We start from the raw sequence: 57,671 nt of genomic DNA, 5'->3' as shown, positions 1-57,671 counted from the left end.
GCCTTTTGTAGCATTATTACGGGCAGAAATTTTCCAATTTTGAATCGTACAAATTTCCTTTACATAGTATAAACCGAGTCCAAAACCATTGACTTCGTTACTTTTTTCATTTTTGACTTGATAAAATTTATCAAATATATAAGAAATATATTGGGGTGAAATACCGATTCCGTTATCAATGAATTCTATTTTTAAAAATTTATTGACAGCGGCAATACGAATTATAATTTCAGGTTTGTCGACACAATATTTAACCGCATTATCGAGTAAATTATAGACTAAATTGGTAAAGTGAAACGCATCAGTTTCTATCTCATACCTTGATGAATCACTCTCGATAGTGAGGGTAGTTTCTGGATATTTTAAACGAATATTTGCAATTGTTTCTTCTATAACTGCAACTACAAAAATGTGTTCTAATTGCAACGCTAAAGGCGTATGATCGTTTTTGGCAATGCTTAAAAATTTTTCGACATGACTGTTCAATTTAGTGCTTTGCTGAATTATGATGTCTGTGTATGTATGTAATTTTTTGTTGTCTTTAATTAGTTTTTGATCGATTAAATATTTGGACGCAATTAAAATAGAAGACAATGGCGTTTTAAATTCATGGGTCATATTATTGACGAAATCCCGCTGTAATTCAGAGTATTTTTTTTGCTGTAAAAGTGTAAAAATAGAGTAGACATAAATAAGTAAAATTAGAATTAAGGCTAGAGAAAGCACGAGCCAGAAACGCATGGAACTCACTAAATAACTTGTCTCATTAGGAAAACGAACGGCAAAATAATATACCAAATTTTTCTGTTTAGGAAAGTACGCTGCTTGTTTTGAATTTTCTTTATCAGATAACGCAATTTGTTTTCCATAAACCATTTCATCACTTTGGCAATTGTACATGGCAAATTCAAAATCTGTTGTAATGTTTATTTTCTTAAACTCCGTTTTCAAATAGTATTCTAAAACATCAGGTTCAAAATCATTTTCTACATTCACCACATAATAATCGTTGGCAATTTTTTGCACTGGATTTTGCACTGGAAGTTCATTACTGGAGCCTTGGTATAATTTTTTGGCAACTTCAAGCAAAGCAATATGCGTTTTTTGACTCAGTTTTTTTTGTTCCAATGTAAAAGCCTCTTTTGTCCACAGCAATTGTGCGGCCAATATGCCAATAATAGCTATAAGGCCTAATAAAATGATGCTATTGAGTTTATTTACTTTCAAGAGAATTTCGATTTATGGATTGAAATATAGGTAAAATTTAAATTAGAAATAGCCGTTAACAAGTCGTTAACAAACATTTGAAACCGCTTAACATAGAACCAAAAGGTATTGAATTATTTTTGGAGTATTATGAACGAACAATCAACCTTAATATAACTTACTATGAAAATAATTAAAATTTCAATGTTGGCTTTGGCCTTAGGATTAATGTCTTTTTCGGCAATCGAGCCAGTACAGTCCTTAGTTTCTGAAACAAAAAAAGAAGCTGTAAACAATACTATTGTATGGAAAGCTGAAACAGTAGACGTAGGTCAAATTCCGCAAGGAACGCCAAAAGCAATTGTTTATGAGTTTAAAAATACAGGCACTAAAGCAGTGGTAATTACAAATGTAAAAGGATCTTGTGGTTGTACCGCTACAGATTATACAAAAGAGCCTATTTTACCAGGTAAATCAGCCAAAATTACGGCAATTTATAATGCTGCAAGTAAAGGTGGTTTCACAAAAACAGTTACGGTAACTACAAGTGCAGAAGCTACACCTAAAGTGCTAACTTTAAAAGGAATAGTAATCTAACATGAATTTTACGCTATAAAAAAAACTCTAAACATGTAATGTGTTTAGAGTTTTTTTATGCGCCGTATTTAATTTAGATTCAATGCAACTACAATTTCTTGCAGTAAAAGACCAATTGTCAAGAAAACGCGCTATTTTTATTAAAAATCATTTCATGAAACTACATTACAAATTTATACTTTTGTCTTTTATTGCTTGTACACTTTCATGTGGCAACTCAAAAAAAGATAAAATAATTTTAACAAAGCCCGCTAAGGCCGAAGTTGCGGAGTTGCAAATTATTGTTGACAGCAGCACGGTTTCTAGATTTTATCAAGCCTACCCCAAATTAAGTACTTTTCAAAAAGAGGTACAGCATTTATACAAAACGCAAGGTTCGAAACAATTGTGGTTGGATAATAAAGGAATTGTCGAATTCGGGAATACTTTATTTAATAAATACCGAGATATTGAGAGTGAAGGCTTGCCCAAAGATTTTCCGTATAACGATTCGTTGACGGCTATTTTTGAACGGGCAAGCAAAGACAGACTAACCAAAGCAAGTACCGATTTGTTAATAAGCAATTTATATTTTTACTATGGACAAAAAGTGTACAGCGGTGTTGATAGTAAAACCACCACTTCGTTGGAATGGCTATTGCCTCGAAAAAAATTAAATTATACGAGTTTTTCAGATTCCATTTTTAAACAAAAAACGGTACAATTTGACGATAAGAACAAAATGTTTAGCCAATATTATAAATTGCGAGATGTATTGCATAAATACAAGAAAATTGAAGCAAGCGGCGGTTGGAAAAGTATCGAAGTAAACGAGGGTTTTAAAAGTTTTAAAGTAGGCGATTCCTCCGAAGCAATTGCACAAATTAGAGAACGATTGTTTACTACGGGAGAATTAAAAGAAAATACGCAAAGCGCTGTTTGCGATTCAGTATTAATTGCCGCAGTAAAAGACTATCAAATTCACCACGGTAATGCAGCTAAAAACACTATTTTACCGCAACATATTGCCGAAATGAATGTTCCTGTTGCGGACAGAATTAAGACAATTATTGTAAATATGGAACGCTGTCGATGGATCGACCCGAATTTAGAAAAAGACAAAGAATACCTAGAAGTTAACATTCCTGAATTTAAACTCTACTTGATACGTGACGGAAAAATTGCTTTTTCATCGTCTGTGGTGGTCGGAAAGGCAATGACCCAAACCGTTATTTTTAGCGGAATGATGCAGTATATTGTTTTTAGTCCATATTGGAATATTCCTCAAAGCATTGTGAAAAGTGAGATCAAACCAGGAATGGAGCGCGATAAAAATTATTTAGCTAAGAAAAATTTAGAGTGGAATAATGGACAAGTTCGCCAATTGCCAGGTCGCAATAATTCGTTGGGTCTAGTGAAGTTTTTATTTCCAAATTCAAACAATATTTATTTACACGACACACCTTCAAAAAGTTTGTTCGATAGAGAAAAAAGAGCGTTCAGTCACGGTTGTGTTCGTGTTCAAAAACCGAGAGAACTCGCAATTGAATTAATGAGAAACGATTCAAAATGGACACCAGAAAAAATTGATAGCGCCATGCATGCTGGCAAAGAAAAATGGTACACACTCCAAAAGAAAATTCCAGTTTATATTGGTTATTTTACGGCGTGGGTTGACAAAGAGGGACAAATGAATTTCTACAAAGATGTCTACGATAGAGACGATCGCTTGGCTAAATTGTTGTACAATGAAGAAAAGTAAATAATACTCTTAATTAGTTAAACTAAAAAGCCTTGGAGTGACCCAAGGCTTTTTTAATATGAGTTGTTAGTTTTTAGTAAAACAGATGCTGAATCAGCTTGACATTACTTTTAATTTAATTACAATTCTAACACATCAATACATTTATAAAATCGTTTCGTGTAATGGTCAGATCCTAACGAGCTTATCGTAACGGATTGTGCTTTTCCTGACGACGCGTGTATAAACTCCGATTGCATGCCATCTGCTTTACAAATAATACCCAAATGCCCGACAATGTTTCGGTCTTGATATCCGTAAAAAACCAAGACATCTCCAACTTTAAAATCCTTTTCGTTCAATGGTTTTCCTAAATTCTTGTAGCCGCTAGAACTTCGGGGTAAATTAACTTCGAAATGATTGAAAACAAAACTCACAAAACCAGAACAATCAAAGCCAGTTTTGGGCGAATTACCGGCATACAAATAGGGCGCGTTCAAGTAATTTTTGGCGTAATTAATAATGGAGTCTCGCTTACTTAACGATTCAATATTTTCAAAAGCAACACTGCTTTTAGCGATTTCCTTTTTTTTGAAGGAACAAGCGGTAATAATAAAGACTAGTAATAAAGACGAATAAAGAGTTGTTTTCATATATGGTAAGCTAAAGTAAAGGTGCTTGGTTGAATTAATTTTTTAAAGATAACATTTTTTATTTTTACGGTTTAAACTCTAATAAGAGCGACGAAGTTTTTAATATATTTTACGAAAACGATTTCTTTTTCCTTATTTTTACCCGTCTAAAACCGTAAAAATGAGTACAAATTACCACGCTACTGTTAATGGTTCTTTCGATTTTCGTATTGATTCAAAGGCCATTAAAGATTTTGATGTTGTCGCTGTTAATAGCATTACATCCCATGTTCTACATCAAAATGCTTCTTATCATACCGAAATTTTAAGTTCAAATTTCAATCAAAAAAAATATTCGGTTCAAGTAAACGGGACCGTGTACGATGTAGTATTGACCGATGCGTTAGATGCCTTGATAAAAGCCATGGGTTTTGAAGTAGGAGCGACCAAACAAGTAAACGCTATCAAAGCGCCTATGCCAGGATTAATTTTAGAAATTAGTGTGTCTGTTGGTCAGACGGTTAAGGAAAATGACAGTTTATTGATTTTGGAAGCCATGAAAATGGAGAATAATTTTTTATCTCCACGAGATGGAATCATCAAAAGTATTTCGGTAAACAAGGGAGATACGGTCGATAAAGGTCAGTTGTTGGTGGAGTTTGAATAAAAATAAGTTTTTGAAGCATTTATAAAATATGAAAAAAATATTAGTTGCTAATCGAGGAGAAATTGCGATTCGAGTAATGAAGACTGCAAAAAAAATGGGAATCAAAACGGTTGCTATTTTTTCTAAAGCAGATAGAAATGCACCGCACGTAAAAATGGCAGATGAAGCTGTTTGCGTGGGTGAAGCGCCTTCTAATCAATCGTATTTATTGGGAGACAAAATTATTGAGGTTGCCAAAAATTTACAAGTTGATGCGATTCATCCCGGATATGGATTTTTAAGTGAAAACGCTGATTTTGCCGAAAAATGCGAAGCAAATAATATTATTTTTATCGGACCAAAATCCAAAGCCATCAGAATGATGGGGAATAAATTAGCAGCCAAAGATGCTGTAAAAGAATACGATATTCCAATGGTTCCCGGAGTAGATGAAGCGATTACAGATATCGAGAAAGCAAAGAAAATAGCAGCAGAAATAGGATTTCCAATTTTGATAAAAGCAGCTGCAGGTGGTGGTGGAAAAGGAATGCGAGTAGTCGAGAGCGAAGCTGATTTTGAGTTTCAGATGAATCGCGCGATAGGCGAAGCAACTTCTGCATTTGGTGACGGATCGGTTTTTATAGAAAAATATGTGAGCTCGCCTCGCCATATCGAAATTCAAGTTATGGCCGATGCTCATGGAAATATTATTCATCTTTTTGAACGAGAATGCAGCATTCAAAGACGCCATCAAAAAGTAGTGGAAGAAGCTCCTTCGTCTGTTTTAACTCCAGAACTTCGAGAAAAAATGGGAGAAGCTGCGGTATTAGTGGCCAAATCTTGTGCTTATTTAGGAGCTGGAACAGTCGAATTTTTATTGGATGAAAATTTAAATTTTTATTTCTTAGAAATGAATACCCGTTTGCAAGTCGAGCATCCAGTAACCGAATTAATTACGAGCTTAGACTTGGTCGAGATGCAAATACGAATTGCTCGAGGAGAAGTTTTAGCAGTAAAACAAGAAGATTTACACATAAAAGGACATGCCGTGGAGCTGCGAATTTATGCCGAAGATCCTTTGAATGATTTTTTACCAAGTGTGGGAAATTTAGAAAAATATCAATTGCCTGTTGGCGAAGGAATTCGGGTAGATAATGGCTATGAAGAAGGAATGGATATTCCGATTTATTACGATCCGATGTTAGCAAAATTAATAACGTACGGAAAAAATAGGGAAGAAGCGATTCAGTTAATGATCGAAGCAATCGCTAAGTACGAGGTCAAAGGAATTCAGACCACTTTACCTTTTGGTGCTTTTGTAATGCAACACCAAGCTTTTCAGTCGGGAAATTTTGACACGCATTTTGTAAAGAAATATTTTAGTGCCAAAATTATTCATGCGCAACAAAAGCAAGAAGCTGAAGTTGCCGCACTAATTGCATTGCGAGAGTATTTAAAAGATCAAAAAACACTTCGCTTGCCTAAAATTTAAAATTGCTGGCAATTCGTACGGACCAGAGAATAATTTTTGCTACATCTAAATGAAATCTAATGAAATCGAAAATAAAAATATTAAACGATAAAATTGAACTAGCGCAACTTGGCGGCAGTTTAAAAAGAATCGAAAAACAGCACGAAAAGAAAAAATTAACGGCTCGCGAAAGAGTGCATTATTTATTGGATGAAGGTTCTTTTGAAGAAATCGGAATGCTGGTTACGCACCGAACCACTGATTTCGGAATGGAAAAGGAGCTCTATTATGGAGATGGTGTAATTACAGGTTACGGAACCATTAATGGAAGATTGGTATATCTTTTTGCCCAAGATTTCACGGTTTTTGGAGGAGCATTGTCGGAAACTCATGCAGAGAAAATTTGCAAAGTAATGGATATGGCGGTCAAAATGGGAGCACCAATGATTGGTTTAAACGATTCTGGAGGTGCTCGAATTCAAGAAGGAGTTCGCTCTCTTGGTGGTTACGCTGACATCTTTTTCCGAAATGTACAGTCGAGCGGAGTAATTCCTCAAATTTCGGCCATTATGGGGCCTTGTGCCGGTGGTGCGGTGTATTCGCCAGCCATGACCGATTTTACCATGATGGTCGAAGGAACAAGTTATATGTTTGTTACCGGACCGAATGTGGTTAAAACAGTGACTAACGAAACCGTAACTTCTGAGGAGTTAGGAGGAGCAAGCACACATTCAACCAAATCGGGAGTGGCGCATTGCACCTCGGCCAACGATGTTGAATGTTTGGAAGATTTAAAGAAACTCTTGAGCTATTTGCCACAAAACAATCGCGAAACGGCACAAAAGCTTTCGTACACTTTACACGATGAAATTCGAGAAGCGTTAGATACCATTATTCCAGATAGTCCCAATAAACCGTATGATATGCATGCGGTAATTACAGGAATTATCGACGAGGATTCCTTTTTTGAAATTCATAAAAATTATGCCGAAAACATTATTGTTGGTTTTGCTCGTTTAGGTGGAAGAAGTATCGGAATTATTGCAAACCAACCGTTGTATTTAGCGGGAGTTTTGGATGTAAACAGCTCTAAAAAAGCAGCACGCTTTACACGCTTTTGCGATTGCTTTAATATTCCGCTTTTGGTTTTGGTCGATGTACCCGGATTTTTACCTGGAACAGATCAAGAATGGAACGGAATTATCGTGCATGGAGCCAAATTATTGTACGCTTTAAGCGAGGCGACAGTACCTAGAATTACAGTTATTACAAGAAAGGCCTATGGTGGTGCGTACGATGTGATGAATTCTAAGCACATTGGAGCCGACATGAATTTTGCATGGCCAAGTGCCGAAATTGCCGTTATGGGAGCCAAAGGCGCAAGCGAAATTATCTTTAAAAAAGAAATTCAAGAAGCAGAAAATCCAGCTGAAAAATTAGCAGAAAAAGAAACAGAATACGCCAATTTGTTTGCCAATCCGTATACTGCAGCGCAACGTGGTTTTGTCGATGAGGTTATTTTACCGCAAGATACTAGACGAAAATTACTTAAAGGCTTTGCGATGCTCGAAAATAAAGAAAGCGTTTTACCAAAACGAAAACACGGCAATATTCCCTTATAAAAATTAAACCACCTTTTTGGTGGTTTTTTTATGTTGTAAAGTTTTCAAGACACTTTATTTTTTGCTGCTATTTTTTGCTGTTAAATTGTGAGAAATCTGGTAAATATAAAAGTAAGAACCCGTGTCTATTGCAGTAGTTTAAATTGTGTCAACGGAATTAGAGTCCAAATAGTATGCTTTTCTGTAGCAGATTACACTACAGTTAACCTACTGACATTTTTGCTGATTCTTTCCAGAGATAATTTGGTATAGGTTCATTTAATTCCCATTTAATGTTCATCGGTTTCGAACCTTCAGATTCTATGAAGTAAGCTTCACCGATGAAAACATAACCAAAAGTATTTCCATTTTCATCACTTGCTTTTTCTCTAATGAAAAGTAATATATTTTTATTGTTTTTCAAATGATTCACATAAGATAACCCTTTAGCCGTGTCTGGCCCGTATGCATTATGAGATTGCCAATGGAAAAGAGTTTCGCTTATTGCGTAATCATCATACATTGTTGTTGGAGAAAAGTCTTCTTCCGATTTTATTAAATTAATAAAAAGAATTTCTGTATTTAGCTTTTTATTTTCCGCAGCACCTTCTCTATTTGAAGACTTTTTCGCAAATGTACTTAACTGAAATGCTGCCAAAATTTGATCTCTTGTGTAGCGAGCATGCACTTTTAATGGTTGATTAAACGGTAGATTTATCTCAACTTCTTTAAAATCAATTCTGTCTATCAAAATTTCTAGAACTTCAATAATTTCGTTTACCAAAATTTTATTTCCACCAATTTGCATAATGCTTTCTTGCAAAGAATTGAATCCACCAGCATTTTGCCAAACATCATAATGCAGCATTAAAAGCATTGACAATTCATTTTCTGAAAAATCTTTTACGTTGATTTTGAAGTCATTCTTTGCAATCTTTAGAATAAATTCAAAATAGCTTAGAGAAGTAGTGGAGAACCATTTATTCTTTATTGCGGAATAAATTTGCTTTTCATTTAAAATATCAAAATCATCAATAACTCCTGCTCGCTGACATAGACGTGACCAATTGTCTTTCTTGTAAATAGATTCTAACGAAATTAGATTTAATTTCATGAAATTATTTAGAGTTAACGGTAATGTTGTTTGATGTTTATAATTAGTAATTTTTGCAATCAATTGATTAACATTTAGAGACACTGCTCTCTTAATGTTTTCGAGAATAGTTTCCTTAGTTTTTTTCTCTAAAATAATAGAACAACCTAGTGGTAAATGAGGAAAATCATTTTCAGTCTCTTTGTAAACGGAAGTAGTTGTTTTTCCAATTAAAGATCGAAACTTATTTTCAAAATCATATTCTGGTCGTGCATTCCCAACAAAATCTAAAACAGTTAAACAATCTTTTCCTTCGGATAATCTTAGTCCACGACCTAATTGTTGTAGAAATACAGTCAAGCTCTCTGTGGGTCTAAGAAATAAAACAGTGTCAATTTCTGGAATATCAACACCTTCATTAAAAATGTCCACAACAAATAAGTAGTTGATTTCTTGGTTTTTTAACTGCTTTCTAATAGTTTCTCTTTCCTTGCTATTTTCATTTGTTAAATATGATGCTCTAAAACCTGCTAAAGAAAATTTATCAGCCATAAATTTTGCATGCTCAATGGACACACAAAAACCGATGGCCCGAACTTCATTAATATCGGTTAAATATTTTTGAAGATTTGAAATTATCTCTCTAACACGTCTATCACTTTGTGTATACAAATTGGTTAACTCACTTGGAGCATATTTACCATTTTGCCATTTTACATTCGTTAAATCGATACTATCTGTAATTCCAAAATATTGAAATGGGCTTAATATTTTTTTATTCAAAGCTTCTGGTAATCTAATTTCAGCAGCAATTCTATTACTAAAGTCCTTCAAAATATCTGCGCCGTCCATGCGTTCGGGGGTAGCTGTCAAGCCAACTAATACTTTTGGAGTAAAGAATTCTAAAATTGGTCGATATGTTTTAGCTTCGATGTGATGTACTTCGTCGATTATTATAAAATCGAAATAATCAGGCGATAATTGAATGCTTTTTAATCTGTTATTTAATGTTTGAACGGATGCAAATAAATACTCATTACTTTTTGGTTCAATTCCATCAACCCACAATTCACCAAAATTATTATCTTTTAAAACGCCTTGAAATGTAGCTAATGCCTGTTGAAGTATCTCTTTCCTATGCGCTACAAAAAGCAGTCGCGATGATTTGTTTTTTGTTCTAAAATTTTTATAATCAAATGCCGAAATAACCGTCTTTCCTGTTCCAGTAGCAGCTACAATCAGATTTTTGTAGCTATTGTGAATTGTTCGTTCTACTTCAAGCTTTTCTAAAATTTCTTGTTGGTAATGAAAAGGCTTTAAATCGAAATAATTTGTATTTGGTATGTACTCTTTTGAAAATCTCCCCTCTTTTAACGATGTTATCAACTTGTCGCGGTGCTTCTCTATATCGTATAATTCGAAATCTGAATTCTGCCAGTAAGCTTCAAAGGTTTTTTTGAATTTATCAATCACATGCCCAACCTCCTTGGTCGTAACTTTCATATTCCATTCTAAACCATCAGTTAATGCAGAACGAGAAAAATTGGATGAACCAATATATCCAGTATGAAAACCTGTATTTCTTTCAAATAAGTACGCTTTTGCATGAAGTCTTTCATTTCCGGTATTATAAGAAATTTTAACTTCGGTATTTTCTAAAGTAGCTAAAATTTCAACTGCTTTTGCATCAGTCGCTCCAATATAAGTTGTTGTTATAACTCTTAATTTTCCACCTCTACTGGTAAACTCTCTAAGTTCTTTTTCTAATATTCTGATGCCTTTCCATTTTATAAAAGACACTAATAAATCAATTCTATCTGAAGATAAAATTTCTTTTCTTAATTCACTTTCAAGAGTGGTTCCAGAATTTCCTCCAGTAAAAAGCTCGCTATGAATTAGTCTTGTGTAAGGTGTTATTTCTTTAAGATGTAGATCTAAATCTATAAAATGAGCGTCTACTTTAGTAAAAACTGCTTTAAGAATTTTACCTTCAGTATCAATTAAATCATTCTCAAAATTCTCATTGCTTAGTTCAACTTTTAAAAATAAAATGATTTTGTTAGCAATTTCAATCTGATTTTCTAAAATATTATCTCCCTTCACTAAATTAAAGGCATGACGGATTATTTTACTTAAATGATCCGACAGTATTTTTGCTGCTTCCGCTTTATCAATCGAAGTTGTTTTAATCTGAAAAGTATCTTTATCTAATTCGCTTAACTTTAAATTTACGAGTTTAGTTATCAACTCTTCATATAAACCTTGATTCATAGTTGTATTTTTATAAGTTCTTCAACAATTGGCAAATCAGCTGCAGCCCAATCTAACGGTCTTAACTCAGATAGTTCTAGTAATTTAAAATCTGTGTGCTCTTCTAATTTAATAGTGCCAGAAATATAATTAGCGATAAATGGGATCAAATTAATTTTAAATGTTCCGTGATCGTAGACACTAGAAGTAAGCTTTTTTATAACTTCAATTTCGATATTAATTTCCTCTTTAATTTCTCTTCTGATACATTCTTCTTCACTCTCATTATCTTCCAATTTTCCGCCTGGAAATTCCCATTTGAGAGGTAATTTCATTTTTTCACTTCTTTGAGTTACTAGGACTTTGGAATTAAAAAAAATTATGGCACAAGTAACATTAATCATTTTTTATTTTTTATAAACTTAGAGTTTTATTTGTTGAAATAATATTATTTCTGAAATGTAAATTATTGTATTAAGAATAACATATGCTAGTGTGGTTAGATATATAGTAAAGTAAAAAATATCAAAAAACTGAATAATTAGATATTAAAAAGAAATTAATTTTTTATGATCGGTACCAATTAATCCGCATAAATTCGTGAAATTCGTGTTTCCTATTTTTTATACTTTAAATTTATACAATGAAATACAATAGATGTGGAAAAAGCGGTTTGCTATTGCCTGAAATTTCGTTAGGATTGTGGCATAATTTCGGTTCTGTAGATGTTTTTGAAAATGGCGAACGAATTGTAAACGAAGCTTTCGACAAAGGAATTACACATTTCGACTTAGCCAATAATTATGGACCGGTTCCAGGTTCTGCAGAGACTAATTTTGGAAAAATACTGAAGAATAATTTTCAAGGAGACCGTCGCGATCAAATTGTTATTTCGACCAAAGCGGGCTATACCATGTGGGACGGACCTTATGGAGATTGGGGTTCGCGTAAATATTTATTGTCTAGTTTAGATCAGAGTTTAAAGCGTATGCAGCTTGATTATGTGGATGTTTTTTACTCGCATCGTTTTGATCCCGAAACACCGCTAGAAGAAACAATGGGCGCTTTAGATTCTGCTGTTCGAAGCGGAAAAGCATTGTATGCAGGAATTTCTAATTACGATCCAGAACAAACGCAAAAAGCAGTGGCGATTTTAAAAGAACTAGGAACGCCTTGCTTGATTCATCAAGTCAAGTATTCGATGTTTGTTCGAGAACCCGAAGAAGGTTTGTTGGATGTTTTAGGAGAAAATGGAGTTGGCTGTATTGCCTTTTCACCTTTGGCACAGGGACTGTTAACGAATAAATACTTAAACGGAATTCCAGAAGATTCGCGAGCACACAATCCAAACGGACATTTACAAGAAAATGAGCTGACTCCCGAGCGAATTCAGAAAATTGTTCAACTTAATGAAATTGCAAAAAGCAGAAATCAATCGTTAGCACAAATGGCGTTGGCGTGGTTGCTTAAAGACAAGCGAGTGACTTCGGTTTTAATTGGAGCAAGTTCTGTGGGCCAATTAAACGATAATATTGATAGTTTAAAAAATACTGCTTTTTCTACAGAAGAATTGCAGTTGATAGCGAGCATATTAAAGTAATAATTACCAGTATTGATATATAAAAAAAGTCCTATTTAATTGTTTTAAATAGGACTTTTTACATCAATACATGTTTTTATTTTTTAGATTTTTCTTCTAAACCGAAGTTTGGTAAGGCCGTTAATTCTGCAATTTTAACAATAACTTCCATTGCTTTTACCATACTCTCTGCAGGAACGTACTCGTATTTCCCATGAAAATTATGTCCGCCAGCAAAGATATTCGGGCAAGGTAAACCCATATAAGACAATTGCGAACCATCAGTACCGCCACGAATTGGTTTAATTAGTGGTTTGATATTTAAAGCTTTCATTGCATTTTCGGCAATATCTACAATATGTTTTACAGGCGTTACCTTTTCCTTCATATTGTAATATTGGTCTTTGATTTCTGCAATTACGATATCTTCTCCAAATTTCTTTGCAAACTTTTTATTAATTTTTTTGACAATTTTCTCAACTAATTTTTTGCGCTTTTCGAATTTTTTCTTGTGGTGATCTCTAATAATTAGTTCCACAACGGTTTCCTCTAAAGTTCCGGTAATGTGATGCACGTGAAAAAACCCTTCGTACCCTTTGGTTCCTTCGGGTGTTTCTCCTTTAGGCAATTCATTAATAAATTCTGTAGCAATCAACATTGAATTGATCATTTTTCCTTTGGCATAACCAGGATGAACGCTTTTTCCTTTAAATGTGATTTTTGCTCCAGCAGCATTAAAGTTTTCATATTCTAACTCCCCAATCTGACTTCCATCCATAGTGTAAGCCCATTCTGCTCCAAATTTAGCCACATCAAAATGATGCGCGCCACGACCAATTTCTTCATCAGGAGTAAACCCAATTCTAATTTTTCCGTGCTTGATCTCTGGGTTTTGTATTAAATATTCCATTGCAGAAACAATCTCTGTAATTCCTGCTTTGTCATCAGCTCCCAATAGCGTCGTTCCATCGGTTGTAATTAAAGTTTGTCCTTTGTATTGCAAAAGATCTTTAAAATAACTTGGTGATAAGATGATGTTTTTCTCTTTATTCAGTACAATATCTTTTCCGTCGTAATTGCTAATAATTTGCGGATTTACATTTGCACCCGAAAAATCAGGGGAAGTATCAAAGTGAGAGACAAAGCCAATTGTAGGTACATCATGCGTCACATTACTAGGTAAAGTTGCCATGATGTATGCTTTATCATCGATAGTAACCTCGTCTAAACCTATTGCTTTTAGCTCTTCGACTAATTTGTTAGCTAGATTCCATTGTTTCTCTGTACTTGGTGTAGTTTGTGAATTTGGATCAGATTCGGTATCAATTTTTACGTAACTGATAAATCGATCTATTATATGTTGCATAATTTTATGTTTTATACAAATATAGGTATTTTTTGCAGGGCTAGAAAAGCAAAAACTTCAGATGAGCAGGAAGACTTAGCTGCAAAAAAAAGCCTCAGTTGTTACTGAGACTTTCGGTATTATTTTACGCATCTAAAGCCAACATGATTCGTAGGCGAATTTGCTTCTCCCTTTCCTCTTGTTCCTACCATATAGCGGGTACAATATTGATCGGTACACAAAAATGAACCACCACGATGCACTCTCTTTGGCACCAGTGGGTCAGTAGGATCACTATATTGTATCGGTCCTTGCGGATTGCGTGTTACTTTATTTTCCGCAGCTAATTTGTGATAATAGTCGCGATCGTACCAATCGGCAACCCATTCCCAAACATTCCCACTCATGTCGTATAAGCCGTAGCCATTCGGTTTATACTGTGCTGTTGGTGCGATACCTGCAAAGCCATCTTCGCCAGTATCACCGCCCTCAACAGGAAAAGTTCCTTCGTAAATATTGGCCTGAAATTTTCCATTTACTTTCAGCGTATTTCCCCATGCATACAAATTACCCGTTTTCCCGCCACGTGCTGCAAATTCCCATTCTGCTTCTGTAGGTAAGCGTTTGCCTGCCCATTTTGCATAAGCAGCAGCATCATCGTAGGCAATTTGAACTACAGGATAATCGTCTTTTCCCGTAATAGAACTTTCTGGACCCGTCGGATGTCTCCAATCGGCCTTCGCAACAAAACTCCACCACTGCAAGAAGTTATTAAGTTCTACTGGTGTTTTAGTGGGTGCAAATACAACAGATCCTGTTAATAAATTTTCCAGAGGAACTCCAGGGAATTCCTCGACTGTTGGTTTTTTTTCAGCATAGGTTACGTATCCAGTAGCTTTTACGAAAGCAGCAAATTCCTTGTTAGTCACCTCTTTGTCATCCATCCAATAGCCATCGACATTAACGCGATGAATCGGTGTGGCATCACTAGTTACTCCTTTTATGCTGCATAAACTTTCGTCGGCAACATCGCTACCCATCGAAAATTCGCCACCCGGAATCCAAACCATTCCTTTTGTAGGTTTTAATGGCTTATTGTCTTTGTTTTCAAGCGTTGCTTCAAACGGAGAAACGGCATTCGCATTTGGAACTTCAAGACAAGCTTCGGTAGCATTAATTCTGTTTTTTTCGTTGATTTTAGTGTAACCAAAGGCTGCGCCAATAATTACCACGGTCGTAATTGCAGCGATCCAAAATGTTTTTGGTTTATTTTTATTCATGAAAGTGATTTGTTGTCATTAAGTAGTTCCCAAATATAATAAAAATACAAGAGAGGCTCATTTGTAAAATCTTTAAAAAAGCTACTTCTGTTTACATTGTAAAATCATTTAATTGATATTTTACGTAGAATTAATTTATTTGAAGACTTATTGTGTTGTAAAAAAGGAATGACATTTTGTTTGATAGCACTCGATTTCGGTAATTTACCTTTAAATTAATTATTTTTTTATCTCAAATTAAACCTAATTTGTGTGCTTTTTTTAATTCTATTTTTATGTGAGTAAATTATGGGGAGAATTCTTAAATTTGCGGTCATAAAAAAATTACTTCATGTACAAATTACTTATTCGCCCTATTCTTTTTCGTTTTGACCCTGAGGAAGTGCATTATTTTACTTTTTCGATGGTGAAATTCTTTTCTAAAATTCCTGGATTTTCAGCTATTATGAGATCTAATTTTAAGGTAAAAGACCAGCGTTTAGAAAGAGAAGTGTTCGGAATTAAATTTGAAAATCCAGTTGGATTGGCGGCAGGTTTTGACAAAGATGCGAAGTTGTACAAAGAATTAGCAGATTTTGGTTTTGGCTTCATCGAAATCGGAACCGTTACTCCAGTTGGACAAGAAGGAAATCCGAAGAAAAGATTGTTTCGTTTAAAAGAAGATGAAGCGATTATTAACCGAATGGGATTTAATAATGGCGGAGTGATTGAAGCAATCGAGCGTTTAAAGAAAAACAAAGGAACTTTAATTGGCGGAAACATTGGTAAAAATAAAATAACGCCAAATGAGAATGCGGCAGACGATTATATTATTTGCTTTGATGCCTTGTTTGATCACGTTGATTATTTTGTAGTAAATGTAAGTTCTCCCAATACACCAAACTTAAGAGCTTTACAAGATAAAGAACCGTTGACAGAGTTGTTGCAAACTTTGCAAAATAGAAATTTAACACACATTAAACCGAAACCTATTTTATTAAAAATAGCGCCAGATTTAACAGACGATCAATTGTTAGATATTATCGATATTATAAAAACAACGCAAATTGCCGGCGTTATTGCCACCAACACTACGATTTCTCGCGAAGGACTGCAATCCGACAATAAAATAGAAGTAGGAGGAATGTCGGGGTTGCCTTTGGGCAAACGTTCGACTGAAGTAATTCGTTTTCTTTCTGAAAAAAGTAACAAAGCATTTCCTATTATTGGAGTAGGAGGGATTCATTCTGCCGAAGATGCACTTGAAAAACTGGATGCTGGTGCATCTTTAATACAATTGTATACCGGATTTATTTACGAAGGTCCTTCTTTAATTAAAAAAATAAACAAGAAAATTTTAGAGCGTTTAAATTAAATGCTGTGCGGCCAAACCTACTACTAAAGCAATACCGAAACTTAACAAGGTACCAATCAAAACGTATTCAGTTAATTTTCGGTCTTTTGCTTCTTTCAAATCTCCAAATCTAAATATTGATTTCGCGGCTAGTAAAAATCCGATGGCTTCAAAATGTCCGGTGAGAATAAAACAAAGTACAAACAAACGTTCTAAAATTCCGATTGAGTTTCCGGCATTGGCCAAAGAATGATCTTTGTTGTTTTTGTTTTCGGGTGTCCAAATCGAAATTATATTTTTAATGCAAATCGAAGTGGGTTTCGTCAATAGCAGGATAGCAGTAATTATAATCCAAAATTCATCGGTAAAACCGTTGAATGCGAAAGGTTTCTTTTCGTAAAGTAATGCAATACCCATTATAGAAAGAACATGAGCCAATTGATCCGTGATAAACCAAATGCGTCGAGTTTTTGTTTGCTGAAAATACAACTTTACGTAATCTATAAAACCGTGAACAATCATTAGTAAAAGTGCAAATCCTGCAAAATTGGCATTTCCTATAAGGATCCAAGCCAAAACACCATGAATAGCCACATGAAAGTAGAGATAAATACTTTTCTCTTTTTTAAGTTCTTTATGGGCTACCCAAGAATTAGGCTGTAGCATAAAATCGCCTAATAAATGCGCTAGTAGTAATTTTATAAGGATGATCATCTTGAAAGTTGTTTGAGTTGGTTTCGAAAATAAGAATCTAACTCTAGAATTAAATCGTAATTCGCTCGTTTTCGTCTTCTACTTACAGCCGCTTGATTGATGCCTAATTTTTGACCAATTTCTTCTTGTGAAAGGGTTGGATTTTGAATGGCAAGAACTATAAATTCAGCAGCTTGCACCAACCAACTGTCCACGAAAGTTAGCGCCAATCGTATTTTTAAATTTAGATTTACATCAAAATCAAGCGCGTCACTTTTAAGTGCTAGTGTTGTTTTTTCTTTTTTTAAGGTTTCAAAAATAGCTCCCGAATGGATGAAAGCACTGCCGTTACTTTCGGTTATTTTTTTGGCAGGATAGGTTTTTGCGCCCAACCCAATTCCGATTCTTGCGTCGAGTTTTATTGTTTTAAGATGTGCTTTTATTAAAATGGCGGTGATAAAAGCATCTTCGGGATTTTGAATTTCAAGTTGAAATTCATCACCACGATACAACTCCCAGTTTTCTGGACTTTGACCAAATTGATTCAGTAATTGTTTCAAATCTTTTGTCCAAATCGCTGACTCAGAATTTCTTGAATTAATAATATCTCCTGTTAATACACTTGTCATATTCAAATATAATTAAAAATAAAATAGTATTGGCCTTACTTTGTATCAAATATATTACAATAATAGGTAATAGTATGAACTATTACCTTTTTATGTAATTTTTGAGACTATTACGGTAATACGTAATTTTAAACGTGTTCTATTATTTTTTTTTATTCCGAAAAAAACAGACTAACTTAGCCCGTACAAACCCATTGCTTTGAGTAAACAAGTCAAAATTATAGAATGTCCACGAGATGCTATGCAAGGCATCAAAACCTTAATTCCGACTAAGAATAAGGTTTCTTATATTCAATCATTGTTACGAGTTGGTTTTGATACAATTGATTTTGGTAGTTTTGTTTCGCCTAAAGCGATACCACAAATGCAAGATACCGCTGCCGTTTTAGAACAATTAGATTTGTCTCAAACGACCAGTAAATTACTCGCTATCATCGCCAATACCAAAGGTGCAGAACTAGCTTCAGCACATCAAGCAATACAATATTTAGGCTTTCCATTTTCTATTTCTGAAAATTTTCAGATGCGAAATACACACAAAACAATTGCAGAATCATTAGTGACGCTGCAAGAAATTCTAGAAATAGCGAATACTACCAATAAAGAAGTAGTGACTTATTTATCAATGGGCTTCGGTAATCCGTACGGAGATCCTTGGAACGTGGAAATTGTAGGAGAGTGGACCGAGAAACTTTCAAAAATGGGTGTAAAAATTCTCTCTTTGTCCGATACCGTTGGTAGTTCGACTCCAGAAGTTATTGATTATTTATTTTCGAATTTAATTCCGCATTACTCCCAAATTGAGTTTGGCGCACACTTGCATACCACTCCAACGTCATGGTTTGAAAAAGTCAATGCCGCGTACAATGCAGGTTGTTATCGATTTGATGGTGCGATACAAGGTTTTGGTGGTTGCCCAATGGCCACCGATAAATTGACAGGAAATATGCCTACAGAAAAATTAATTTCGTACTTTACAGCAAACAAAGCAGTTACCAATTGCAATGTATTAAGTTTCGAGAGTGCGTACAACCAAGCATCAAAACTATTCGGCGCATTTCATTAGTATACAATTAAAAGAATTTTTAATTTTTAAAAGGTATCGGTATGCAAAAAAATCTTTGTGTAAGACGTTTTCTGGGCTTTTTACTTGTAATGTTATCCTGCCTTTCTTGTTCAAGCGAACTCGATTTTGATCAGACCGACCAACTAAAATTAGAACCTGTTTTAGTCGGTAATCTTACTTATTTTGAAGTAAAAGTAACCGATTTTGTGGATACTGGTTCGGGGCAACTGCTGGTCGATGTGCAAAATTTCACCCCATTTAAAGATGCTTTTCTTCGAGACAACCTTCGTAGAATCGATTTACATTTTGAAATCGAGAATACAATTCCACGTGCTTTTTCGATAAATATGGTGCTTTTAGACAACAATAAAATGCCTGTCTACGAAATTCCAATACTTGTTCCTGCCTCCAACGGAACCACAGTAAAAGTTACAGTGAACGATTTTTTTGAAGGACAAAAATTAGAGTCCGTTCAACAAATGATGCAAGTTGCCTTTGTAGTGCAAATGCAACCAGGCACACCATTAAACGCCACTAGTTTTGGTGCTTTAAAATTACGTTCTAGTGCAACTTTATACATGGAAATCAAATGAAAAAGATATTCCTATTATTAATTTTTAGCGTGTTTTGCAGTCAAGCGCAAAACAAACAGTTGTTGTATAACTTTGCAGGAATTCCGCAAAATTTACTTGCAAACCCAGGTTCCGACGTGCAGTACGAGTGGTATGTTGGCGTTCCGCTGCTTTCTGGCCTGTCGGTACAATTTGGGTCTAATGGTATTTCGGCCTACGATTTGTTTGCTAAAAACAATGTCGATTTTAACGATAAACTTCGACTAGTAATTGCCTCGGCGTCGGCCAAAGATAAAATCATGATTCAAGAACAAATTGAAATATTTAGTGGTGGAATCAAACTGGGCGATTGGGAAAGTAACAGCTACTTGTCCTTTGGATTGTATCAAGAGTTTAATGCTCTAAGTTACGTGCCTAAAGATCCCGCGGTATTGGCCTTAGAAGGCAATCAAAATTACATTGGTAAATCATTCAATTTAGACGATATCAATTTCAAATCAGAGATGCTTTCTGTTTGGCATATAGGCTATCGTAAAAATTTTAACGATAAGGTAGTTCTCGGGGCTCGAGCCAAATTGTACTCCAGTGGTTTTACCGTAAATTCTACCGACAATTCAGGTTATATTAGTACAACAGATCAAAATAAAAATGCTATTTACAATCAAATTATTTCTTCTAATTTGCAAGTGCAAACTTCAGGTGTTTCTAAATATCTAGAAGACGAATACGAAGGAAATATTGGGAATGATATTGCGAGAAATACCTTCTTTAACGGAAATTTAGGTTTAGGTTTTGATTTAGGATTGACCTATTATCCTAAAAAAGAGTGGCAACTTACCGCAAGCGTACTCGATCTAGGTTTTGTAAGACACAGCAAAGACATCGCTACTTATACATACAAAGGTTATTATAAATACGACGGAGTAAACCCTGATTTTAGTAATCCAGAGGAACCCGAAGACGTTTTTGATTCTTTCGAAACTGCTATTCCAAGAGATACAGTTTATAATAAATTTACCACGTGGAGACCCGTAAAATTCAATGCATCGGCGCAATATTCTTTCGGTAAACCAAGGTCTGAAAGTTGTAATTGCGATGTAGCAACCGCCGCATATCAAAATGCATTTGGTTTGCAATTCTTTGCTATGAGTATGCCTAAAACGCCATTTGTCGCCCTAACAGCTTTTTACCAACGGGTGTTTTTTAATCAATTATACTTTAAAACAGCCTACACCGTCGATAGTTTTTCGTATACAAATATTGGTTTGGGTGTTTCTGCAAATTTGGGAAGAATGAATATCTATACCTTAGTCGATAATATTCTGGAATACCGAGATGTATCCAAGGCCAACAGTCTTTCTTTTCAATTCGGCCTCAATTATGTTATTCCTCAGAAGAATAATTTTCACGATTAGAAGCTTTTCCGGCTCTCCGCTGTATCTGTTGTGCCGAACCACGGCACAACAGGATGCCGCTACTATCCGGCCTAAGGATTATGTGTTTTTTAAATCTTTTTTAAATGTAATTCTGGGCCAGCTGCTATTTCGAAATCTGAAATTATAAGGTCAAAAAGACATAAGTTTTTAATTTATTCTGTATATTTGCTCGCAATTCAACTAGAAATTGCACCATGATAGCACACACCACAAAAATTATCGGAGAAGGACTTACTTACGACGATGTATTATTAGTACCAAACTATTCCAATGTGCTTCCTCGCGAAGTAAGTATACAATCAAGATTTTCTAAAAACATCACTTTAAACGTTCCTATAGTATCTGCTGCTATGGATACCGTTACCGAAAGTTCTATGGCAATTGCTATGGCGCAAGAAGGAGGAATTGGTGTTTTACATAAAAATATGTCGATCGAGCAGCAAGCTGCTAAAGTTCGCAGAGTAAAACGTGCCGAATCAGGGATGATCATCGATCCAGTAACATTACCGTTAACTTCTACAGTTGCCGATGCAAAAAATGCCATGAAAGAATATGGTATTGGTGGAATTCCGATTGTAGATGAAAATAGAATTTTGAAAGGAATTGTGACTAATCGTGATTTGCGTTTCGAGAAAAACGGATCAAGAGCAATTACGGAAGTAATGACAACCGAAAATTTAGTTACTGTGGCCGAAGGAACTTCTCTAGCAGAAGCTGAGATTGTATTGCAAGGACACAAGATAGAAAAACTTCCTGTAATTAATGCTGCTAACGAATTGGTAGGTTTAATTACATTTAGAGATATTACCAAATTGACTCAAAAACCAATTGCAAATAAAGATGTGTACGGACGTTTGCGCGTAGCTGCGGCAATTGGAGTAACGGGCGATGCGGTACAAAGAGCAGAAGCTTTGGTAAATGCCGGAGTAGATGCAGTTATTATTGATACGGCTCACGGTCATACAGAAGGTGTTGTAAAAGTATTGAAAGAAGTAAAAGCAAGATTTCCATCTATTGATGTTATTGTAGGTAATATTGCAACTCCCGAAGCGGCTAAGTTTTTAGTAGCAAATGGCGCTGATGGTGTAAAAGTAGGTATCGGTCCTGGTTCTATTTGTACTACTCGTATAGTTGCAGGGGTAGGTTTTCCACAGTTTTCGGCTGTTTTAGAGGTAGCTGCGGCATTAAAAGGTTCTGGTATTCCCGTTATTGCTGATGGTGGAATTCGGTATACAGGAGACATTCCTAAGGCAATTGCTGCAGGAGCGGATTGTGTAATGTTAGGTTCTTTATTAGCAGGAACGATGGAATCACCTGGAGAAACTATTATTTTTGAAGGAAGAAAATTCAAATCGTACAGAGGAATGGGTTCTGTTGAAGCGATGGAAGGTGGCTCAAAAGACCGTTATTTTCAAGATGTTGAAGACGATGTAAAAAAATTAGTTCCAGAAGGAATTGTTGGGCGTGTTCCTTACAAAGGCGAATTGTACGAAAGTATGCTTCAGTTTATTGGAGGTCTTCGTGCTGGAATGGGATATTGTGGTTCAAAAGACATTGCAACTTTGCAAGAAACTGGTCGTTTTGTACGCATCACCGCAAGCGGAATCAACGAAAGTCATCCGCACAATGTGACAATTACCAAAGAAGCTCCGAATTATTCAAGATAATCCGAATTTTATATAAAGACAAAAGGCATCAGAATTACATCTGATGCCTTTTTTTATACCTGTCGTTTTAGTTAAATCTTAAACCAATCCTTTTATTTTAGCATGTTGCAACAATAAGATCGATTTTGCATCCACAATTTCACCAGATTCAATCATCGCAAAGGCTTCATCAAAAGACAATTCTAATACCTCTATGTGTTCTTGCTCTTCTTCTAAACCGCCGCCTTCGCTTATTTTCATTTGCTCATTGTATTCTCCAACAAATAGATGTAGAATTTCAGTAACGGCTCCTGGAGACATGTACGTTTGCATTACCTTATCGACTTTTGTTACCCGATACCCCGTCTCTTCTTCGGCTTCTCTAATTACACAACCCTCTGGATTATCTTGGTCTAAAAGTCCCGCGCATACTTCAATCATCATTCCGCTTGTATTGCCGTTTAAATACGTTGGTAAACGAAATTGACGCGTTAAAATCACCGTCTTTTTAGCCAAATTGTATAGCAAGATAGCAGCACCATTCCCTCTGTCGTACACTTCACGGTTGTGCGTTTCATTAACAGTTTCTGTTTTGTATCCGAAAGTGACTTTGTTTAAAATGTAATAATTATCCGAAAGTAATTGAATATTTTTTATCTCTATATCAGGATTTTTCATGGTCTAATTTTGAATTTTAACATAAAAAAACGCTCTTTTAAAGAGCGTTTTCTATTATTATTATTATTATTATTTAAGAATTGTTTGCTTTCGGTCTGGACCAACAGAAACAATTTTGATCGGAATTTCTAATTCTTTTTCGATAAAATCGATATACTCTTTTAATTCAACAGGCAACTGCTCGTAAGTAGTCATTCCTGTTAGATCTTGTTTCCAACCTTTAAATTCTTTGTAAATTGGAGTTACATTTTCTGGTTCGATGTTGTAAGGGAAGTGTGAAATATTTTGTCCTTTATAGTTGTACTCTGTACAAATTTTCAGAGTTTCAAAGCCAGACAATACATCGCCTTTCATCATCATTAATTGCGTTACACCATTCACTTGAACAGCGTACTTTAATGCAACTAAATCCAACCATCCGCAACGTCTTTGTCTTCCGGTTACCGAACCAAATTCGTTTCCTACTTTTGCCATCGTACTTCCAACTTCGTCAAAAAGTTCAGTTGGAAAAGGACCGCTACCTACACGAGTAACGTATGCTTTAAAAATTCCGTATACTTCTTTAATTTTGTTCGGCGCAATTCCTAATCCAGTGCAAGCTCCAGCAGCAGTAGTGTTTGATGAGGTTACAAACGGATAGGTTCCGAAATCAACATCTAATAAAGAACCTTGAGCACCTTCACATAAAATAGTTTTACCTGCTTTTTGCGCTTGGTGAATGTATTCTTCACTATCAATAAAATCTAATTTCTTTAATTCTTCAATCGCTTCAAAGAATTCTTTTTCAAGTTCTTCTAAGTTGTATTGGATAGCCACATCATAAAAAGCGATCATTGCTTGGTGTTTGTCTGCCAATGCTCTGTATCTTTCTTTAAAATCTACTAATTCGATGTCACCAACACGTAAACCGTTTCTACCAGTTTTGTCCATATAAGTTGGACCAATACCTTTTAAAGTAGAACCAATTTTAGCCTTTCCTTTAGATGCTTCAGATGCAGCATCTAACAAGCGGTGCGTTGGTAAAATTAAATGTGCTTTTCTAGAAATAATTAATTTGCTTTTAATGTCTAAATTAAATTTTTCTAAACCTTCAATTTCTTTTTGAAAAACAACCGGGTCAATTACAACTCCGTTCCCGATGATATTAATAGAATTTTTATGAAAAATTCCAGAAGGAATTGTTCGTAAAACGTGTTTTATTCCATCAAATTCTAAAGTATGCCCAGCATTGGGACCACCTTGAAAACGAGCAATAATGTCGTAATTGGATGTTAAAACATCAACAATTTTCCCTTTTCCTTCATCTCCCCACTGTAAGCCTAATAATAAATCTACGGTCATTCTCTTTATAATTTATTTTCGAGACAGGTTTAAATGTCTGTACTTTTAGTTAAGTTGTGTTTTATTGTTCTTCTACTTTCTTTGTACCATAAAAATACAACGAGTGACTGTTGATTTGAATGTTGAATATCTCTTCGATTGTTTGCTTGATGATCTGAATTCGTGGATCACAAAATTCAATTACTTCACCAGAGTCAGTCATAATTATGTGATCGTGCTGCTTGTCGAAATATGATTTTTCATAATAAGCCTGATTTTGGCCAAATTGATGTTTTCGAACTAATGCGCAATCCAATAAAAGTTCAATCGTATTGTAAAGCGTAGCTCTACTGACACGATAGTTTTTGTTTTTCATTTTGATGTATAAATTTTCGATATCAAAATGCTCTTCACTATCGTATATTTCCTGAAGTATTGCATAACGCTCAGGCGTTTTACGATGTCCTTTGTTCTCAAGATACAATGTAAAAACATTTTTTACAATTTCTTGATTTTTCGAATTGTCAGTTGAGATGAGTGTCATATCTGGCAAAGATAATTTATTATTTCAATGAATAAAAGTTTCCCGTTTAAACTTTTACGCTCCAATTTGGAAATGAATATCTAAATATTAATTGCTGTATTCGCGGGTAACTTTTTCTACTCCATCAATTTTTATAATATTCTGAATCATTTTCTTCAAAATACTGTTATTTCGAACAATAACAGCTATTTGTCCATGAAAAATTCCCGCATCTGTAGTCAATGAGATACTCTGTATGTTTACACTCATGTTATTAGAAATCACTTTTGTGAGCTGATTTGTTAAACCTAAAACATCCATACCAGTAATGTTAATAATGGCTTTAAATTCTTCTTGCGATGAATCGATCCACTTAGCAGACATTATGCGGTACGCGTAATTTGATTGCATCGTAATAGCATTAGGACAATCTTTTTTATGAACTTTAATTCCTTCATTGATGGTTACAAAACCAAAAACTTCATCACCCGGAATTGGGTTGCAACACGGCGATAATTTATAATCTAATTTATCATGGTCGCTACCAAAAACCAACATGTCGTAATTACTGTTAATAACAGGTTTATGTATATCAACATCTGCAGTACTTGGTGATCTTTTAATTTTATTTTTAAAGAAATTAATAAAACTATTGCTTTTTTGAGCAGCATAATCTTTTAATTTCTGATTGTCAATCGAGCCCATTCCAACACGGTAAAATAAATCCAAACTCGTTTTAAGTTTAAAAAAATTAACCAGCTCGTTGATTACTTGCTCGTTAACGGTTATTTTAAGATGTTTTAATTTACGTCTTAACAATTCTTTACCCTCTTCAGCAATGCGCTTGGTATTTTCGTTTAAGACATTTTTAATTTTAGTTTTGGCACGAGAAGTAGTTACATAGTCCAACCAGTTTGCCGTTGGTTTTTGGTGTTGCGAGGTAATTACTTCGACTTGATCACCACTTTTTAAAATATAATTCAACGGCACTAATTTACCGTTGACACGAGTTCCTAATGTTTTTATTCCAATTTCAGAGTGAATGCTAAATGCAAAATCCAGTGATGTAGCCCCTTTTGGCAATGATTTTATTTCTCCTTTTGGCGTGAAGACAAAGATTTCTTGTGAATAGAGATTCATTTTAAAATCTTCTACAAAATCAACCGCATTTGCTTCTGCATTTTCCAATGCTTCACGCAGTAAATTTAACCATAAATCCAAGCCGCTTTCTTCGGTTGCACCGTTTTTGTATTTGTAATGTGCAGCATATCCTTTTTCGGCAATTTCGTCCATTCGTTCACTTCGGACTTGTATTTCTACCCAGCGTCCTTTTGGTCCCATAACGGTAATGTGCAACGCTTCATATCCTGTAGATTTTGGCGAAGAAATCCAGTCACGCAAACGACTCGGACTCGGTCTGTAGTGATCCGTTACAATGGAGTAGATCTTCCAAGCCAAGAATTTCTCATCATGTGGATTGGATTTATAAACAATTCGGAGAGCGAATTTATCGTACACTTCGTCAAAAGTTACATTTTGAGCGCGCATTTTTCGACGGATAGAATAAATTGATTTTGGACGTCCCTTTATAGAGTAATCAACACTTTCTGCGTCTAAAGATTTTTTTAAGACATCAGTAATATTTTTAATGTAGGCATCTTGCTCTTCTTCCGTTTCTCTTATTTTGCTAACAATATCTTTGTAAACGTCAGGCTCCGTATATTTTAACCCTAAGTCTTCCAGTTTAGTTTTAATGTTGTACAATCCTAAACGGTGGGCGAGAGGTGCGTAAATATAAAGGGTTTCGGATGCAATTTTGGTCTGTTTGTATTCTACCATCGAGTCCATTGTTTGCATGTTGTGCAAACGATCGGCTAATTTGATTAAAATTACACGCACATCATCGTTTAAAGTCAGAATCATTTTTCTGAAATTTTCTGCTTGCAACGACGCGTTTAAATCCTTTTGAACTTGTGCTATCTTCGTCAATCCATCAACTAGCTGCGCTACTTTCGGATTAAACAATCGTTCGATATCTTCTACTGTAATTGGAGTATCTTCAACTACATCGTGCAGTAAAGCTGCTGCAATAGATGTTGCTCCTAATCCAATTTCTGAAGCTACAATTTTGGCCACAGCAATAGGATGGAAGATGTATGCTTCGCCCGATTTTCTGCGCTGATCTTTGTGTGCCTCAACAGAAACATCAAAAGCTTTTCGAATTAATTTTTTATCATCATCCGTTAAGGTTTGATAACTTATTCGAAGTAACTCCTTGTACTCTTGTGCAATTGCTTTATTTTCTTTCTCAATATCTATCTCAGTCATAACAGCGGGGTTGAATCACTAAAAATAAGTATTTGAAAGCAAGTATGCAATATTTTTGAACTGTTTTAAAGTATGAAAATTAGGTTGATTTGTGTTAAAAGAGAGCTGTATTTTTATGAAAATTTAGTAATTAAGTAGATTGTTCGCGCCATAACTTGCGAAATTATTTTACTGCGAGATCTATTTAGATAGGGAGTACATTGTGCAGAATTGTCTACTTATATATTTTTCTTAATTTTAGCTGTTCAATAAAAATCGATTATGATTACTGCCGAAAATATTCAGAATTTTATTGAGCAAATTGGCTAATAAAAATGAATTAAGGCGTTAATTTAAATCGTATTCTTTAACATTTCCTCGATGTAAAGCCTTTTAAAACACTCATTGAAAATTACGGTCGTGGGAATTATTAATTTTTTGCTGTTGAACAAAATGATAAATCCGAAGAAAAAAGAGAAATTCTATATCTTAAACGGATCTCAGTTCAGATGATCTTTAACGGGATTTACATTCTATAAAAAAATAACCGGCCGCTTGATTGAAATTAATTTCAATCAAGCGGCCGGTACAAGTTGGTGTATGTAAGCCGCAATGGCTAACTTCATTCACAAAATCATTTTATAATACAATGGCTTTTTCAATAAAAACGCATTGCTATGATTTAGAAATCTATTTGGTAAAGGTATAGTGTAAGGCTAGTTTAGAATTTACAAAATATTGCAAAATATTTACAGTATTACATTATAGGTAGGTATACACAAATTAAGAGATCGATAAAATAACAATATTATTGTTTTGCCATTATTTGTAATTAAGCATACTAATCAAAACCGACTTGAAAATCGACCTATCTTTTCCAAAGACCATTGCAGCCTTTTTTATATACTGTCACAGCCGTAGCTCCACAATTCATATAGTCACAAGGTTTGATGTGGAAGATAAAAACAGTTTTTTTATCTTTACTACAAATAGGTAAAGCAATAACTACTCTAAATTGGCTCGGTGATTGTTCTTTGTGATTGTATTTTTTGAACGAATAATTTAACCTATTAAAATCCCAAACTAAAACATCTCTTTTTTGACCAACCAAATATTTAAAATCTATTTTTTTAGCTAATCTATTTATCTTTTTTGTCCGAATTACTTATAGGGCTCTAATTATAAAGAATCAAAAGCTTTCTCAGAAAAAAAAGTTGTTGATTAATAAAAAGTAAACTTTCTACATACAAAGCGAGAGAATCTTCTTTTATATTGTTTTTATCACGAAGTATGTCAGGCATTACTTGATTGAGTACAATATATTCTTTAGCTATAATATGTTGGGCACAAACTACATTAGTTGTAGCCATTAGCAACAATATAAAAATATATTATTTTCATAAGTATAGAATTTTAAATGGAGTTCGTCTAAAAAACACGTTGGCGTTTGGCTTCAAAAATTAAAATGGCTGCAGCTACGGAGACATTCATACTGTCTATTTCTCCTTGCATCGGAATAATAATATTTTGAGTTGCGGCATCGCGCCACTCTTGCGTCAATCCTGTAGCTTCTGTTCCTACCACTAAGGCAGTTGGTTTGGTAAAGTTTTGAGTATCGTATGAAGTTGAATTTTGTAATGTCGCACAATAAAAATTAATGTTCTTTTCTTTTAAAAAGGCAATAATTTCGGTAGTAGTTCCTGTAGCAATTTGGCGCGTAAATAAGCATCCCACACTAGAACGTACAATATTCGGACTGTATAAGTCACTTTTTGGGTTAGCAATAATCACAGCATCCAAATTGGCAGCATCGGCCGTACGCAACAAAGCACCAATGTTTCCGGGCTTTTCAGGTGCTTCAGCAACCAATATAAGTGGATTGTCAGATAATTGTAAATTTTTTAATTGCAGTGATTTAGTCTTTGCAATCGCCAAAATTCCTTCAGTAGTATCGCGGTACGCTAATTTGTGATAGACTTCTTTCGAAATTTCAATTAATTCAGCATACACAACGACTTGCTTTACTTCTTGTTCGCTGCATATTTCGGGTACAAAAAGTACGGTTTCTATGGCGTAACCACCTTTTATGGCAATCGATATTTCGCGTAATCCTTCAATCAAAAAAGTGCCTGACTCTTTGCGGGCTTTTGCTTTTTCTTGAAGTAATACTAATGATTTTATAAAAGGATTTTGTACAGAAGTAATTTGTTTCATTTTTTTAGAGGTTCTGAGGTGCTAAGTTTCAAAGGTACTGAGGATTTTAAGAAATGATTAAATATCAATTGTTAATTCTAACAGCATTTTTAAAAAAGTAATGATTTGAAATAAACCATTATAAAATTCCTCGGGCCTTAATCTCTAAATATTTATTGATGGTGTCTAGTGTAAGATTTTCGGGTTGGGTGAGAACGGAATGAATTCCGTATTTTTTAAGTTCCACAACAATTAAACGCTTTTCGAAAACAAATTTTTCCGCAATCACTTTATCATAGACTTCCTGAATGGTTTCGCTTTTTTTATTGATAATCACATTTAATTCGGTGTTGCTAAAAAAGACTACTACTAACAAATGACTTTTAGCAATGGCTTTTAAATACGGTAATTGTCTGTGCAAACCATCCAAAGTTTCAAAATTGGTATATAAAATTAGCAAACTGCGTTGGTTGATATTTTTCTTAATATCAACATACAATCTACTGTAATCACTTTCAAAAAAGTCAGTTTTAATATTGTATAAAGTTTCGAGAATCTTCTGCATTTGTGAACCTCTTTTTTCGGCAAAAACACGATTCTCTACTTTTTTAGAAAAAGCAAATAAACCCGCTTTATCTTGTTTTTTTAAAATTACATTCGATAAAACTAAGGTTGCATTAATGGCATAATCAAGTAAACTCAAACCGTTAAAAGGCATTTTCATGACACGTCCTTTGTCAATAATCATATAAACCGATTGTGATCTTTCGTCTTGAAACTGGTTAATCATCAGTCCGTTTTTCTTGGCCGTTGCTTTCCAGTTTATGGTTCGAACGTCATTGCCAGCAACATATTCTTTAATTTGTTCAAATTCCATTGTATGTCCAAGTCGACGAATCTTCTTTATTCCGTATTGAAATAGTGTATTAGAAAAAGCAATTAAATCGTATTTACGCAACTGAATGTACGAAGGATAAGTTGGAACCATTGCGTTTTTATCAAAAGTAAAACGTCTGGAAACGAGTTTCAATGGCGATGAAACATATACATTCAAGTTTCCGAAAAAATACTCGCCTCTTTCCGTTGGACGCAATTCGTATTGCAGTTCGTCTTTCGCGGAAGCTTTTATGTTGCGGTTAATTTTGAAGTTTCGAATTTGAAACTGAAACGGAATTTCATCAATAATGCTGATATCAATAGGAAAAGTGTAGTGATTTTTGATCGTCACCCGAATTGGGTTATTATCTCCATTGGATAGTTTTTCGGGTGTAATTCGGTGTGCTTCAATACCATTTTTACTCAAAAACAGCAGTACCAAATCCAACAGTAAAAAACTAACTAATACGAGCACCAAATACCAAACGGCATTGTATAAATTCGGAAATATAAAAGCACAAATAAACAAACCAATCATGCCTAAAAGCACATAGAAAAATAGGTTGTTGATGTATAAGTTTTTAAGTAGTTTCAAATTTTTTATCGAGTTTTATCTTCTAATCTTGTACTTAATAATATTTATGATAAATATATAATCAAAGAAGAGATTATAGTAAATGTATAAGTTTTTATTTGTGAATAGATATTTCTATAATTGAATTGATATAATTAACTTTATTAATAGTTATTTTTAATTGACCTTTTTCAGATTTAATTAATAAAGTTTCTCCAACTTTTTTGTTCTCATAATTATTGTTAATATTGTTCCCGTAACTAATATTAAGAACGGAACCATAATTTACAGAAACATCTGTAAGACCGATAATTAAATCTAATTCTTTATTAATATAACTTTCATTCTTATTTATTAATATATTTTTCAAGCTTGAAATTTTCTTTAAGTTATATGTAGAATCTTTTCTACTTAAAATTGTTTTTTCATATTGTGATTTATAAAATAGTGTTGGGTTCTCGGACTTAGAATTCCAATCTTCAAAGTCTTTAAGCTCAGATTTAAACTTTAGATTTTCTTCCTCAAGATATTCAATTCTTGATTGATATTGACTTATCGTTGCTTGTTTAGTTTCAATTTGACTTTTATAATTATCTATTTTACTTTCTTCAAAAGTAAATTTGTAAAATGCCCAAGTTGCAGCAATCAATAGGACAGAATAAGTGATAATACTTTTAGTAGCATTGTTTTCGAACCAATTTGCCATAATATTTTTATTAAATTTGCTAATTCATTTCTTTAGTCTATCTCGGAATTTCTACGCTTTCTAGTATTTGTTTGATGATTTCGTGACTGCTTATTCCTTCCATTTCGCGTTCTGGAGTCACAATTACACGATGTTGCAATACCGGAATTGCTGCTTCTTTAATGTCTTCTGGAGTTACAAAATCACGACCGTTTATGGCAGCAAAGCCTTTGGCTGCATTCAAGATTGCAATAGACGCTCTCGGCGATGCACCTAAATATAAAAAAGCATTTTCACGTGTGTTCACTACAATGCGAGCAATGTATTCTAATAAATTTTGCTCCACCACAATCGATTTTACAAGATCTTGATAGTTCTTTATTTCAATGCCCGAAAGAACAGTTTGTATGGCTTCGAGTTTGCCGTGATTTTGTAACGTATGCTCGCGCTGAATGATGGCAATTTCTTCGTCTAATTTTGGATAGTCAATCGTGATTTTAAATAAAAATCTATCTAGTTGTGCTTCTGGCAAACGGTACGTTCCTTCTTGTTCAATTGGGTTTTGAGTGGCAATTACCAAAAACGGAGTTTCTAAAATATATTGAGAACCATCAATTGTAATTTGTCGTTCCTCCATCACTTCAAACAAAGCGGCTTGCGTTTTGGCTGGCGCACGATTGATTTCATCAATTAAAATTAAGTTAGAGAAAATTGGGCCTTTTTTAAATTCAAATTCAGAGTTTTTAATGCTAAAAACAGACGTTCCTAAAATATCCGAAGGCATTAAATCGGGCGTGAACTGAATGCGACTAAAACCAATATTTAACGTTTTTGCCAATAATTTGGCAGTAATGGTTTTTGCAACACCTGGAACTCCTTCTAGTAAAACGTGACCGTTAGCCAAAATAGCAACTAATAGCTGGTCGATCATTTTAGATTGTCCGACTATTACCGTGCCTAGTTCTTTTTTGATGGCGTTGATGTGCGCTAAAAGTGGCGCAAGATCCAAGCGATTTTCGAAATTCAGATTCTGATTGGTTATTTCTTGTGGTGTATTATCGTCCATATATTTGGGTTATTTTTTATTTAATTTAAAATTTTTTCGATGGCATTGTTGATTTTGATCAAATCTTCCTCCACACTTTGATGTTTGTTTTGTCTATAATCAGTAATTAGCAGCACAACTTCTCGAATAGTGCTTTCTTCTTTTCCTGATTTTTGATGCAATTTCAGAATAAAAGATTCGTCTAGTTTTTGAGTGTCCAGTAAATATTCATTTCTGATTTTTTCTAAAAAGTAAATAATTTTTTTCTCAATAATATTGTCGTGATCACCTTCTTGGTAATACAAATTACCGATGGTTTTGGTAAAATCGACTGTCAAATTGGGCAGCGGCTCAATTATAGGAACTATACGTTGCTTCCGTTTGGCATTAAAAAGCATAAAAATTACCATTCCGATTAAGAACAGATACCAAGCCCATTTTAGTGCGGGCTGACTAAAAATGTAACGCAAAGGTGAGTTCGATATAGAGTCATTCGCATTCGACTTTAAAAACCAAAACACCTTTCCGGCAGGAATATACGAGACTACTTTTTCTGTATATTGATATGTATTGCTTTTTAATAAATGAAAATTAGTAAAAGCAGCAGGTTGTAAATGCACAATAAATTGGCCGTTTTTAAATTTAGTTTTTATAAAATTCGCACGAATCGAGTCGGTTTCTTGATAGCCTAAAATAGTTGTGTTTATGGTGTCAAAAGATTTAAAATAGCTTGCACTGCCTTCTTCTATTAACTTGTATTTTTGAGATCCTAATTGTGGATTTTGAATCCAGTTGTAACTGCTAGACTGATAACTGTAATCGACATCTAGTTCTATTTTAAGACTGTCTTTAAAAATTTTAGGCACTGAGGTAGTACTTATAAATGCCGTATTACCGTGACTTACAAAGTAAAAAATTTCTTTCCAAGATTCGTCATCAATTGGTGCGTTTTTAGCAATAGAAAGTAGTGTTCCTTGTAATTGGTAAGTTCCTACAATGCTATCAGGAACGTAATTGCTGTCTAGAAATTCATACGGAGTTTCGTTAATTTTTTCGATAGAATCATTCTTTAAAAGTTTTTGAGATTCCTTATTGAAAACGTACATTCCGAACGGAATTTTATCATTTATACCATAAGTTGGGCGCCAGTCAATTGGTTTAGGGCGGTTGTAATCGATCACCAAAATAAGAACTAACAACAGTACTAAAATGGCAATATATATTTTTATAGTTTTAGACATTGCTGAAAGTTTTTAGGGCTTTTTTAAAGCGTTGTTCTGCTTTTACAAAAGTATTTTCGTCGATTTCAAATTCGCCATACCAAATATAATTGTAGACATACGAAAGGTAACCAAACTCTTCTTTATGCGCTTGATTTTTTAATTCATACAAATAATCGGTATTGGTTTTCTCGATGTCCCATTTAATATGATGGTGCTGCGCCATTGTTTTAAGCAGCCATAAATAGTAATAACGAATGCTTATTCTCTTGTGACCCGACTGTAAACTTTCTTGAATCAGTTTTTCAAAATCAGCCAGATGGATATTTTTTTCAATATCAGAATAATTGATGTTTTTTTTGTGCGAATCTTTACCGAAAATCCACTGCCCTTCTTTATTAATTATCGCTTTTACAATTAAATAAATTACAAAAATAACTACAGCAGCAGCAATGACTTTCAAAACAATTTTCACCAAATTTACTGAGGTTTCGTTACTGCTAAATTGAAATAATTTTTGAAATAGTTGTGCCAGCCAATCTTTAAAACGATCCCAAGCATTTTTTTCGGGCGTTTTAAATTCGTACATAAAATCAGCCTCTTTGTAACTGTCTTTAAAGTTTTTTACAAATGACTTTTTCGAAATAGTACTCGAGTCCAACTGAATTATTCGCGAAGAATCGGTAGTATGCAATGCTGTTCCCGTCTCTTCAATTAGCGAACTTTCTTGCGCTTGGGTCAAAAAAGAAGTAAAGAAAAGTATTATAAAAATAAAACATTTATTCATTATCAGCTCCTATTAAATCAATATTACTAATTAATGAAGTGCTTTCATTTTCTTCGCGTAAGCTGTAGTAAATTAAACCTTGGTTGATTAAAACTAAATTATTGAAAAAATAGCTCAGTAAAACAGCCAAGATCATAATTACAGCTGCAAATATGCCCATGGTTGCCAGTCCTTCACTTTCGGGATCACTCATATTCGTTTGACCCGAACTAAAAAAGTAAATAATTCCGATGAAATAAGGGACCATCGTAATGATACCTTGCACAATTTGAATCAACATTAGCATAACAAAGGTGGTTCCTACAATTGTCCAAAACTGTTGCTTGAGCAGCAGAAATCCATTTTTAAACGCTCTAAAAAAGCCTGTTTTTTCGGTTAGATAATCGTAAAAACTTAAATTAATCCAAGCCAAAACAGCTGGCATAGCAATTAAAAGTAACGGCAAACCGATTATAATAAAGATCATTAAAAATAAAAGTGTAAAAAGAAGCATTAACAAAGGAAAGATAATAAAAACTAGACCAAGAATAAAAACCAGTAATCGTCCTGTATTTTTGGTCAATGCGGTAGTAATATCTTTAATCGTAAAATTAGCTTCAGGATTTTTAGATATGAAATGTAAATATAAAACGGGATACGCAAAATTCAGCATCGAAATAATGATAATGAGCAAAAAGAACAAGATTAAAGTGCCAATAAAAAGAATTGAATTCGAATTAAAATATTGCGAAAAATAGTCTGAGTTAGTGGTTCCAATAGAAGAAAACACTACTTCAAAATATACCTTAAAAATAAAGTACATTAGGAAACAGAGTACGAGTAAAAAACCGCCATTGATTAAAAGATAGTTTTTGAAAAAATGTTTTCCGTAGATTTTAAAGAAAGTAATGGTGTCGGAAATAAAATCGCTAAAATTTCTTTTTTTATAAAGTTGGAACATTTATTTGGCTGTTTTTTTTGTGAATAATATGAGGGTAAATCAAATAGTAAAATGAAATAATTCCGAGGGTAATTAGGATGATTCCAACACTCAGCCAATTAGGCATGTCAGCAGAATAGCGTGTGATAAACCCTTCTAAAAATCCAGCTGAAATCGTAAACGGGAAAGTGCTTGTAAAGATTTTAAAACTAGTTTTAAAACCTATTTTTAACGAATTAAAACGAGAATAAGTTCGTGGAAATAAAATAGCAGCACCTAATATAAAACCAGCTGCAGCCTCAATTACAATCGCAAAAATTTCCATAGAACCGTGTATCCAAATCCCACGAACACTTTCCCAAAACACATTTTCTTGATAAAAAAAATACTGAAAAGAACCGATCATGATGCAGTTTTGTAAAAAAATATAAAACGTGCCAATGCCACCAAAAACACCGTAGAGATAGCATTTTGCACCTACGTAAATATTGTTGAGCGTAATACCAATAAAACTACCCCAATTGCTACCAGAGCTATAGACGGCAACAGGATTTCCTTTTTTGATGTTCTCTAACGTCATGTTTACATAGCTATCGCCGAGAATAAGTCGAACAAAATCAGCGTCGAATTTTGCCGAAACTACGCCCATCGCAACAGTAGCAAAAAACAGTACAAAAGCATAGAATAAATAGCGTCTATACTCGTAAAGCAAAAGCGGAACTTCAGTCTTGAAAAAGTAGACAAGTCTATTTTTTTCTGTCCTTTTAGTTTTATAAATTTTTTGATAGATCTGTGACGCTAAATAATTTAGATAGATAACCGTTTTACTTTTAGGATAATAGGTTTGTGCGTAAGCCAAGTCATTCATCATTTGAATGTATAAATTAGCTAACTCATCAGGATTTTTTTTAGCTTTACCAAAAATAGCTAATTCAAAGTCTAGCCATTTTTCTTTATTTTGTTTTATAAAAGCAATTTCTCTCATTAGAGGCTAAAATATAAAATATGTCAGAATTATCTATAACAACTACACAAAATGTAGTAATAAATTTCAAAGCGGCTTCAGTAGGAGACCGAATGTTGGCCTATTTTATAGATTTAATTATTAAGATTGCTTACGGAATCGTAGTTTTTACCGTGTTTTTTTATTATTTCGGAATAAAAGATTTATTTAACGAATTAGATCAGTGGTCTATTTTTGCCATTATTTTGTTTTTTTATTTTCCAGTTATAATTTACACGATTACATTAGAAAGTATTTTTGAAGGACAAACGTTTGGAAAAAAATTAAGTAAAATTAAAGTCGTAAAACTCGATGGATATCAAGCAGGTTTTGGTGATTATCTAATGCGTTGGTTTTTTAGAATTATTGATATTTCGATAATGAACGGAATTATTGCAATTACTACCGTAGTGACAAGTAAAAACAATCAAAGATTGGGCGATATGGTCGCAGGAACGGCAGTAATTTCATTAAAAAATGACGTTAATATTAGTCATACTATTTTGGAGGAAATTGGAGAAGCGTATATACCAACGTATCCTTTAGTGATAAAATTATCCGACAATGATGTGCGCATTATTAAGGAAACTTTTGAGCGCGCACAACTCAAACATGATTTTGAAACAGTTGAAAAGCTAGTGACAAAAGTTGAAAGTGTTACTGGAATTAAAAATCAAACGGATTCTAAAGCCGATTTTGTTCGGGTAATTTTAAAAGATTATAATTTTTACACTCAAAGCATGTAGCAAATTACTGCTGCAAATTCGTTCTTTACAAACACGAAGAACTATAAAACTTAGAATTACTTAAAAAAAATCAATGTTCGAATTATTAGATCTTATTGGGACAATGGCCTTTGCGATGTCTGGCGCTTTAACGGCTATGAACAAAAAACTAGATCCATTTGGAGTTTTTATTATTGCATTTGTAACGGCGGTTGGTGGCGGAACATTGCGTGACGTGTTGATTGGTAGAACTCCGGTAGGTTGGATGCTCAATTTGGAATACGTTTACATCATAATTTTAGCTTTTTTTCTATCTATTCTTTTTCGAAAAAAATTTGATAAGCTGAGAACTTCTTTGTTTTTATTTGATACCATCGGATTAGGTGTTTTTACATTGATCGGACTCGAAAAAGGGATAAATGTAGGTTTGCATCCCGTAATTTGCATTGCCATTGGCACGATGACGGCATGTTTTGGAGGTGTTACTCGCGATATTTTGTGTAATGATATTCCAGTAATTTTTCATAAAGAAATCTATGCAACTATTTGTATTATTGGCGGAATTGTATTTTTTGCTTTGAAAGAATTTAATCTCAATAACGATATTTTATACTTGATTACTTCCATTGTAATTATTGTACTTCGATTAATGGCTGTGAAATTTAAATGGTATTTGCCGTCTTTAGAAGTTAAATCAGAATGAAAGACTTTACAGTAAAACGCTATACGAAAGAAAATCGTACGGTTTGGAATGAATTTATAGCAAAAGCTACAAATGCTACTTTTTTATTCAATCGTAATTTTATGGAATATCATAGCGATCGCTTTGAAGATTTCTCGTTATTAATTTATGAAAACAAAAAATTAGTAGCCGTTTTACCTGCAAATATTGTAAATTCAGATGTGTATTCGCATCAAGGATTAACGTATGGTGGGTTGGTTTATAATGAGAAACTGAAATTAGCTTCGTTCATTGAAGTTTTTAAATGCGTTTTGTCTTTTTTGAATGACAATAAGATTCAAAAATTACAACTCAAATTACTTCCATCTATTTATCATCAAAAGCCCGCTGAGGAATTAAATTATGCTTTGTTTTTAGCCGATGCGCTGTTGATTCGAAGAGATACTTTGGCTGTTACTGATTTAACAAAGCCCTATTCGTTTTCCAAACTTCGAAAAAGAGGCGTCGATAACGGTATCAAAAATAGTTTACTAGTAAAAGAAGTTTCTTATTTTGATGAGTATTGGAATGAAATATTAATTCCAAATTTAGCGGATAAATACCAAGCTAAGCCAGTTCATACTTTGGAAGAAATTACTAGATTAAAATCTTTTTTTCCAAATAAAATAAGGCAGTTTAACGTTTATGAAAATGGAAGTATTATTGCGGGAACTACAATTTTTGAAAGCGAGAACGTAGCGCATTGTCAATATATTTCGGGTAAAGAAGGAAAAAATGAACTAGGCGGATTGGATCTATTGTTTCATCATTTAATTACAGTTGTTTTTAAAGAGAAGCACTTTTTTGATTTTGGAATTTCCAATGAAAATCAAGGCAGAAAACTAAATCAAGGGTTATCATATTGGAAAGAAAGTTTCGGCGCAAGTACGATTGTTCAAGATTTTTCCGAAGTAGAAACGTCAAATTTTAATGCATTAGATACGATTTTGAAATGATACAATTTCTCGACTTAAAAAAAGTAAATGCGACTTATGAAACTGGTTTTCAAGAAAAATTGAAATCAGTTTTAGAAAATGGTTGGTACATTTTGGGTAATGAAGTTGCTGCTTTTGAAAAAAATTTTGCTAACTATTGCGGAATAAAATATTGCATTGGCGTCGGCAATGGTTTAGATGCGTTGGTTTTAATTTTCAAAGGATATATTCAATTAGGTGAATTGCATAAAGGAGACGAAGTAATTGTATCAGCGAATACTTATATTGCGAGTATTTTGGCTATTTTGCAAGCCGATTTGGTTCCAGTTCTGGTCGAGCCAAAATTAGAAACTTACAACATTAATCCCGATTTAATTCAAGAGAAAATAACAGCAAAAACAAGGGCAATTCTTGCGGTTCATTTGTACGGACAATTGGCTGAAATGAATCAAATTAACGCCATTGCGAGTCAAAATAACTTATTAGTAATCGAAGATGCAGCTCAAGCACACGGGGCAGTTTACGATTTTGGAAAATCAGGAAATCTATCTGATGCTGCTGCTTTTAGTTTTTACCCTGGGAAAAATTTAGGTGCTTTAGGTGATGGCGGAGCGGTTACGACTAATGATTCTGCATTAGCAAAAACAATTCAATCCCTTCGGAATTATGGTTCTGAAACCAAATATAAGAATGAATATATTGGTATGAATTCAAGATTAGACGAATTACAAGCGGCTTTTTTGAATGTAAAACTAACCAATTTAGATGCTGATAACAAACATCGTCGAACCATTGCAAAACGCTATTTGTCTGAAATTAAAAATGATAAAATTAGTTTGCCTTTTTGGGATTTGTCAAACAATCACGTGTTTCATTTGTTTGTCATTCGAACCGAAAAAAGAGATGAATTAAAACACTATTTATTAGAAAATGGAATTCAAGCGATGATTCATTATCCTATTCCGCCTCACAAACAAAAAGCATTTTCAGACTGGAATAATCTATCTTTCCCTATTACGGAGAAAATTCATAAGGAAGTTTTGAGTTTGCCGATTAATCCTGTAATGACAGTAGATGAGGTAGGTTTTGTGATTTCAATTTTAAATAACTATTAAATTGGATTTCATTAAAAAGATACTGCAAACAAATTTATTTAAAATCACTTCTTTAAATAGTTTGAGTGTACTATTAAAAATAGGAATAGGACTAATTACTTCAAAGTTATTGGCTGTTTTTGTTGGCCCAAGCGGAATGGCTTTGGTAGGAAATCTTCGAAATTTTTCATCGTCTTTAGAAAGTATTTCTAGTTTAGGATTCCAAAATGGAATTGTAAAATATGTTGCTGAAGAGAAAGAAAATCTGAATAAACTTCAAAAAATAATTGCCACCGTGTTTGTCAGTTTAGTAGTTGTTGCAGTCATTTTTAGTTTTGTTTTATATTTTTTGGCTGACTTTTGGAACCAAGAAATTTTCGGTAATCATTTTGACTATCAAATCATTTTTAAAGCAATTGCATTGGCTTTACCTTGGTATGCTATTTCTGTTTTTTTACTTTCGTTATTGAATGGTTTGGGTAAATTCAAGCAGGTTATTTGGGTAAACATAATAGGGAATTTGATAGGGTTATTAGTTTCTCTTTATATGATTTTGCATTTAAAAACATTGGGTGCTTTACTCTCAATTGTGATTTCACCCGCCTTGTTGTTTTTTGTAATCTTTTATTTTATCAATAAAGAATTTCGTTTTTTTGAAATGATTCGAGTTCGCAATTTTGATTTTCGAATTATAAAAAATTTATCGTCGTATTCACTAATGGCTTTGGTTTCTTCGGTTTTAGGACCTTTAGTTTTTTTAGCGATACGAAAAAATGTGATCGTTGTTGTAGGATTGGAACAAGCAGGTTTTTGGGAAACCATAACTCGGATTTCGACTTATTACATGATGTTTATTACCACAATATTATCGGTTTATTTTTTTCCTAAATTAGCTGTAGCCAAAAATAGAGAAGAGACTAAAACCGTTTTTTGGAGTTTTTATAAAAACATTTTAACCTTATTTATAGTGGTTTTAATTGTTATTTATTTTGCTCGTTTTTTTATTATTAAATTACTTTTCACTAGTCAATTTCTTCCAGTTACAAGTTTGTTTTTATGGCAATTAATGGGTGATTTTTTAAAAGCTGCAGCTTTGATTTTGGGTTATCAATTCTTTGCTAAAAAAATGACAATGGCTTTTATTATTTCAGAAATTGCCTCACTTGCGGTATTTTATTTTTTGAGTAATTATTTAGTTCCTTTATTTGGAGTAAAAGGAGTTGTCATGTCTCAAACTTTTGATAATTTTGTTTATTTATTAGTGTTGGCAATCTATTTTAGGAAAAGTTTATTTTAAATTTTTTAAATTGAATATTTATATTACAAGTATATAAAAAAAATGAAAAGCTTAGATTACAGTTCTTTTCGATTAGAAATTATAAAAACAATAAAACGGGAAAATACTTTTGATAGGGAAGAGTGAAAGTAGATAATTTTTTAGCAAAACCTTAATTTTAGTTCTAAAGGGATGTATTTTATAAAAAGCCAAATATCAAGAGATTGGTAGGCTTTTGTCATTTCATAATGAAGCCGTTTTAAGAGCGCCTTGTTCTCTGCTCTAGTTTTGTTTAGCGCAATGGCTTTCTTAATAACGAGGTAAGAGGAATAATTTAATTTTCGAGTTTTTGAATTTAATTTCGTGTAAAATTGTGAACCAAGCGAGCCTTGGATTTCTCTTTTTTGAATTAATATAGAATCAATAAAATCAAAATTAAAACTTCTCGAAGTTCTAATCCATAGATCTAAGTCTTCATAAGCTAAATTTTCGTCATAGCCATTTAGTTGATTTAAAACTTCTCTTTTTATCATTGAAGAAACCGAACAAATCATGCTGCTTTGGTTTAACATGGCTAAATAAATATCTCCTGAAGAAGGTTTTTGTATTGCTTTTTTTTCAGTATTTACATCATAATAGTATCTAAGATGAGTATTGGTATCGGATATTAATTCAGCGTTGCCGTAAACAATTCCTAAATTTTTTGATTTAGAATTTAAAAAAGTATTTAGTTGTTTTTCAACGCAAATGGGAAGTAAAACATCATCGGCTGCTAAATCTATTATGTAATCACCTTTTGCTAGCTGTAATGCTTTATTGAAAGTTTTAGTGTTCCCTAGGTTGGTTTCATTTGAAATAAATACAACGTTAGGATATTTTTTAAGCCAAATTTCGATGGTTTCTTTAGAATTATCATTGCTGTTATCATCGATAATAATTAATTCTATGTTTTTATAGGTTTGGTTTAAAACTGAATTTAATGACTCTACTACGAATTCCTCATGATTATAACACAAACAAATAACACTAACTAATGGATGGTTTTGCATAAAATTAAAAAGGTTGTTTCTGGAATTAAATTAGTGTTTGAAAAAAATCAAAAATAGGGATAATTGAATAGATTTATTTCAAGTAGACGTGTATTTGTTTTAATATTAATTTTTTATAAAACAAATAATTATGGATTTTGTATAATATTTATACATTTGCCCAAAGATAAAAAATACTTGGAAGAGATTTATACTATTAACGACATTGAGTTTTTAATTTCGACCCAAAATAGAAATTCTCTTGACTTTTTGGAGTCAATTTTTCCCAACGGTTATCTTCTAAACAACCTATTGATAGTTAATCAAACAACTAAAGATAATATTTTAATATCTAATGATGAAGGAGTAAGAGTTGTAAATTCTTTTGAAATTGGAGTAGCAAAAAGTAGAAATATAGCTCTCGAAAATGCGAAGAAAAAGTTGTTGGTTTTTACAGATGATGATGTAAATTATTTAACTACAACAAAAGAAACAATTCTTAAAGCATACAATTTATTTCATAATGCTGACGCGATTTTATTCCAAATCCAAAAAAATGATACTGTTTTATTTAAGAAATATCCCAAAAACATCCAAAATCCTATTTCTATTTTTACAATTCTTAATTGTGGAACTATCGAAATTACGTTGAAAAACCCCAATTTATCAATTCAAAAAGCAAAGTTTAATGAATGGTTTGGTTTAAATTCTTTTTTTGATTTAGGAGATGAACCTCTTTTTTTAATGGAAATGAAGAGAGATGAAAAAAAGTTGATTTTTTATAATGAAACAATTGTTACTCATAGTGATAAATCTACAGCAGACAAAATTATACTATCCAAGAAATATTATAATTTAGGAGCTTTTTACAAAAGGATATTTCCTGATTTGTATTTTGTTTGGTTAGTTCTAAAAATTGCATTTGATTTGAAACAAAAAAAAATTAAATTAAAAAACCTAGTTACTGTTGTTCGAAATGCTAAACATGGAATACGAAAATTAAATTCTTTAGAAAAAGAAAAAAATAATTTATTATGAATATTCAAATCATTGAAATTCCAAAAATAGAAGAACCAAGAGGGAATATTTCTGTAATAGAAAACGATATTGTTCCTTATGAAATAAAGCGTGTTTATTACTTATACGATGTTCCAAGCGGCTCTGAACGAGGTGGTCATGCTCATAAAAATTTGAAACAATTCCTTATTGCATTAAGCGGAAGTTTTGACGTTATTGTAAATGATGGAAAAGAAAAAAAAACAATCTGTCTAAACAAACCCAATTATGGCTTGCTTATCAATTCCGGAATTTGGCGAGAATTAAATAATTTTTCTTCAGGATCTGTTTGTTTGGTAATTGCTTCAGAAGTTTATATTGAAGAAGATTATATTAGAGATTTTGAGGAGTTTAAAATCTATGCTAGTCATAAATAGAAAAATCAATACCTATTTTTTTTATATAATTTTTAAAGTTAAATAAAATACGTAAACAAAATGGTGGTATTTGGAATAAAGCCCAAATTTTAAAATAACTTTTTTTGAGGTCAATATCTTTGATATAGAAGTTTGTTTTATCGGTATAACCAAAAATGTAATAACGAAGTCCATATTCGATTCGGTATTGATCTAAATTTTTTTTTAAATTAGAATCGTGTTGTTCCGCAATTTCAAATTGTTCAAAGTCCATTAATTTCATTAAACCAATCTTGTTTTTCGCCAAGCTATTTGGAATATCGAAATGGTAAATAGCTGTTATTTTATTGGTAATTGCAACGGGATAATTAATTCCAATTTTAGTCCATAACTCTAAATCTTGACCATTTGTAACTCCAGGTGTAAATGCTCCTATTTTTTCTAAAGTCTTTTTTGGAATGGCCAAAGAAGAAGTCCACGAAATTCTATATGGAAAGTTTGAAAAAAAGTAATTGTCTATAATTCCACGATAAGAATTTTCAATTCCATTAAAATAAGGAAATTGAAAATGATGTTTGGTAGTTTTAATTTTATAGCGAGAGCAGTACATTCCAGAATTTGGAAAATTATGGTATAAGTCAGCTAATTCCTGTAAATGATTCGGAAACCAAAAATCATCGGCGTCTAAAAATGCAATAAGTTTTCCTTGAGATTTCTCAATTCCCAGATTTCTAGCTACAGAAACGCCTTGATTTTTTTGAGTGTAAAGTTGAATTTTTTCATCATTGAACTCGAGTACCTTAGTTTTACTTTCATCGGTAGATTCATCATTAATTACAATAATTTCATAATCTTTGAAAGTTTGATTTAGAACACTTTTTAATGTGTTTTCAATATACGCTGCTTTGTTATAGAGCGGAACGATTACCGAAAAAAATGTCATAGGTTAGATTTTATTTTAAGATACTGTAATATCCCAATTTATAAAAATCAAACAAATATAAATTTGGATTTTCAGACGTTAAGTTATTTAAAATACGTTGTTTGTTTTTAGTATAAATTACTTTCACGACACCAATTAGATAAAACTTTTTTAAAATGGAATAAATAGAACTCAATTTAATGTCTTTATATTCTGTTTTTTTATTGCTAATTAATTGGTGTAAAGTATTCACTGCGCTTTCCGATTTTTTTATAAAATCAATACTGTTTTCATCATTATAATGGATTAGAGGATTTTCAATGTGAAGTACTGGAATGGAATTTACACGTAGTGTTTTCATAAAAACAGCATCTTCATAACCATATTCACGGATGAATTCAGGAAAAGGATTTTTTAAAAGAATTTCTTTTCTTAGGAGTAAATTCCATGTGAATACAAAATCGTACTTATTTTGAAGTCTATAATCCAAAGTTTTCGATTCTCGACTTATTCCATATTTCCAACGAAGTATTTTTTCTTTTGGTGGAATAATATTAGAATATTTAACTCCTCCAAAGATTATTGTAGAAAATTCCGATAATAAAGAAATGTAATTTTTAAGGTAGAACTCACTTTCTGGTAGCGCGTCCGCTTCCATAATTAGTACATAGTCATGTTTTGATGATGAACATAGTAAATTAATGTTTTTTCCACGACCTAAATTCTCGCTATTAACGGAAAAAGTACAATTTGGTAACAAATTTATTGCTGTATTTTCCGAAATAAATTTCTGACTTACATCATCTTGAACTATTATTTCATAAACAATTCCTAAACTGTCAGCTTGCTTTTTTAATTCTCGAACAAGCGGGTAAACATCGTAATTGTAAACTGGAATTAAAATGGAGAGCATTACACGGTTTTCTGAACTACTTCAAAAATACGTGCATCTTCACATTTTAAAGTTTTAGAGGGGAACTTCATCAACAAAGCATAATCATGCGTTGCCATAATAATAGTTTTTCCGTTGGCATTAATTTTTCTCAGCAATTCTAATACTTCAGCACTAGTTTGTGGATCTAAATTTCCAGTCGGTTCATCGGCAAGAATAAATTCGGGATCATTTAATAAAGCTCTTGCAATGGCTACACGTTGTTGCTCTCCACCAGAAATTTGATGTGGCATTTTATGTGCGTACCCTTTCATTCCTACTTTATCAAGGACTTCATCAATTTGATGTTCCATATCTACTTTAACCGTCCAACCGGTTGCTTTGAGCACAAACATCATATTTTCTTTGATCGATCTGTCTGGAAGAAGCTTAAAGTCTTGAAACACGATTCCAATTTTACGTCTCAAATACGGAATTTCGCTTTCTTTTAAAGTCGCCAAATCAAATTCAACAATATGTCCTTCACCTTGAGTTAGCGGTAAATCACCATAAAGTGTTTTCATGAAACTACTTTTTCCAGAACCTGTTTTACCAATGATATATAAAAACTCACCATGTTTTACGTCCAAATTTACGTGAGCTAAAACTTCTCTTCCTTCCTGGTATATAGTTACATCTTTTAAAGACAGTACGGTTTCCGACATAATAAAATTGATTTGAATGGTAAAAGTACTAAGTTAATGACTGTATTCAAAATAAAATGCAACCGTTTTAGAAAAGATTTAAAGCTAGAAAAAATGCAGTTGCATTCTATTTCTAAAGCCTGTGATTTTCAACAAAATCAATTGAAACTGAATAAATCTTTCGTTTGTAATTCATAATAAAAGCTTAAATCATTCCGTTATAGAGCTTAGAAATTGATATATTTGACTATTAAAGAAAAATTAAAATGCATAAACTTTCGAAATTCTTTTTATTGCCAACCCTAGTTTTTTCGGGGTTAATTTCAGCTCAAAAATCAACTATTTATACCTACGATCTTAAAAATTTTGATCGAGCACTTTCCTTATATAACGACAATCAGTACAAGTCGGCTCAGCTTATGTTTGAAAAAGTTCAAGACAAAGAGGTGAGTGAAGAAGTCAAATCGGATTGTGCCTACTACATTGCCAATTGTGCTATTCGCGCCAACGATCCCAATGCAGATGCATTGATGGAGCGTTTTGTTGCGGAATATCCAACAAGTACCAAAAAAAATCAAGCGTATGTTGAAGTTGCGCATTTTTATTTTAATCAAGGAAATTATCCAAAAGCATTGCAATGGTTTGACCGCGTAGATGAAGGATACATGAGCCAATCTGACTTGGAACGTTTTAATTTCCAAAAAGGATACAGTTATTTTAACGCTAAGCGAAAAAAAGAAGCTACAACGTATTTAACTAAAGTAGTTAACTCTAAAGAATTCGGTTCTCAAGCTAAGTATTATTTAGGATTTATGGCTTATGAAGGCGATGATTATAAAGAAGCAACCAAATATTTTGATGCGGTTTCTGGCGAAGAAAAATATAAAGAGAAGTTGTCTTATTACCAAGCAGACATGAACTTTAAACTGGGTAATTTTGACAAAGCAATCGAATTAGGAACTAAGGCGATGGCCAAATCGAATGCGATTGAAAAATCAGAATTGAGTAAAATTATTGGAGAAAGTTATTTCAACTTAAAACAATACGACAAAGCAATTCCGAATTTAGTAAATTATAGAGGTAAAAAAGGAAAGTGGAATAACACTGATTATTACCAATTGGGCTACGCGTATTATCAGCAAAAAGACTACGAAAACGCCATTTCTCAATTCAATAAAATTATTGACGGAAATGATTTTGTAGCACAAAATGCCTATTACCATTTGGGCCAAAGTTATTTGAACAGTGATAAGAAACCGCAAGCTTTGAATGCGTTTAAAAATGCTTCAGAAATGTCTTTTGACGCCGCAATTCAAGAAGATGCTAGTTTAAATTACGCTAAAATCAGTTATGATATTGGAAATTCTTACCAACCTGTTCCTTCGGTTTTATTAGGATTTCTAAATAAATATCCAAATAATGCGAATAAATCGGAAGTAGAAAAATTACTGATTGACTCATATATTTCTTCTAAAAATTATACCGAAGCATTGACTTTATTAGAGAGAAATAAATCTCCCGAAAATCGTTTGGCGTATCAAAAAGTTTTGTTTTACAGAGGTTTAGAGTTGTACGCTGAAGGAACGTATGAGGAAGCCTTGAACATGTTTATGAAATCAATTAGCGAAAATAAAAGTCCAGAGTTTACTGCTCGTGCAACCTATTGGAAAGCAGAGTCAGAATATACGACCAACAATTTTAAAGAAGCACTTTTAAGTTACAAACAGTTTGCTGGAATGGCAAGTGGTAAAACCGTATCAGAAGCTAAAAACATTAACTATCAAATTGCATATTCGTATTTTAAATTAAAAGAATACGATTCAGCAGCAAAGTCATTTCAAGATCAAATTGATTCTTCAAAAGGCGATAGCGTTCGTTTAGCAGATTCGTATTTGCGTTTGGGCGATTGTCAGTTTGTTTTAACAAAATACTGGCCAGCGATGGAAGCGTATAATAAAGCAATCGATTTAAAAAGTGTCGATTCTGATTATGCCTTTTTTCAAAAAGCAATCAGCTACGGATTTGTGGCAAAGAATGATCGTAAAATAGAGGAATTGAATACATTCATTCAATCGTACAAAAAATCGCAGTACCGTGACGATGCTTTATATGAATTAGGAAATACATACGTTGCAGCTCAAAAAGAAGAGTTAGGAATTAAAACATACAATCAATTAATTTCAGAATATAAAGGAGGTTCATTTACAGCAAAAGCAATTTTAAAAGAAGGATTGATTTATTACAATTCAGACCGTAATGATCAAGCGTTAGTGAAATTTAAAAAAGTAGCTGCCGATTTTCCAAAAACACCAGAAGCATTAGAGGCAGTGGCAACAGCACGATTGATTTATGTAGATAGCGGAAAAATTGCCGATTACGCTTCGTGGGTGCGTACATTGGATTTTGTAGATGTTAGTAATGCCGATTTAGAAAATGACACGTACGAGGCAGCGAGCAAACAGTTTGAGCAAAATAATAGCAAACAAGCCATTACTGGATTTAGTAGTTATGTAAGTAAGTTTCCGAACGGAATGCATGCCTTGGATGCTAATTTTAAATTAGGGCAATTGTTATTTGCAGAAGGTTCTGAAAGTAAATCAATTGCCAATTATGAGTATGTAGTGAATCAATCGCGCAATGAGTTTACAGAGCAATCTTTGTCTCGTTTATCTTCAATTTATCTGAAAGCAAAAAATAATGATAAAGCAGTTCCTGTTTTATTGCGTTTAGAAAATGTAGCCGAATTTCCTCAAAATAAAACCTACGCACAATCTAATTTAATGAAGGTGTATTATGATAAAAAAGATTATACTAATTCGGTTACCTATGCAGATAAAGTTTTAGCAAATCCAAAAGCAGATGAAAGCATTAAAAGTGATGCGCAAATTATTGTGGCACGAGCAGCGATGCAAACTGGAGAGGAAGACAAAGCAAAAGAAGCGTATGCAAAGTTAGCAACGACATCAAAAGGAGAACTAGCGGCTGAATCATTGTATTACGATGCTTATTTTAAAAATAAGGAGGGGAAATTTGAAAGTTCGAATACTACGGTTCAAAAATTAGCTAAAAATTATTCGGGATATAAATATTTTGGAGCCAAAGGTTTAGTTATCATGGCAAAAAATTTCTACGGATTAAAAGACAGTTACCAAGCGACTTATATTTTGGATAATGTGATTCAGAATTTTACAGATTATCCAGATGTAGTTTCAGAAGCAAAAAAAGAATTAGCACTGATAAAAGCGGAAGAGTCGAAAACAAACTCATCGATTACAAAGTAATAAAGAGCTTTTGTACCTAAAATCTGAAAGTAATGAAATTACCGTTTTATATCGTTGATGTTTTTGCCAAAGAAAAATATGCAGGAAATCAACTGGCTGTTTTTATGAATGCGGAAAATTTGAGTACGACAGACATGAAAAAAATTGCGAGAGAAATTAATTTTGCAGAAAGTACTTTTGTAACTAAATTAAATGTGGAATCAAATTCGGCTGAAATTCGAATTTTTACGCCGTCGCAAGAAATGCAGTTTGCTGGGCATCCTATTATTGGAACCTCTTGGATTTTGATGAATAAAATTTTTAGAAATAATCCGAAGGAAATTGAGTTGACAGTAAAAATTGGAGCAATTCCAGTTACAGAAAGAAACAACTTGGTCTGGCTAAAAGCAGCGCAACCACAATTTTTCAATACACTCTCCAACGATGAATTTTTTAATTTCTCAAATTTGAAGAGCGCCGATTTTGATTTGAGATTTCCAATTCAAGAAGTCACTACAGGAAGTGCATTTGTACTAGTTCCTATTGCAACAAAAAAAGCATTAGATGCGATAAAGTTAGATGTTGAGAAGGTGAATACTTGGTTAGGCAGGAATTGCACAACTGAGCATAAAGCACTCTATTTTTTTTGTTTGGAAGAGGGTAATTTAACTTCTAGAATGTTGTATTTGCAAGACAATCAGTTAATGGAAGATGCAGCTACAGGAAGTGCGAGCACGTGTCTGCAAGCGTTTTTATTGCATTATTTTAGAACTGATTTGAAAATCACGAATCATCAAGGAGAAATGATGGGAAGGCCGTCACAAATAGAATTTGATGGGAAAGTGGTACAAGATAACTTTGATATTAAAATTGGCGGAAAAACGCACTTCATCGCGCAAGGCGAATGGAGCTTATAAGTAAAATAATTTAAGTAAAATAAATATATTAAAAGGAGACTTTTAGCAAAATAAAATAAAAAGGAATGATTCAAATTCAAAATAAAATTGTTGTTATCGCGGTGCTATTTACTTTTCAGTTGTCTTTTGGACAAAAGAAAGAAGAAACGATTGGTTCGCAAGTAGTTAATGTGGTTAAACCGTACACGCCAACTATTTCAGATGCGTATAAAGTAAAAGATACGCCTCCAACTGATGATGAAGGAAATAAAGCTAAAGAAACGATCAAGTATACTATTTTTTCATTTCCAGTAGCTTCTACTTTTACGCCTTCTAAAGGGAAAGCAGAAGGAGTTGAAAAAGCAAAAAAAGAATATTCATTTGGTAATTATGCAACGCTTGGTGTGGGTAATTACGGAACATTAAATGCAGAGTTATTTGTCACGCAAGAGTTAGGTAATAATGACTATCTAGCAGGGATGTTTCGTCATCATTCGTCTCAAGGTGGCATTAAAGACGTGGAGTTAAATGATAAATTTTACGATACTTCTTTGGATTTAGCCTACGGAATGAACGATCGTTACATGTCATGGAATGTAGATTTAGGCTATCAAAATCAAGTATACAACTGGTACGGGTTGCCTTCAGAATTTGGCGCTAATCTTTCGCAAAACGACCGGGCTTTATTGGTAGGTGCTATTGCACCAAAACATTCCTACAACACCATTACTTTGGGTGGTAAAATGGAATTTACAGAAAGTATTTTTGATAAAGTAAGTTTAAATTATACGCGTTTCATGGACGGATTGGATTCGGCTGAAAACAGATTTTCATTCAAGCCTTCTTTTAAAGTTAGTGTGATGGACCAAACTATACATACTGATGTAATAGTGGATTATGTGGGCGGAAGTTTTGCTGCTAATTATGCCAATACACAAGCTATAAAATACGGCTTTACTAATTTTGGAATTGTGCCAAGTTTTGTAGTAACCGAAGACGATTGGACCTTGCAATTGGGAGCTGGTTTGTTTTACAGTTTAGACAATGAACGTTCTAAAAATAAAATTTATTTATATCCGCAATTTAACGCCTCCTATAACGTAGTGAATGATTTGATGATTTTTTATGTCGGTGCAGAAGGAAGTTTAGAACAAAATTCATATGCTGATCTGGTAGGACAAAATTCATTTTTGTCACCAACTTTAGATATTAAGCCAACAAGCAAACAATACGATGTTTTTGCAGGTTTAAAAGGAAAATTAGCGAATAATGTAAATTATAATATCAACGCCTCGTATGTGAACGAAGAAAATAAAGCGCTCTTTAAAAGCAATAATTATAGTGAAGTTGCTACAAATAAAGACTATGCTTTTGGAAATTCTTTGGCTGTGGTATACGATGGTGTGACTACGACAAGTTTTTATGGAGAGTTAAAAGCAGACTTTTCTGAAAATGTAACTTTTGGCATTAACGCAAGATTTAATAGTTACAGTACCGATTCGAAACAAGAAGCTTGGAACTTACCAACCATTAAAGTGGGGTCTAGTTTAGAGGCAAGTATAACCAAACAATGGTTTGCAGGCTTTAATGTTTTTTATGTCGGAGAGCGTAAAGACGGGCAACTAAACACGTCTATCAATTATATTGTTGATCCAACACCAATTACTTTAAAAGGATATTTTGACGCTAATGCGCACGTTGGTTACAAATACACTGAAAGATTAACTGCTTTTTTAAGACTAAATAACATTGCTAATCAACAATACGAAAGATGGTTAAATTATTCGGTTCAAGGTTTTCAAGTGGTAGCAGGAGCAAATTATAAATTCGACTTTTAAAAGAGACAGTGCTGTATAAAAAAAGCTTCCTAAATGTAGGAAGCTTTTTTTGTTTCAAGAAGTAAAAAGTTACTCCATAAAAGGAACTGCGATACGAACTTTATCCCATCCTATATTTAAAATGATTCCTTTGTCGGCTTTGGTGAAAACCATAGAAAAAGCTTCCAAAGATTCTGCATCTTGTGTTATTGGAGTTTTTAAATGAGCGACGTCATTCTTTTGATCATATGTATATGATCCCCAAGTATTTAAATCTTTGTTTAAAATAATAGTACACGAATCATTAGTGTCGGGAAGTATAAATAATGCATAAGATCCCGCTTTGATTTTAGTATTCCCAAATTTTACATCTTTATAAAAGGTAATTTCTGGTGCTTCATTAGCGCCAGTTCGCCACACTTTTCCAAGAGGAGCCAATTCTTCTAAACCACGACCTTTAAGTTGTGGCCTGCCGTAAATGATTCGTGCTGTTTTATTAGCATCTTTGTAATCGTTTGGATAAGAGGCAATGTCCATCGGACTTTTGTCTAAGGCCGGAAATTTTTGCGCATTTACGTTGCTCGAAAATACCATCAGTATTCCGAATGCAGCCGTAGTAATAAGAGAAGCTTTTTTCATAATTGTTTTGATAATGGATTAAAAAGATAAAATTATCAATTGTTTGTGTGATATTCTACATAAGGATGTTAAATTTATGAAACCTCATTTTAATGTTTGTAGCATTTAAATTTAAAGCATCAATTTAAAACGCTACTCTTCGCAAAACTGTTTAACCTTTGTATATTTGCGTCCTAGCACCTTAAAGAAATGACATTTAAACAAAAAACACATTCGTACTATTTACAATTAGTTCAAGACCGAATAGATGTTTTCAAAGACATGATTTTGGCATTAACTGAGGACTCTAAAAATGATGCAAAAGGTTCTGCGGGAGATAAGCACGAGACGGCCTTATCAATGATGCATATTGAACAAGAAAAATTGACCATGAAGCTCAAAGAATCGTTGACTCAAAAAGCGATTTTAGATAAAATTGATAGTAGTACAGTTGCAAAAACTATTATTTTAGGTAGTTTGGTCAAAGCCAATGGCATTTATTTATACTTAAGTGGAGCGCTTCCAAAAATTAAAATTGATGATGTAAATGTTATTGCGCTTTCTCCACAATCTCCGTTAGGAAATAAATTAATGGGAAATGCTGTAGGTTTTACTTTTGAGATTAACGGTACAACGTATTTAATTGAAAGTATTATGTAAATTCTTTTTTTTGCTAAAAATTAAGTTCTGAGGAAAAAACACAAAGAATGAACAAACACTGCTTTTTTTGTTAAATCCTGTGGTTTTTCGAGGGGTTAAATTCTTAAAAAAGCACGATTCCTTCATGAAACTTTTGTAAATTCGCCAACCTACAAGTTTGATTTTAAAACTAAATAAATTATGAATAAAATAATGACAGTCGACGTTTTGTCGAGTATTAAAGGAGCACAGCCTTCAGAGTCCGTGAACCAATTGTTTGATGTAATTAAAAATGCAATTCCCTCAAATAGTAATGCTGCAAATAATGTCAATCATAATTGTGTTTCTGTAAGTGATTTAAGGGATGATGTTGTAATTGAGAGCTCGGCTATCGAGAAACAAATTATTATAGAAAATTTCCCAAACAGTAAAAATGGATTTTTAGTAGTTGCTAAAGTTATAGAAGGATAAAAAAATGGATTCTCAGATAAAAAAAATACACCAGCAATTGGTGTCTAAACAAATAACTTGTACGGCTTTGGTACAAGAAAAATTAGACTTACTTAAACAAAACACCTACAATTCGGTAAATTCAGTTTTAGACACTTTAGCGCTAGATTTAGCAGCAAAAGTGGATACTAAAATTGCAAACGGTGAAACAATCGGTTTGTTAGAGGGAATTCCTTTTGGAATTAAAGATGTCTACATGGTACAAGGAACCTATACAACAGCAAGTTCGGATTTACTAAAAAATTACAAATCACCCTATACAGCAACTGCTATTCAGAAATTATTGGATGCTGGTGCAATTCCGTTGGTTAAAGAAAACTGCGATAGCTTTGGTCACGGTTCATCAAGTGAAAACACCATCTTTGGTGCTGTAAAAAACGCTGTTAATCCTGAATTAGTATCAGGAGGTTCTAGCGGTGGTTCTGCGGTGAATGTTGCCAAAGAATATACGGTATTTTCTATAGGTGGAGATACAGGAGGTTCGATTCGTCAGCCTGCCGGATATAACAAAATATATGGTTTTAAACCAACGTACGGAAGAGTTTCAAGATTTGGATTAATGGCTTATGCTTCTTCTACGGATTGTGTTGGACCCTTGGCAAAATCAATTGAAGATATCCGAATTGTGTTGAATGTAATGAGTGGAAAAGATCCGAAAGATCAAACTTCAATCACATCATCTGCAATTAGCGAAGAAGTGCTTACAGCTTCGACTGTAAAAACAATAGGATATTTTAAGAACTTCATCGAAAGTGAAGCAATTGATGCAGAAGTAAAAGTAGACTTTTTAGCGGCAATCGAAAAAATTAAAGCAAACGGAATTACAGTAAAAGAATTGGATTTCTTTCCATCAGATATTTTAGTTTCTACTTACTATACGTTAGCAATGGCAGAAACAGCTTCAAATTTATCTCGTTTAGATGGTACAAATTACGGAAACCGTATTGAAGCAGAAAATTTGATAGAAACGTATGCAGTAACGCGTTCTGAAAACTTTTCTGAAGAAACAAAACGCAGAATTGTTGGTGGAAATCAAGTATTGTCTCAAGGTTTCTCGGATGCTATTTATTTGAAAGCATTGGCAGTAAGAGATCAGATTTCTGAGAATTTCCGTAAGGATTTTGAAGAAGTTGATATTGTTTTATCGCCAGTTACACCAAGCACACCACCTAAAATTGGAGACAGTTTAAAGGATCCTTTGGCAATGTATTTGTCAGATGCTTACACTGTTGGTTTTAGTTTAGGACAATTACCAACAATGACTGTGCCACAAGGAACTGCAACGGGATTGCAAATTACGGCAGCAAAAAATAATGATGAAGCAGTGATGCAATTTGCTAACTTCTTAAAAGATACAATATAATGGAATTGGAGCAATTAAATGCGGCTATAATAGCCCACGATTTAGAATTGGTAATTGGGATTGAAACTCACGTCCGATTAAACACCAAAACCAAGTTGTTTTGTTCTTGTCCAAATCAAGAAATAGAAACACCTAACCAAAATATATGTTCGGTTTGTACGGGACAAATGGGAGTTTTACCTGCCTTAAATAAAGAAGCAATTACAAAAGCAATTTATTTTGGAAAAGCGGTAGAATCGACTTTTAGTAATGAAGTGATCTCCTGGGATAGAAAACATTACGAGTATCCAGATAACCCAAAAAACATTCAGATAACACAATTTCATAATCCGATAATTCCTGACGGACACGTTTCTTGTTATAGAAATGATGGTTCTCAATTTACGGTCAATCTAACTCAAGTTCATATTGAGGAAGATGCAGCAAAATTGATGCACGAAAAGAAGGTCTCTTTAGTCGATTTTAACAAAGCAGGAGTACCGTTAATTGAGATTGTAACAGAACCTTGTCTTCGCAACATCGAAGATGCTTCCACGTATGCGCAATACATTCAACGTATTGTTCAGAATTTAGGAATTTCAGAAGCGAATTTGGAGAAAGGAGAATTTAAATCGGATGTTTCGGTTTCTTTGCGTAAAAAAAATTCTACGGAGTTAAATCCAAGAACAGAAATCAAAAACTTGAACTCATTTAAGTTTATGATTGAAGCTTTGAAAGAAGAAGTAGAGAAACAATTCAATTATTTCATCGAAAATAAAGCGTTTAGACCTGATCAAACGACTGTTTTATGGGATGCTGATTTAAAGCAAACCAAAGTAATGCGTAAAAAAGAGTTTGAGGCCGATTATCGTTTTATCTCAGAACCTGATTTGCCTTTTGTAAACATCAAAAAGGAAATTGACGCAATATCGGTTGATACTGCAGCTTTGCCTTATGCAGTTGAATCTATTTTGATTAACGGAGGTGTTTTACCACAAGATGCAAAATTCTTTACTGCGGATGCGTTGCGTTCTAGAACCTTTGTAACTTTAAATAATTCCCTTAACGACGCTTCATTTGTTGCCAAAACTTTGGCTAATAATGTAAAAGCAGAGGACTACGTTAACATTCATAATATTGAACATTTAATTACCATTTTTGTTCTGTTTAAAGCAGAAAAAATAACGGCAGTTTTAGTTCAAAATGCGATTGCAGGATATTTGAAAGATCAAAATTTTGATTATCAAAAGTACTTCGCAGACAATACCATTTCTGAAGAAAAAATTCAAGAAGTAATTGACAAAGTGCTTTCTGAAAATGAGGCTGTTGCCAATGATATAAAAGGAGGTAATGAAGGAAAAGCGGGTATTTTAGTTGGTAAAGTTTTAGGTATAGTTGGTAAAGGTGCCGATGGAAAAGTAATTCGTAAAATTATTTTAGATCAATTAGGTGCAGTTGCGACTTTAGAAAAAAATCAATCAGAATCGGTTTCAGAAGTATCAGTTGTTGAAAATAAAGAAAGTCAAGAAGAATCCCTTCCGGAAGTTCCTATTATTATAAAAGACAGCTACAGAACACATAAAATTTCGCAATTGTCGGAAACCAATATTGGCGAAGTAGTAGAGTTGTCAGGTTGGGTAGCGAGTGTTCGTGATCATGGTGAGTTGATGTTTATTGACTTACGTGATTCAAGTTATGAGATTTTCCAAGTACGTATTAGCAGAGAGTCATTTCCTAATATTGATGACTTAGTGAAGATAAAATCAGAATCTGTAATTTCGGTAAAAGGAACTATAGTTGGTCGTAATGAAGACGATTACAATGCAGGTTTGCGTACAGGTAAAATTGAAATGGAAACTTCTGTTTTAGAAATATTGAATTTGTCTAAAACATTGCCTTTTGAAATAAAGAGAGCAGCAAAAACAAACGAAGCAATTCGTTTTCAGTACAAATTTTTGGATCACAGAAATGAAGAG

General features: G+C 33.3%; 51 protein-coding genes (2 of these 51 running past the window's edge). 25 read left to right on the top strand and 26 right to left on the bottom strand.

What is annotated here, in order from left to right:
* A protein-coding gene (locus AP058_RS10010) for a sensor histidine kinase KdpD (RefSeq protein ID WP_066310014.1) crosses the window boundary here: on the bottom strand, positions 1-1,227 show its 5' portion. It extends 45 nt beyond the left edge of the window; 1,227 of the gene's 1,272 nt are visible here — the first part of the coding sequence; the start codon lies at positions 1,225-1,227; the stop codon falls past the left edge of the window.
* A 162-nt stretch (positions 1,228-1,389) separates the two neighbouring features.
* On the opposite strand from AP058_RS10010, the gene AP058_RS10005 reads away from it, so the two are divergent.
* Positions 1,390-1,803 carry a DUF1573 domain-containing protein gene (locus tag AP058_RS10005; RefSeq protein ID WP_066310009.1) on the top strand — a complete coding sequence of 138 codons (414 nt, stop codon included), beginning with the start codon at positions 1,390-1,392 and terminating at the stop codon, positions 1,801-1,803.
* Positions 1,804-1,957: 154 nt separating this feature from the next.
* A complete protein-coding gene (locus AP058_RS10000) occupies positions 1,958-3,544 on the top strand; it encodes a murein L,D-transpeptidase (protein WP_066311097.1) in 1,587 nt (528 codons plus the stop codon).
* Positions 3,545-3,663: 119 nt separating this feature from the next.
* Here AP058_RS10000 and AP058_RS09995 read toward each other — a convergent pair whose 3' ends face one another.
* The gene (locus tag AP058_RS09995; RefSeq protein ID WP_066310007.1) at positions 3,664-4,176 is read right to left on the bottom strand and encodes a C40 family peptidase; all 513 of its coding nucleotides are present in this window, start codon (positions 4,174-4,176) and stop codon (positions 3,664-3,666) included.
* A 160-nt stretch (positions 4,177-4,336) separates the two neighbouring features.
* Between AP058_RS09995 and AP058_RS09990 the strand changes: the two genes are divergently transcribed.
* Genes AP058_RS09990 through AP058_RS09980 form a run of 3 tightly spaced genes read left to right on the top strand, consistent with a single transcriptional unit; the run spans position 4,337 to position 7,894 of the window.
* Positions 4,337-4,822 (top strand): acetyl-CoA carboxylase biotin carboxyl carrier protein subunit, encoded by a 486-nt coding sequence (locus AP058_RS09990; protein WP_066310004.1) that lies wholly within the window; start codon positions 4,337-4,339, stop codon positions 4,820-4,822.
* A gap of 28 nt (positions 4,823-4,850) precedes the next feature.
* Positions 4,851-6,293, top strand: a complete 1,443-nt coding sequence (gene accC / locus AP058_RS09985) for an acetyl-CoA carboxylase biotin carboxylase subunit (protein WP_066310002.1) — start codon at positions 4,851-4,853, stop codon at positions 6,291-6,293.
* Positions 6,294-6,352: 59 nt separating this feature from the next.
* Positions 6,353-7,894, top strand: a complete 1,542-nt coding sequence (locus AP058_RS09980; RefSeq protein WP_066310000.1) for an acyl-CoA carboxylase subunit beta — start codon at positions 6,353-6,355, stop codon at positions 7,892-7,894.
* Positions 7,895-8,096: 202 nt separating this feature from the next.
* On the opposite strand, the gene AP058_RS09975 is transcribed toward AP058_RS09980, so the two are convergent.
* Positions 8,097-11,237, bottom strand: coding sequence for a DUF3427 domain-containing protein (locus AP058_RS09975; protein ID WP_066309996.1), 3,141 nt, complete (start codon positions 11,235-11,237; stop codon positions 8,097-8,099).
* On the bottom strand, positions 11,234-11,620 hold the full coding sequence (locus AP058_RS09970; RefSeq protein ID WP_066309993.1) for a (deoxy)nucleoside triphosphate pyrophosphohydrolase: 387 nt from the start codon (positions 11,618-11,620) through the stop codon (positions 11,234-11,236). The genes AP058_RS09975 and AP058_RS09970 overlap by 4 nt, the downstream gene beginning before the upstream one ends.
* 239 nt (positions 11,621-11,859) lie before the next feature.
* Between AP058_RS09970 and AP058_RS09965 the strand changes: the two genes are divergently transcribed.
* On the top strand, positions 11,860-12,816 hold the full coding sequence (locus AP058_RS09965; RefSeq protein WP_066309990.1) for an aldo/keto reductase: 957 nt from the start codon (positions 11,860-11,862) through the stop codon (positions 12,814-12,816).
* Positions 12,817-12,892: 76 nt separating this feature from the next.
* On the opposite strand, the gene pepT is transcribed toward AP058_RS09965, so the two are convergent.
* Positions 12,893-14,161, bottom strand: coding sequence for a peptidase T (gene pepT, locus AP058_RS09960; RefSeq protein WP_066309989.1), 1,269 nt, complete (start codon positions 14,159-14,161; stop codon positions 12,893-12,895).
* Positions 14,162-14,280: 119 nt separating this feature from the next.
* Entirely contained in the window at positions 14,281-15,420 is a 1,140-nt protein-coding gene (locus AP058_RS09955; protein ID WP_066309986.1) for a formylglycine-generating enzyme family protein, read from the bottom strand.
* A gap of 331 nt (positions 15,421-15,751) precedes the next feature.
* Between AP058_RS09955 and AP058_RS09950 the strand changes: the two genes are divergently transcribed.
* On the top strand, positions 15,752-16,774 hold the full coding sequence (locus AP058_RS09950; RefSeq protein ID WP_066309985.1) for a quinone-dependent dihydroorotate dehydrogenase: 1,023 nt from the start codon (positions 15,752-15,754) through the stop codon (positions 16,772-16,774).
* Here AP058_RS09950 and AP058_RS09945 read toward each other — a convergent pair.
* Complete coding sequence (locus tag AP058_RS09945; RefSeq protein WP_066309982.1) at positions 16,766-17,467, bottom strand: DUF3307 domain-containing protein; 702 nt, start codon at positions 17,465-17,467, stop codon at positions 16,766-16,768. The two genes, AP058_RS09950 and AP058_RS09945, sit on opposite strands and share 9 nt — an antisense overlap.
* On the bottom strand, positions 17,464-18,075 hold the full coding sequence (locus tag AP058_RS09940) for a SatD family protein (protein WP_066309979.1): 612 nt from the start codon (positions 18,073-18,075) through the stop codon (positions 17,464-17,466). The genes AP058_RS09945 and AP058_RS09940 overlap by 4 nt, the downstream gene beginning before the upstream one ends.
* Before the next feature lie 199 nt (positions 18,076-18,274).
* On the opposite strand from AP058_RS09940, the gene AP058_RS09935 reads away from it, so the two are divergent.
* The 4 genes from AP058_RS09935 to guaB all read left to right on the top strand — a co-directional run bounded on the left by AP058_RS09935 (position 18,275) and on the right by guaB (position 22,816).
* On the top strand, positions 18,275-19,141 hold the full coding sequence (locus AP058_RS09935) for a hydroxymethylglutaryl-CoA lyase (RefSeq protein WP_066309973.1): 867 nt from the start codon (positions 18,275-18,277) through the stop codon (positions 19,139-19,141).
* 41 nt (positions 19,142-19,182) lie between these two features.
* Entirely contained in the window at positions 19,183-19,734 is a 552-nt protein-coding gene (locus AP058_RS09930; protein WP_066309971.1) for a hypothetical protein, read from the top strand.
* Positions 19,731-21,128 (top strand): DUF5723 family protein, encoded by a 1,398-nt coding sequence (locus tag AP058_RS09925; protein ID WP_066309965.1) that lies wholly within the window; start codon positions 19,731-19,733, stop codon positions 21,126-21,128. Before AP058_RS09930 ends, AP058_RS09925 begins: the two co-directional genes overlap by 4 nt.
* 215 nt (positions 21,129-21,343) lie before the next feature.
* Positions 21,344-22,816, top strand: a complete 1,473-nt coding sequence (gene guaB, locus AP058_RS09920; RefSeq protein ID WP_066309963.1) for an IMP dehydrogenase — start codon at positions 21,344-21,346, stop codon at positions 22,814-22,816.
* 78 nt (positions 22,817-22,894) lie between these two features.
* On the opposite strand, the gene AP058_RS09915 is transcribed toward guaB, so the two are convergent.
* The 13 genes from AP058_RS09915 to AP058_RS09850 form a co-directional block, all read right to left on the bottom strand.
* The gene (locus tag AP058_RS09915; RefSeq protein ID WP_066309959.1) at positions 22,895-23,473 is read right to left on the bottom strand and encodes an NUDIX domain-containing protein; all 579 of its coding nucleotides are present in this window, start codon (positions 23,471-23,473) and stop codon (positions 22,895-22,897) included.
* A gap of 69 nt (positions 23,474-23,542) precedes the next feature.
* Positions 23,543-24,814, bottom strand: coding sequence for an adenylosuccinate synthase (locus tag AP058_RS09910; RefSeq protein WP_066309958.1), 1,272 nt, complete (start codon positions 24,812-24,814; stop codon positions 23,543-23,545).
* Between the two features lie 61 nt (positions 24,815-24,875).
* Complete coding sequence (locus AP058_RS09905; RefSeq protein ID WP_066309956.1) at positions 24,876-25,337, bottom strand: Fur family transcriptional regulator; 462 nt, start codon at positions 25,335-25,337, stop codon at positions 24,876-24,878.
* Positions 25,338-25,424: 87 nt separating this feature from the next.
* Complete coding sequence (locus AP058_RS09900; RefSeq protein ID WP_066309954.1) at positions 25,425-27,644, bottom strand: bifunctional (p)ppGpp synthetase/guanosine-3',5'-bis(diphosphate) 3'-pyrophosphohydrolase; 2,220 nt, start codon at positions 27,642-27,644, stop codon at positions 25,425-25,427.
* Positions 27,645-28,798: 1,154 nt separating this feature from the next.
* Positions 28,799-28,993 carry a hypothetical protein gene (locus AP058_RS17000; protein WP_066309949.1) on the bottom strand — a complete coding sequence of 65 codons (195 nt, stop codon included), beginning with the start codon at positions 28,991-28,993 and terminating at the stop codon, positions 28,799-28,801.
* Between the two features lie 58 nt (positions 28,994-29,051).
* Positions 29,052-29,837 (bottom strand): RNA methyltransferase, encoded by a 786-nt coding sequence (locus tag AP058_RS09885; RefSeq protein ID WP_066309948.1) that lies wholly within the window; start codon positions 29,835-29,837, stop codon positions 29,052-29,054.
* A gap of 118 nt (positions 29,838-29,955) precedes the next feature.
* Positions 29,956-31,287 carry a DUF58 domain-containing protein gene (locus tag AP058_RS09880; protein WP_082706627.1) on the bottom strand — a complete coding sequence of 444 codons (1,332 nt, stop codon included), beginning with the start codon at positions 31,285-31,287 and terminating at the stop codon, positions 29,956-29,958.
* A gap of 94 nt (positions 31,288-31,381) precedes the next feature.
* Entirely contained in the window at positions 31,382-31,972 is a 591-nt protein-coding gene (locus AP058_RS09875; RefSeq protein WP_066309941.1) for a hypothetical protein, read from the bottom strand.
* Between the two features lie 37 nt (positions 31,973-32,009).
* Positions 32,010-33,017: a MoxR family ATPase gene (locus tag AP058_RS09870; RefSeq protein ID WP_066309940.1), complete on the bottom strand. Its 1,008-nt coding sequence runs from the start codon at positions 33,015-33,017 to the stop codon at positions 32,010-32,012.
* A gap of 20 nt (positions 33,018-33,037) precedes the next feature.
* On the bottom strand, positions 33,038-34,237 hold the full coding sequence (locus AP058_RS09865; protein WP_066309938.1) for a DUF4350 domain-containing protein: 1,200 nt from the start codon (positions 34,235-34,237) through the stop codon (positions 33,038-33,040).
* A complete protein-coding gene (locus AP058_RS09860; RefSeq protein WP_066309936.1) occupies positions 34,230-35,003 on the bottom strand; it encodes a DUF4129 domain-containing protein in 774 nt (257 codons plus the stop codon). Before AP058_RS09860 ends, AP058_RS09865 begins: the two co-directional genes overlap by 8 nt.
* Positions 34,996-35,676 carry a hypothetical protein gene (locus tag AP058_RS09855; RefSeq protein WP_157492685.1) on the bottom strand — a complete coding sequence of 227 codons (681 nt, stop codon included), beginning with the start codon at positions 35,674-35,676 and terminating at the stop codon, positions 34,996-34,998. Before AP058_RS09855 ends, AP058_RS09860 begins: the two co-directional genes overlap by 8 nt.
* A gap of 250 nt (positions 35,677-35,926) precedes the next feature.
* On the bottom strand, positions 35,927-36,907 hold the full coding sequence (locus AP058_RS09850) for a stage II sporulation protein M (protein WP_066309930.1): 981 nt from the start codon (positions 36,905-36,907) through the stop codon (positions 35,927-35,929).
* A 20-nt stretch (positions 36,908-36,927) separates the two neighbouring features.
* Here AP058_RS09850 and AP058_RS09845 point away from each other — a divergent pair, with 20 nt between their 5' ends.
* From AP058_RS09845 to AP058_RS09825, 5 genes are all read left to right on the top strand, one after another.
* Positions 36,928-37,671: an RDD family protein gene (locus AP058_RS09845; RefSeq protein ID WP_066309927.1), complete on the top strand. Its 744-nt coding sequence runs from the start codon at positions 36,928-36,930 to the stop codon at positions 37,669-37,671.
* A 73-nt stretch (positions 37,672-37,744) separates the two neighbouring features.
* On the top strand, positions 37,745-38,353 hold the full coding sequence (locus AP058_RS09840) for a trimeric intracellular cation channel family protein (protein ID WP_066309924.1): 609 nt from the start codon (positions 37,745-37,747) through the stop codon (positions 38,351-38,353).
* Complete coding sequence (locus AP058_RS09835; protein WP_066309921.1) at positions 38,350-39,327, top strand: hypothetical protein; 978 nt, start codon at positions 38,350-38,352, stop codon at positions 39,325-39,327. The genes AP058_RS09840 and AP058_RS09835 overlap by 4 nt, the downstream gene beginning before the upstream one ends.
* Entirely contained in the window at positions 39,324-40,421 is a 1,098-nt protein-coding gene (locus tag AP058_RS09830; RefSeq protein WP_066309918.1) for a DegT/DnrJ/EryC1/StrS aminotransferase family protein, read from the top strand. Before AP058_RS09835 ends, AP058_RS09830 begins: the two co-directional genes overlap by 4 nt.
* Before the next feature lies 1 nt (position 40,422).
* Entirely contained in the window at positions 40,423-41,697 is a 1,275-nt protein-coding gene (locus AP058_RS09825; protein ID WP_157492682.1) for an O-antigen translocase, read from the top strand.
* Between the two features lie 140 nt (positions 41,698-41,837).
* On the opposite strand, the gene AP058_RS09820 is transcribed toward AP058_RS09825, so the two are convergent.
* Complete coding sequence (locus AP058_RS09820) at positions 41,838-42,725, bottom strand: glycosyltransferase (protein ID WP_066309916.1); 888 nt, start codon at positions 42,723-42,725, stop codon at positions 41,838-41,840.
* A 63-nt stretch (positions 42,726-42,788) separates the two neighbouring features.
* Between AP058_RS09820 and AP058_RS09815 the strand changes: the two genes are divergently transcribed.
* Both AP058_RS09815 and AP058_RS09810 read left to right on the top strand, forming a co-directional pair.
* Positions 42,789-43,742, top strand: coding sequence for a glycosyltransferase family 2 protein (locus AP058_RS09815; protein WP_157492681.1), 954 nt, complete (start codon positions 42,789-42,791; stop codon positions 43,740-43,742).
* The gene (locus AP058_RS09810) at positions 43,739-44,137 is read left to right on the top strand and encodes an FdtA/QdtA family cupin domain-containing protein (protein WP_066309911.1); all 399 of its coding nucleotides are present in this window, start codon (positions 43,739-43,741) and stop codon (positions 44,135-44,137) included. Before AP058_RS09815 ends, AP058_RS09810 begins: the two co-directional genes overlap by 4 nt.
* Here the strand turns inward: AP058_RS09810 and AP058_RS09805 are convergent.
* From AP058_RS09805 to AP058_RS09795, 3 genes are read right to left on the bottom strand one after another with little or no spacing between them, the layout of a single operon-like run.
* Positions 44,124-45,059 (bottom strand): glycosyltransferase family 2 protein, encoded by a 936-nt coding sequence (locus tag AP058_RS09805; protein WP_066309908.1) that lies wholly within the window; start codon positions 45,057-45,059, stop codon positions 44,124-44,126. The genes AP058_RS09810 and AP058_RS09805 overlap by 14 nt on opposite strands.
* Positions 45,060-45,069: 10 nt before the next feature.
* Positions 45,070-45,951, bottom strand: a complete 882-nt coding sequence (locus AP058_RS09800; RefSeq protein ID WP_066309905.1) for a glycosyltransferase — start codon at positions 45,949-45,951, stop codon at positions 45,070-45,072.
* Positions 45,951-46,634, bottom strand: coding sequence for a cell division ATP-binding protein FtsE (locus AP058_RS09795; protein WP_066309903.1), 684 nt, complete (start codon positions 46,632-46,634; stop codon positions 45,951-45,953). The genes AP058_RS09800 and AP058_RS09795 overlap by 1 nt, the downstream gene beginning before the upstream one ends.
* Positions 46,635-46,879: 245 nt before the next feature.
* Between AP058_RS09795 and AP058_RS09790 the strand changes: the two genes are divergently transcribed.
* The 3 genes from AP058_RS09790 (at position 46,880) to AP058_RS09780 (ending at position 52,607) form a co-directional block, all read left to right on the top strand.
* Positions 46,880-49,894, top strand: a complete 3,015-nt coding sequence (locus AP058_RS09790) for a tetratricopeptide repeat protein (protein WP_066309900.1) — start codon at positions 46,880-46,882, stop codon at positions 49,892-49,894.
* Positions 49,895-49,926: 32 nt separating this feature from the next.
* A complete protein-coding gene (locus AP058_RS09785; protein WP_066309899.1) occupies positions 49,927-50,790 on the top strand; it encodes a PhzF family phenazine biosynthesis protein in 864 nt (287 codons plus the stop codon).
* Positions 50,791-50,855: 65 nt separating this feature from the next.
* A complete protein-coding gene (locus tag AP058_RS09780) occupies positions 50,856-52,607 on the top strand; it encodes a TonB-dependent receptor (RefSeq protein WP_066309897.1) in 1,752 nt (583 codons plus the stop codon).
* Positions 52,608-52,676: 69 nt separating this feature from the next.
* Here the strand turns inward: AP058_RS09780 and AP058_RS09775 are convergent, their stop codons facing one another.
* Entirely contained in the window at positions 52,677-53,225 is a 549-nt protein-coding gene (locus AP058_RS09775) for a DUF2911 domain-containing protein (protein ID WP_066309895.1), read from the bottom strand.
* A 189-nt stretch (positions 53,226-53,414) separates the two neighbouring features.
* Here AP058_RS09775 and AP058_RS09770 point away from each other — a divergent pair, with 189 nt between their 5' ends.
* The 4 genes from AP058_RS09770 to gatB/aspS all read left to right on the top strand — a co-directional run.
* Complete coding sequence (locus AP058_RS09770) at positions 53,415-53,864, top strand: hypothetical protein (protein ID WP_066309893.1); 450 nt, start codon at positions 53,415-53,417, stop codon at positions 53,862-53,864.
* A gap of 180 nt (positions 53,865-54,044) precedes the next feature.
* The gene (locus AP058_RS09765) at positions 54,045-54,314 is read left to right on the top strand and encodes a hypothetical protein (protein WP_066309891.1); all 270 of its coding nucleotides are present in this window, start codon (positions 54,045-54,047) and stop codon (positions 54,312-54,314) included.
* A 4-nt stretch (positions 54,315-54,318) separates the two neighbouring features.
* Positions 54,319-55,716: an amidase family protein gene (locus tag AP058_RS09760; protein ID WP_066309888.1), complete on the top strand. Its 1,398-nt coding sequence runs from the start codon at positions 54,319-54,321 to the stop codon at positions 55,714-55,716.
* Positions 55,716-57,671, top strand: the 5' portion of a protein-coding gene (gatB/aspS, locus tag AP058_RS09755) for a bifunctional amidotransferase subunit GatB/aspartate--tRNA ligase AspS (protein ID WP_066309886.1). It continues 1,374 nt past the right edge of the window; the window shows 1,956 of its 3,330 coding nt (coding positions 1-1,956); it begins with the start codon at positions 55,716-55,718; its stop codon lies beyond the right edge, outside the window. Before AP058_RS09760 ends, gatB/aspS begins: the two co-directional genes overlap by 1 nt.

The organism is Flavobacterium sp. TAB 87, assembly GCF_001529295.1.
Lineage (GTDB): Bacteria > Bacteroidota > Bacteroidia > Flavobacteriales > Flavobacteriaceae > Flavobacterium.
Note: the sequence above shows the minus strand (reverse complement) of the source record. Positions and strands in the feature narration are given on the sequence as shown.

What these genes read in the sequence shown, in the direction of transcription:
- AP058_RS09835 (WP_066309921.1), top strand. Translation starts at nt 38,350, where the DNA reads ATGAAAGACTTTACAGTAAAACGCTATACGAAAGAAAATCGTACGGTT.
- AP058_RS09950 (WP_066309985.1), top strand. Translation starts at nt 15,752, where the DNA reads ATGTACAAATTACTTATTCGCCCTATTCTTTTTCGTTTTGACCCTGAG.
- AP058_RS09800 (WP_066309905.1), bottom strand. Translation starts at nt 45,951, where the DNA reads ATGCTCTCCATTTTAATTCCAGTTTACAATTACGATGTTTACCCGCTT.
- AP058_RS10005 (WP_066310009.1), top strand. Translation starts at nt 1,390, where the DNA reads ATGAAAATAATTAAAATTTCAATGTTGGCTTTGGCCTTAGGATTAATG.
- AP058_RS09870 (WP_066309940.1), bottom strand. Translation starts at nt 33,017, where the DNA reads ATGGACGATAATACACCACAAGAAATAACCAATCAGAATCTGAATTTC.
- AP058_RS09910 (WP_066309958.1), bottom strand. Translation starts at nt 24,814, where the DNA reads ATGACCGTAGATTTATTATTAGGCTTACAGTGGGGAGATGAAGGAAAA.
- AP058_RS10000 (WP_066311097.1), top strand. Translation starts at nt 1,958, where the DNA reads ATGAAACTACATTACAAATTTATACTTTTGTCTTTTATTGCTTGTACA.
- AP058_RS09965 (WP_066309990.1), top strand. Translation starts at nt 11,860, where the DNA reads ATGAAATACAATAGATGTGGAAAAAGCGGTTTGCTATTGCCTGAAATT.
- AP058_RS09795 (WP_066309903.1), bottom strand. Translation starts at nt 46,634, where the DNA reads ATGTCGGAAACCGTACTGTCTTTAAAAGATGTAACTATATACCAGGAA.
- AP058_RS09760 (WP_066309888.1), top strand. Translation starts at nt 54,319, where the DNA reads ATGGATTCTCAGATAAAAAAAATACACCAGCAATTGGTGTCTAAACAA.
- AP058_RS09945 (WP_066309982.1), bottom strand. Translation starts at nt 17,467, where the DNA reads ATGATCATCCTTATAAAATTACTACTAGCGCATTTATTAGGCGATTTT.
- AP058_RS09990 (WP_066310004.1), top strand. Translation starts at nt 4,337, where the DNA reads ATGAGTACAAATTACCACGCTACTGTTAATGGTTCTTTCGATTTTCGT.
- AP058_RS09765 (WP_066309891.1), top strand. Translation starts at nt 54,045, where the DNA reads ATGAATAAAATAATGACAGTCGACGTTTTGTCGAGTATTAAAGGAGCA.
- AP058_RS09790 (WP_066309900.1), top strand. Translation starts at nt 46,880, where the DNA reads ATGCATAAACTTTCGAAATTCTTTTTATTGCCAACCCTAGTTTTTTCG.
- AP058_RS09995 (WP_066310007.1), bottom strand. Translation starts at nt 4,176, where the DNA reads ATGAAAACAACTCTTTATTCGTCTTTATTACTAGTCTTTATTATTACC.
- AP058_RS09775 (WP_066309895.1), bottom strand. Translation starts at nt 53,225, where the DNA reads ATGAAAAAAGCTTCTCTTATTACTACGGCTGCATTCGGAATACTGATG.
- pepT (WP_066309989.1), bottom strand. Translation starts at nt 14,161, where the DNA reads ATGCAACATATAATAGATCGATTTATCAGTTACGTAAAAATTGATACC.
- AP058_RS09930 (WP_066309971.1), top strand. Translation starts at nt 19,183, where the DNA reads ATGCAAAAAAATCTTTGTGTAAGACGTTTTCTGGGCTTTTTACTTGTA.
- AP058_RS09955 (WP_066309986.1), bottom strand. Translation starts at nt 15,420, where the DNA reads ATGAATAAAAATAAACCAAAAACATTTTGGATCGCTGCAATTACGACC.
- AP058_RS09980 (WP_066310000.1), top strand. Translation starts at nt 6,353, where the DNA reads ATGAAATCGAAAATAAAAATATTAAACGATAAAATTGAACTAGCGCAA.
- AP058_RS09820 (WP_066309916.1), bottom strand. Translation starts at nt 42,725, where the DNA reads ATGCAAAACCATCCATTAGTTAGTGTTATTTGTTTGTGTTATAATCAT.
- AP058_RS09915 (WP_066309959.1), bottom strand. Translation starts at nt 23,473, where the DNA reads ATGAAAAATCCTGATATAGAGATAAAAAATATTCAATTACTTTCGGAT.
- AP058_RS09875 (WP_066309941.1), bottom strand. Translation starts at nt 31,972, where the DNA reads ATGGCAAATTGGTTCGAAAACAATGCTACTAAAAGTATTATCACTTAT.
- AP058_RS09805 (WP_066309908.1), bottom strand. Translation starts at nt 45,059, where the DNA reads ATGACATTTTTTTCGGTAATCGTTCCGCTCTATAACAAAGCAGCGTAT.
- AP058_RS09860 (WP_066309936.1), bottom strand. Translation starts at nt 35,003, where the DNA reads ATGAATAAATGTTTTATTTTTATAATACTTTTCTTTACTTCTTTTTTG.
- AP058_RS09810 (WP_066309911.1), top strand. Translation starts at nt 43,739, where the DNA reads ATGAATATTCAAATCATTGAAATTCCAAAAATAGAAGAACCAAGAGGG.
- AP058_RS09770 (WP_066309893.1), top strand. Translation starts at nt 53,415, where the DNA reads ATGACATTTAAACAAAAAACACATTCGTACTATTTACAATTAGTTCAA.
- AP058_RS09850 (WP_066309930.1), bottom strand. Translation starts at nt 36,907, where the DNA reads ATGAGAGAAATTGCTTTTATAAAACAAAATAAAGAAAAATGGCTAGAC.
- AP058_RS09865 (WP_066309938.1), bottom strand. Translation starts at nt 34,237, where the DNA reads ATGTCTAAAACTATAAAAATATATATTGCCATTTTAGTACTGTTGTTA.
- AP058_RS09940 (WP_066309979.1), bottom strand. Translation starts at nt 18,075, where the DNA reads ATGACAAGTGTATTAACAGGAGATATTATTAATTCAAGAAATTCTGAG.
- AP058_RS09885 (WP_066309948.1), bottom strand. Translation starts at nt 29,837, where the DNA reads ATGAAACAAATTACTTCTGTACAAAATCCTTTTATAAAATCATTAGTA.
- accC (WP_066310002.1), top strand. Translation starts at nt 4,851, where the DNA reads ATGAAAAAAATATTAGTTGCTAATCGAGGAGAAATTGCGATTCGAGTA.
- AP058_RS09845 (WP_066309927.1), top strand. Translation starts at nt 36,928, where the DNA reads ATGTCAGAATTATCTATAACAACTACACAAAATGTAGTAATAAATTTC.
- AP058_RS09780 (WP_066309897.1), top strand. Translation starts at nt 50,856, where the DNA reads ATGATTCAAATTCAAAATAAAATTGTTGTTATCGCGGTGCTATTTACT.
- AP058_RS09975 (WP_066309996.1), bottom strand. Translation starts at nt 11,237, where the DNA reads ATGAATCAAGGTTTATATGAAGAGTTGATAACTAAACTCGTAAATTTA.
- AP058_RS09905 (WP_066309956.1), bottom strand. Translation starts at nt 25,337, where the DNA reads ATGACACTCATCTCAACTGACAATTCGAAAAATCAAGAAATTGTAAAA.
- AP058_RS17000 (WP_066309949.1), bottom strand. Translation starts at nt 28,993, where the DNA reads ATGGCTACAACTAATGTAGTTTGTGCCCAACATATTATAGCTAAAGAA.
- AP058_RS09925 (WP_066309965.1), top strand. Translation starts at nt 19,731, where the DNA reads ATGAAAAAGATATTCCTATTATTAATTTTTAGCGTGTTTTGCAGTCAA.
- AP058_RS09830 (WP_066309918.1), top strand. Translation starts at nt 39,324, where the DNA reads ATGATACAATTTCTCGACTTAAAAAAAGTAAATGCGACTTATGAAACT.
- AP058_RS09840 (WP_066309924.1), top strand. Translation starts at nt 37,745, where the DNA reads ATGTTCGAATTATTAGATCTTATTGGGACAATGGCCTTTGCGATGTCT.
- AP058_RS09785 (WP_066309899.1), top strand. Translation starts at nt 49,927, where the DNA reads ATGAAATTACCGTTTTATATCGTTGATGTTTTTGCCAAAGAAAAATAT.
- guaB (WP_066309963.1), top strand. Translation starts at nt 21,344, where the DNA reads ATGATAGCACACACCACAAAAATTATCGGAGAAGGACTTACTTACGAC.
- AP058_RS09970 (WP_066309993.1), bottom strand. Translation starts at nt 11,620, where the DNA reads ATGATTAATGTTACTTGTGCCATAATTTTTTTTAATTCCAAAGTCCTA.
- AP058_RS09900 (WP_066309954.1), bottom strand. Translation starts at nt 27,644, where the DNA reads ATGACTGAGATAGATATTGAGAAAGAAAATAAAGCAATTGCACAAGAG.